71 protein-coding genes, 1 tRNA gene and 2 pseudogenes are annotated in these 55,010 nt (G+C 36.3%); 24 read left to right on the forward strand and 50 right to left on the reverse strand.

Annotated elements, in window-relative coordinates; genetic code table 11:
• A pseudogene (locus QV06_RS00405) lies at positions 1 to 208 on the forward strand (hypothetical protein); the annotation flags it as partial.
• On the opposite strand, the gene lnt reads toward QV06_RS00405, so the two are convergent.
• The 6 genes from lnt to metE all read right to left on the reverse strand — a co-directional run bounded on the left by lnt (position 191) and on the right by metE (position 10,179).
• Positions 191 to 1,741: an apolipoprotein N-acyltransferase gene (gene lnt, locus QV06_RS00410; RefSeq protein WP_065236447.1), complete on the reverse strand. Its 1,551-nt coding sequence runs from the start codon at positions 1,739 to 1,741 to the stop codon at positions 191 to 193. The pseudogene QV06_RS00405 and the gene lnt sit on opposite strands and share 18 nt — an antisense overlap.
• Before the next feature lie 63 nt (positions 1,742 to 1,804).
• Positions 1,805 to 2,701, reverse strand: a complete 897-nt coding sequence (corC, locus tag QV06_RS00415) for a CNNM family magnesium/cobalt transport protein CorC (protein ID WP_065236448.1) — start codon at positions 2,699 to 2,701, stop codon at positions 1,805 to 1,807.
• A gap of 80 nt (positions 2,702 to 2,781) precedes the next feature.
• Positions 2,782 to 3,990 (reverse strand): aspartate aminotransferase family protein, encoded by a 1,209-nt coding sequence (locus QV06_RS00420; RefSeq protein WP_065236449.1) that lies wholly within the window; start codon positions 3,988 to 3,990, stop codon positions 2,782 to 2,784.
• A 204-nt stretch (positions 3,991 to 4,194) separates the two neighbouring features.
• Positions 4,195 to 5,649, reverse strand: a complete 1,455-nt coding sequence (gene tldD, locus QV06_RS00425; protein WP_065236508.1) for a metalloprotease TldD — start codon at positions 5,647 to 5,649, stop codon at positions 4,195 to 4,197.
• Between the two features lie 299 nt (positions 5,650 to 5,948).
• Positions 5,949 to 7,433, reverse strand: a complete 1,485-nt coding sequence (rng, locus tag QV06_RS00430) for a ribonuclease G (RefSeq protein WP_065236450.1) — start codon at positions 7,431 to 7,433, stop codon at positions 5,949 to 5,951.
• A 487-nt stretch (positions 7,434 to 7,920) separates the two neighbouring features.
• Entirely contained in the window at positions 7,921 to 10,179 is a 2,259-nt protein-coding gene (gene metE, locus QV06_RS00435) for a 5-methyltetrahydropteroyltriglutamate--homocysteine S-methyltransferase (protein ID WP_065236451.1), read from the reverse strand.
• Positions 10,180 to 10,318: 139 nt separating this feature from the next.
• Here metE and QV06_RS00440 point away from each other — a divergent pair, with 139 nt between their 5' ends.
• From QV06_RS00440 to QV06_RS00455, 4 genes are all read left to right on the forward strand, one after another.
• A complete protein-coding gene (locus QV06_RS00440) occupies positions 10,319 to 11,245 on the forward strand; it encodes a LysR family transcriptional regulator (protein WP_065236452.1) in 927 nt (308 codons plus the stop codon).
• A gap of 13 nt (positions 11,246 to 11,258) precedes the next feature.
• Positions 11,259 to 11,708, forward strand: a complete 450-nt coding sequence (locus QV06_RS00445) for a DUF441 domain-containing protein (protein ID WP_065234854.1) — start codon at positions 11,259 to 11,261, stop codon at positions 11,706 to 11,708.
• Between the two features lie 128 nt (positions 11,709 to 11,836).
• A tRNA-Leu gene (locus tag QV06_RS00450) sits at positions 11,837 to 11,922 on the forward strand.
• Between the two features lie 238 nt (positions 11,923 to 12,160).
• The gene (locus tag QV06_RS00455; RefSeq protein WP_065236453.1) at positions 12,161 to 13,162 is read left to right on the forward strand and encodes a tyrosine-type recombinase/integrase; all 1,002 of its coding nucleotides are present in this window, start codon (positions 12,161 to 12,163) and stop codon (positions 13,160 to 13,162) included.
• Between the two features lie 9 nt (positions 13,163 to 13,171).
• On the opposite strand, the gene QV06_RS00460 is transcribed toward QV06_RS00455, so the two are convergent.
• The 13 genes from QV06_RS00460 to QV06_RS00520 all read right to left on the reverse strand — a co-directional run bounded on the left by QV06_RS00460 (position 13,172) and on the right by QV06_RS00520 (position 19,720).
• Positions 13,172 to 13,651 (reverse strand): class I SAM-dependent methyltransferase, encoded by a 480-nt coding sequence (locus QV06_RS00460; RefSeq protein WP_065236454.1) that lies wholly within the window; start codon positions 13,649 to 13,651, stop codon positions 13,172 to 13,174.
• A gap of 20 nt (positions 13,652 to 13,671) precedes the next feature.
• Positions 13,672 to 14,226, reverse strand: coding sequence for a phage N-6-adenine-methyltransferase (locus tag QV06_RS00465; protein ID WP_065236455.1), 555 nt, complete (start codon positions 14,224 to 14,226; stop codon positions 13,672 to 13,674).
• Positions 14,227 to 14,526, reverse strand: coding sequence for a hypothetical protein (locus QV06_RS00470; protein WP_065236456.1), 300 nt, complete (start codon positions 14,524 to 14,526; stop codon positions 14,227 to 14,229).
• 12 nt (positions 14,527 to 14,538) lie between these two features.
• Positions 14,539 to 14,940, reverse strand: a complete 402-nt coding sequence (ssb, locus tag QV06_RS00475; RefSeq protein ID WP_065236457.1) for a single-stranded DNA-binding protein — start codon at positions 14,938 to 14,940, stop codon at positions 14,539 to 14,541.
• Positions 14,941 to 14,954: 14 nt separating this feature from the next.
• Positions 14,955 to 15,254, reverse strand: coding sequence for a hypothetical protein (locus QV06_RS00480; RefSeq protein ID WP_065236458.1), 300 nt, complete (start codon positions 15,252 to 15,254; stop codon positions 14,955 to 14,957).
• Complete coding sequence (locus tag QV06_RS00485; protein WP_065236459.1) at positions 15,247 to 17,349, reverse strand: replication endonuclease; 2,103 nt, start codon at positions 17,347 to 17,349, stop codon at positions 15,247 to 15,249. The genes QV06_RS00480 and QV06_RS00485 overlap by 8 nt, the downstream gene beginning before the upstream one ends.
• Positions 17,349 to 17,627 carry a hypothetical protein gene (locus QV06_RS00490; RefSeq protein ID WP_065236460.1) on the reverse strand — a complete coding sequence of 93 codons (279 nt, stop codon included), beginning with the start codon at positions 17,625 to 17,627 and terminating at the stop codon, positions 17,349 to 17,351. The genes QV06_RS00485 and QV06_RS00490 overlap by 1 nt, the downstream gene beginning before the upstream one ends.
• Positions 17,628 to 17,636: 9 nt before the next feature.
• Positions 17,637 to 17,867, reverse strand: a complete 231-nt coding sequence (locus QV06_RS00495) for a hypothetical protein (protein ID WP_065236461.1) — start codon at positions 17,865 to 17,867, stop codon at positions 17,637 to 17,639.
• Positions 17,857 to 18,153: a hypothetical protein gene (locus tag QV06_RS00500; protein WP_065236462.1), complete on the reverse strand. Its 297-nt coding sequence runs from the start codon at positions 18,151 to 18,153 to the stop codon at positions 17,857 to 17,859. The genes QV06_RS00495 and QV06_RS00500 overlap by 11 nt, the downstream gene beginning before the upstream one ends.
• 10 nt (positions 18,154 to 18,163) lie before the next feature.
• Positions 18,164 to 18,418: a hypothetical protein gene (locus QV06_RS00505; RefSeq protein ID WP_065236463.1), complete on the reverse strand. Its 255-nt coding sequence runs from the start codon at positions 18,416 to 18,418 to the stop codon at positions 18,164 to 18,166.
• Between the two features lie 86 nt (positions 18,419 to 18,504).
• A complete protein-coding gene (locus QV06_RS00510; RefSeq protein WP_065236464.1) occupies positions 18,505 to 18,765 on the reverse strand; it encodes a hypothetical protein in 261 nt (86 codons plus the stop codon).
• A complete protein-coding gene (locus QV06_RS00515; protein ID WP_065236465.1) occupies positions 18,765 to 19,397 on the reverse strand; it encodes a hypothetical protein in 633 nt (210 codons plus the stop codon). The genes QV06_RS00510 and QV06_RS00515 overlap by 1 nt, the downstream gene beginning before the upstream one ends.
• Before the next feature lie 23 nt (positions 19,398 to 19,420).
• Entirely contained in the window at positions 19,421 to 19,720 is a 300-nt protein-coding gene (locus QV06_RS00520; RefSeq protein ID WP_065236466.1) for a hypothetical protein, read from the reverse strand.
• Between the two features lie 58 nt (positions 19,721 to 19,778).
• Between QV06_RS00520 and QV06_RS00525 the strand changes: the two genes are divergently transcribed.
• Positions 19,779 to 20,069, forward strand: a complete 291-nt coding sequence (locus QV06_RS00525) for a hypothetical protein (protein ID WP_065236467.1) — start codon at positions 19,779 to 19,781, stop codon at positions 20,067 to 20,069.
• Here QV06_RS00525 and QV06_RS00530 read toward each other — a convergent pair.
• Complete coding sequence (locus tag QV06_RS00530) at positions 20,030 to 20,236, reverse strand: hypothetical protein (RefSeq protein WP_065236468.1); 207 nt, start codon at positions 20,234 to 20,236, stop codon at positions 20,030 to 20,032. The genes QV06_RS00525 and QV06_RS00530 overlap by 40 nt on opposite strands.
• 194 nt (positions 20,237 to 20,430) lie before the next feature.
• On the opposite strand from QV06_RS00530, the gene QV06_RS11375 reads away from it, so the two are divergent.
• Together QV06_RS11375 and QV06_RS00540 are read left to right on the forward strand one after the other, a co-directional pair.
• Positions 20,431 to 20,679, forward strand: coding sequence for a hypothetical protein (locus tag QV06_RS11375; RefSeq protein WP_082984998.1), 249 nt, complete (start codon positions 20,431 to 20,433; stop codon positions 20,677 to 20,679).
• Between the two features lie 199 nt (positions 20,680 to 20,878).
• Positions 20,879 to 21,196 carry a hypothetical protein gene (locus tag QV06_RS00540; protein ID WP_039088910.1) on the forward strand — a complete coding sequence of 106 codons (318 nt, stop codon included), beginning with the start codon at positions 20,879 to 20,881 and terminating at the stop codon, positions 21,194 to 21,196.
• Between the two features lie 65 nt (positions 21,197 to 21,261).
• Here the strand turns inward: QV06_RS00540 and QV06_RS00545 are convergent, their stop codons facing one another.
• A complete protein-coding gene (locus tag QV06_RS00545; RefSeq protein ID WP_065236470.1) occupies positions 21,262 to 21,483 on the reverse strand; it encodes a transcriptional regulator in 222 nt (73 codons plus the stop codon).
• Positions 21,484 to 21,609: 126 nt separating this feature from the next.
• Here QV06_RS00545 and QV06_RS00550 point away from each other — a divergent pair, with 126 nt between their 5' ends.
• The 7 genes and pseudogenes from QV06_RS00550 to QV06_RS11870 all read left to right on the forward strand — a co-directional run bounded on the left by QV06_RS00550 (position 21,610) and on the right by QV06_RS11870 (position 24,654).
• Positions 21,610 to 22,311 (forward strand): XRE family transcriptional regulator, encoded by a 702-nt coding sequence (locus QV06_RS00550; RefSeq protein WP_065236471.1) that lies wholly within the window; start codon positions 21,610 to 21,612, stop codon positions 22,309 to 22,311.
• A gap of 1 nt (position 22,312) precedes the next feature.
• Positions 22,313 to 22,702: a hypothetical protein gene (locus QV06_RS00555; RefSeq protein WP_065236472.1), complete on the forward strand. Its 390-nt coding sequence runs from the start codon at positions 22,313 to 22,315 to the stop codon at positions 22,700 to 22,702.
• 15 nt (positions 22,703 to 22,717) lie between these two features.
• A complete protein-coding gene (locus QV06_RS00560; protein ID WP_065236473.1) occupies positions 22,718 to 22,924 on the forward strand; it encodes an excalibur calcium-binding domain-containing protein in 207 nt (68 codons plus the stop codon).
• Between the two features lie 30 nt (positions 22,925 to 22,954).
• Complete coding sequence (locus QV06_RS00565) at positions 22,955 to 23,446, forward strand: hypothetical protein (protein WP_065236474.1); 492 nt, start codon at positions 22,955 to 22,957, stop codon at positions 23,444 to 23,446.
• Entirely contained in the window at positions 23,436 to 23,576 is a 141-nt protein-coding gene (locus QV06_RS11380) for an excalibur calcium-binding domain-containing protein (protein ID WP_432416503.1), read from the forward strand. Before QV06_RS00565 ends, QV06_RS11380 begins: the two co-directional genes overlap by 11 nt.
• A 128-nt stretch (positions 23,577 to 23,704) precedes the next feature.
• On the forward strand, positions 23,705 to 24,349 hold the full coding sequence (locus tag QV06_RS00570) for an SLATT domain-containing protein (RefSeq protein ID WP_065236475.1): 645 nt from the start codon (positions 23,705 to 23,707) through the stop codon (positions 24,347 to 24,349).
• A 162-nt stretch (positions 24,350 to 24,511) separates the two neighbouring features.
• Positions 24,512 to 24,654, forward strand: a pseudogene (locus QV06_RS11870) (excalibur calcium-binding domain-containing protein).
• Positions 24,655 to 24,716: 62 nt separating this feature from the next.
• Here QV06_RS11870 and QV06_RS00575 read toward each other — a convergent pair.
• The 16 genes from QV06_RS00575 to QV06_RS00645 form a co-directional block, all read right to left on the reverse strand.
• On the reverse strand, positions 24,717 to 25,856 hold the full coding sequence (locus QV06_RS00575) for a phage late control D family protein (RefSeq protein ID WP_065236476.1): 1,140 nt from the start codon (positions 25,854 to 25,856) through the stop codon (positions 24,717 to 24,719).
• A complete protein-coding gene (locus QV06_RS00580; RefSeq protein WP_065236477.1) occupies positions 25,853 to 26,290 on the reverse strand; it encodes a phage tail protein in 438 nt (145 codons plus the stop codon). Before QV06_RS00580 ends, QV06_RS00575 begins: the two co-directional genes overlap by 4 nt.
• Positions 26,291 to 26,292: 2 nt before the next feature.
• The gene (locus QV06_RS00585; protein ID WP_065236478.1) at positions 26,293 to 26,760 is read right to left on the reverse strand and encodes a hypothetical protein; all 468 of its coding nucleotides are present in this window, start codon (positions 26,758 to 26,760) and stop codon (positions 26,293 to 26,295) included.
• Between the two features lie 52 nt (positions 26,761 to 26,812).
• On the reverse strand, positions 26,813 to 26,950 hold the full coding sequence (locus QV06_RS00590) for a GpE family phage tail protein (RefSeq protein WP_348536848.1): 138 nt from the start codon (positions 26,948 to 26,950) through the stop codon (positions 26,813 to 26,815).
• 5 nt (positions 26,951 to 26,955) lie between these two features.
• Positions 26,956 to 27,255, reverse strand: a complete 300-nt coding sequence (locus QV06_RS00595) for a phage tail assembly protein (protein WP_065236479.1) — start codon at positions 27,253 to 27,255, stop codon at positions 26,956 to 26,958.
• A 62-nt stretch (positions 27,256 to 27,317) separates the two neighbouring features.
• The gene (locus QV06_RS00600; RefSeq protein WP_065236480.1) at positions 27,318 to 27,824 is read right to left on the reverse strand and encodes a phage major tail tube protein; all 507 of its coding nucleotides are present in this window, start codon (positions 27,822 to 27,824) and stop codon (positions 27,318 to 27,320) included.
• Positions 27,825 to 27,836: 12 nt separating this feature from the next.
• Positions 27,837 to 29,036, reverse strand: a complete 1,200-nt coding sequence (locus QV06_RS00605; protein WP_065236481.1) for a phage tail sheath protein — start codon at positions 29,034 to 29,036, stop codon at positions 27,837 to 27,839.
• Between the two features lie 153 nt (positions 29,037 to 29,189).
• Positions 29,190 to 29,810 carry a hypothetical protein gene (locus QV06_RS00610; protein ID WP_065236482.1) on the reverse strand — a complete coding sequence of 207 codons (621 nt, stop codon included), beginning with the start codon at positions 29,808 to 29,810 and terminating at the stop codon, positions 29,190 to 29,192.
• A 15-nt stretch (positions 29,811 to 29,825) separates the two neighbouring features.
• A complete protein-coding gene (locus QV06_RS00615) occupies positions 29,826 to 31,799 on the reverse strand; it encodes a phage tail protein (protein ID WP_065236483.1) in 1,974 nt (657 codons plus the stop codon).
• Positions 31,800 to 31,801: 2 nt separating this feature from the next.
• Complete coding sequence (locus tag QV06_RS00620; protein WP_065236484.1) at positions 31,802 to 32,338, reverse strand: phage tail protein I; 537 nt, start codon at positions 32,336 to 32,338, stop codon at positions 31,802 to 31,804.
• Complete coding sequence (locus QV06_RS00625; protein WP_065236485.1) at positions 32,331 to 33,245, reverse strand: baseplate assembly protein; 915 nt, start codon at positions 33,243 to 33,245, stop codon at positions 32,331 to 32,333. Before QV06_RS00625 ends, QV06_RS00620 begins: the two co-directional genes overlap by 8 nt.
• Positions 33,242 to 33,574: a GPW/gp25 family protein gene (locus QV06_RS00630; RefSeq protein WP_065236486.1), complete on the reverse strand. Its 333-nt coding sequence runs from the start codon at positions 33,572 to 33,574 to the stop codon at positions 33,242 to 33,244. The genes QV06_RS00625 and QV06_RS00630 overlap by 4 nt, the downstream gene beginning before the upstream one ends.
• The gene (locus QV06_RS00635; protein ID WP_065236487.1) at positions 33,574 to 34,113 is read right to left on the reverse strand and encodes a phage baseplate assembly protein V; all 540 of its coding nucleotides are present in this window, start codon (positions 34,111 to 34,113) and stop codon (positions 33,574 to 33,576) included. Before QV06_RS00635 ends, QV06_RS00630 begins: the two co-directional genes overlap by 1 nt.
• Positions 34,114 to 34,328: 215 nt before the next feature.
• The gene (locus QV06_RS00640; protein ID WP_065236488.1) at positions 34,329 to 34,787 is read right to left on the reverse strand and encodes a hypothetical protein; all 459 of its coding nucleotides are present in this window, start codon (positions 34,785 to 34,787) and stop codon (positions 34,329 to 34,331) included.
• On the reverse strand, positions 34,781 to 34,924 hold the full coding sequence (locus QV06_RS11750) for a hypothetical protein (protein ID WP_167348592.1): 144 nt from the start codon (positions 34,922 to 34,924) through the stop codon (positions 34,781 to 34,783). Before QV06_RS11750 ends, QV06_RS00640 begins: the two co-directional genes overlap by 7 nt.
• 77 nt (positions 34,925 to 35,001) lie before the next feature.
• Positions 35,002 to 37,806: a phage tail tape measure protein gene (locus QV06_RS00645; protein ID WP_082985000.1), complete on the reverse strand. Its 2,805-nt coding sequence runs from the start codon at positions 37,804 to 37,806 to the stop codon at positions 35,002 to 35,004.
• A 77-nt stretch (positions 37,807 to 37,883) separates the two neighbouring features.
• On the opposite strand from QV06_RS00645, the gene QV06_RS00650 reads away from it, so the two are divergent.
• The gene (locus tag QV06_RS00650) at positions 37,884 to 38,165 is read left to right on the forward strand and encodes a hypothetical protein (protein WP_065236489.1); all 282 of its coding nucleotides are present in this window, start codon (positions 37,884 to 37,886) and stop codon (positions 38,163 to 38,165) included.
• Positions 38,166 to 38,170: 5 nt separating this feature from the next.
• A complete protein-coding gene (locus QV06_RS00655) occupies positions 38,171 to 38,428 on the forward strand; it encodes a hypothetical protein (RefSeq protein WP_065236490.1) in 258 nt (85 codons plus the stop codon).
• Here QV06_RS00655 and QV06_RS00660 read toward each other — a convergent pair.
• The 12 genes from QV06_RS00660 to QV06_RS00710 form a co-directional block, all read right to left on the reverse strand.
• Positions 38,425 to 38,880, reverse strand: coding sequence for a phage virion morphogenesis protein (locus tag QV06_RS00660; RefSeq protein WP_065236491.1), 456 nt, complete (start codon positions 38,878 to 38,880; stop codon positions 38,425 to 38,427). The two genes, QV06_RS00655 and QV06_RS00660, sit on opposite strands and share 4 nt — an antisense overlap.
• Positions 38,873 to 39,352 carry a phage tail protein gene (locus QV06_RS00665; RefSeq protein WP_065236492.1) on the reverse strand — a complete coding sequence of 160 codons (480 nt, stop codon included), beginning with the start codon at positions 39,350 to 39,352 and terminating at the stop codon, positions 38,873 to 38,875. The genes QV06_RS00660 and QV06_RS00665 overlap by 8 nt, the downstream gene beginning before the upstream one ends.
• Positions 39,349 to 39,561, reverse strand: coding sequence for a TraR/DksA C4-type zinc finger protein (locus tag QV06_RS00670; RefSeq protein ID WP_065236493.1), 213 nt, complete (start codon positions 39,559 to 39,561; stop codon positions 39,349 to 39,351). The genes QV06_RS00665 and QV06_RS00670 overlap by 4 nt, the downstream gene beginning before the upstream one ends.
• Complete coding sequence (lysC, locus tag QV06_RS11635) at positions 39,548 to 39,760, reverse strand: Rz1-like lysis system protein LysC (protein WP_156541900.1); 213 nt, start codon at positions 39,758 to 39,760, stop codon at positions 39,548 to 39,550. Before lysC ends, QV06_RS00670 begins: the two co-directional genes overlap by 14 nt.
• Positions 39,717 to 40,052: a hypothetical protein gene (locus QV06_RS00675; protein WP_065236494.1), complete on the reverse strand. Its 336-nt coding sequence runs from the start codon at positions 40,050 to 40,052 to the stop codon at positions 39,717 to 39,719. Before QV06_RS00675 ends, lysC begins: the two co-directional genes overlap by 44 nt.
• Positions 40,040 to 40,552 carry a lysozyme gene (locus QV06_RS00680; RefSeq protein ID WP_065236495.1) on the reverse strand — a complete coding sequence of 171 codons (513 nt, stop codon included), beginning with the start codon at positions 40,550 to 40,552 and terminating at the stop codon, positions 40,040 to 40,042. The genes QV06_RS00675 and QV06_RS00680 overlap by 13 nt, the downstream gene beginning before the upstream one ends.
• The gene (locus tag QV06_RS00685) at positions 40,533 to 40,718 is read right to left on the reverse strand and encodes a phage holin (protein WP_167348593.1); all 186 of its coding nucleotides are present in this window, start codon (positions 40,716 to 40,718) and stop codon (positions 40,533 to 40,535) included. Before QV06_RS00685 ends, QV06_RS00680 begins: the two co-directional genes overlap by 20 nt.
• A gap of 2 nt (positions 40,719 to 40,720) precedes the next feature.
• Complete coding sequence (locus QV06_RS00690; protein ID WP_065236497.1) at positions 40,721 to 40,930, reverse strand: tail protein X; 210 nt, start codon at positions 40,928 to 40,930, stop codon at positions 40,721 to 40,723.
• Positions 40,927 to 41,442 (reverse strand): head completion/stabilization protein, encoded by a 516-nt coding sequence (locus QV06_RS00695; protein ID WP_082985001.1) that lies wholly within the window; start codon positions 41,440 to 41,442, stop codon positions 40,927 to 40,929. Before QV06_RS00695 ends, QV06_RS00690 begins: the two co-directional genes overlap by 4 nt.
• 92 nt (positions 41,443 to 41,534) lie before the next feature.
• Positions 41,535 to 42,194: a phage terminase small subunit gene (gene gpM, locus QV06_RS00700; protein ID WP_065236498.1), complete on the reverse strand. Its 660-nt coding sequence runs from the start codon at positions 42,192 to 42,194 to the stop codon at positions 41,535 to 41,537.
• On the reverse strand, positions 42,194 to 43,237 hold the full coding sequence (locus tag QV06_RS00705) for a phage major capsid protein, P2 family (protein ID WP_065236499.1): 1,044 nt from the start codon (positions 43,235 to 43,237) through the stop codon (positions 42,194 to 42,196). The genes gpM and QV06_RS00705 overlap by 1 nt, the downstream gene beginning before the upstream one ends.
• A gap of 13 nt (positions 43,238 to 43,250) precedes the next feature.
• A complete protein-coding gene (locus QV06_RS00710) occupies positions 43,251 to 44,063 on the reverse strand; it encodes a GPO family capsid scaffolding protein (RefSeq protein WP_065236500.1) in 813 nt (270 codons plus the stop codon).
• Positions 44,064 to 44,198: 135 nt separating this feature from the next.
• On the opposite strand from QV06_RS00710, the gene QV06_RS00715 reads away from it, so the two are divergent.
• The 7 genes from QV06_RS00715 to QV06_RS00745 all read left to right on the forward strand — a co-directional run bounded on the left by QV06_RS00715 (position 44,199) and on the right by QV06_RS00745 (position 54,449).
• Entirely contained in the window at positions 44,199 to 45,968 is a 1,770-nt protein-coding gene (locus tag QV06_RS00715) for a terminase large subunit domain-containing protein (protein WP_065236501.1), read from the forward strand.
• A gap of 11 nt (positions 45,969 to 45,979) precedes the next feature.
• Positions 45,980 to 46,981: a phage portal protein gene (locus tag QV06_RS00720; protein WP_065236502.1), complete on the forward strand. Its 1,002-nt coding sequence runs from the start codon at positions 45,980 to 45,982 to the stop codon at positions 46,979 to 46,981.
• A 393-nt stretch (positions 46,982 to 47,374) separates the two neighbouring features.
• Complete coding sequence (locus QV06_RS00725; RefSeq protein ID WP_065236503.1) at positions 47,375 to 48,019, forward strand: conjugal transfer protein TraG N-terminal domain-containing protein; 645 nt, start codon at positions 47,375 to 47,377, stop codon at positions 48,017 to 48,019.
• Positions 48,020 to 48,243: 224 nt separating this feature from the next.
• The gene (locus QV06_RS00730; RefSeq protein ID WP_065236504.1) at positions 48,244 to 50,076 is read left to right on the forward strand and encodes a hypothetical protein; all 1,833 of its coding nucleotides are present in this window, start codon (positions 48,244 to 48,246) and stop codon (positions 50,074 to 50,076) included.
• The gene (locus QV06_RS00735; protein WP_065236505.1) at positions 50,076 to 51,305 is read left to right on the forward strand and encodes a phosphoribosyltransferase-like protein; all 1,230 of its coding nucleotides are present in this window, start codon (positions 50,076 to 50,078) and stop codon (positions 51,303 to 51,305) included. The genes QV06_RS00730 and QV06_RS00735 overlap by 1 nt, the downstream gene beginning before the upstream one ends.
• A 177-nt stretch (positions 51,306 to 51,482) precedes the next feature.
• Positions 51,483 to 52,592: a reverse transcriptase family protein gene (locus tag QV06_RS00740; RefSeq protein ID WP_065236506.1), complete on the forward strand. Its 1,110-nt coding sequence runs from the start codon at positions 51,483 to 51,485 to the stop codon at positions 52,590 to 52,592.
• A 1,125-nt stretch (positions 52,593 to 53,717) separates the two neighbouring features.
• The gene (locus tag QV06_RS00745; protein ID WP_065236507.1) at positions 53,718 to 54,449 is read left to right on the forward strand and encodes a hypothetical protein; all 732 of its coding nucleotides are present in this window, start codon (positions 53,718 to 53,720) and stop codon (positions 54,447 to 54,449) included.
• Positions 54,450 to 54,663: 214 nt separating this feature from the next.
• On the opposite strand, the gene QV06_RS00750 is transcribed toward QV06_RS00745, so the two are convergent.
• A partial coding sequence (locus QV06_RS00750) for a site-specific integrase (RefSeq protein WP_156541903.1) occupies positions 54,664 to 55,010 on the reverse strand: 347 nt, incomplete at its 5' end.

A 55,010-nucleotide genomic window follows, 5' to 3' on the forward strand; every position in this document is an offset into this window, starting at 1 on the left:
AGGTATGCTCACTTATCGAACTCATACCCAATTAACTAAAGCCTTCGGTCGAGCAATTAAACAGGAAGGTAAGCTATTGGGAGATTACTACACCAAAGAATATCGTACTTTTTTAAATGAATTACTGAAAATAAAGCCAACTTTTGGGATGCAGATCAAAATAGTTGGCTTTTGTTTTTATATTACTGTTCTATTCCTTATTGTTTGAAGGTTGAACCTTCCTCAACAACATCTTTCCTGCAAAGCTGGCTAGTAGATGTAGGACTAACAATATAACCGAAAGTAGATAAAGTGGTGTGTTACCAAAAACAGAGAATGGCGTTTTACCAATCGTTTTATAAATTTCTGCGGTTAAAGTAGTTGGTTTAAATTGAGGGGCTTGGCTAATAATTTTCCCGTGAGTATCAATAAATGCGGTCACGCCTGTGTTGGTATCACGAATCAGTGGTTTACCCAATTCTAAAGCACGCATTCTTGCCATTTGGAAATGTTGCCAAGGTCCAATAGAGGTACCAAACCATGCGTCATTAGAAACGGTCAAAATAAAATCACTATTATTTTGGACGCTATGTTGAACTTGACGATCAAAGATAATTTCATAACAAATTGCATTGGCAAAATTAGCACCTTGAACCGTAAGTGGTGATTGGGTGTAGCTACCTTCGCTCATATCTGAGAATGGAATATTGAATAAATCTTTTACAAAGGGTAAGGGGATATATTCCCCAAATGGCACCAAATGATGTTTTAAATAACGTGGTGCAGAATCAATGGTATAAGGTTGTTCTGGGTTTAATGCAATTAGAGAGTTAAATAATTGATCAGTATTAGGTTTTTGGTAAATTGTGCCTAATAAAATAGCGGTATTTGATTGTTGAGCAAAACGAGAGAGCATTGCAATATAAGGCTCAAGCTGATTCTCTAATAGCGGCAATACAGATTCAGGCAGAATAATAATATCGCTTTTACCTAAATGGGGTTCGAGCAGGTTTTTGTGAATATCGAGTGACTGATAAATATAGTCAGGATCCCACTTATATTGCTGTTCGATATTGCCTTGTACCAAAGTGATGGTAAGTGGTTTTTCTGCTGTATTCTGTTTGATAAAACTAATCTGCTGGCTGTAATAACTTAGTGCGATAAGGACAATTGCGAGTAAACTTTGTGAACTGATTAGTAATAGATGACGAGGTTGTTTACTAAATAGGCTATCAATCACATTCAAAACCAATGCAGATAGCCATATCATCACAAATGTAATGCCTTGTACCCCGAAGAAAGGGGCAATGCCTGCAAAGAAGGTATCAATTTGGGTATAACCAAATTGTAGCCAAGGAAAACCAGAGAATAGCCAGCCACGCAAAAATTCAGTGAAAGTCCATAAAATTGCAAAAAGGATAGATTGGCTAATGTGTAACTTGCGGATTAAGTAAGTAAATACGGTAGGGAAAAGAGCAAGATATGCTGCAAGCAGGACAACCAAAATATAGGCCACAGGTAATGATAATCCACCGAATTGGCTAATACTAATATGAATCCAATTTAGCCCAAAGGTAAAGTAGCTTAATCCCCATAAAAAAGCGGAAAGTAAGGCTTGTTTAGTTGTTTTGCTGTATTTGATACAGGCAAGCAGGATAAACAATGAGATAAAGGCTAAAAAGCTGTAATTGAAAGGGGCGTAGGCAAATACCCCGAGAATTCCACCTAAAATTGAAAATAAAGGGAATAAATATTGTGGCATAGACATTCTCTTATAATAAAACGGACATAATGTCCGTTTTTCATGATTAAATTTTGGTAAAAACTAAACTTCTTCAGTGATATTCTGCTGTTCCATTTTTTCAATTTGTTCATCAGGAATGACTACTCGCAGTTGAATAATACGACGGCTGTCAGCAGAAGTGATTTTAAATTCAATATTGTCTAATTGAATGGTTTCACCACGAGTTGGTAAATAACCAAAGGCCTGCATAATGACACCACCAATGGTATCTACCTCTTCACCAGTAAATCCAGTGGCAAAGTAGTGATTAAAATCATCAATATCAGTTAAGGCTTGTACAGCATAAGTATGTTTAGAAAGTTGGCGAATATCTTCAACATCTTCCTCATCAAACTCATCTTCAATATCACCCACAATTTGTTCCAAAATATCTTCAATCGTCACTAGACCAGAAATCGAACCAAATTCATCGACAACAATCGCCATATGAAAACGTTCTGAACGGAACTCTTTTAGCATTCTATCAACACGTTTACTTTCAGGAATAATGACAGCTGGACGCAATACTTCGTGAATAGAAAACTCTTCAGAATCTGGGCGTAAATATTTGAGTAAATCTTTTGCCAGTAACAGCCCGATGACATTATCACGTTCATCAGCAATAACAGGGAATCGCGAGTGAGCAGAATCAATGATCACATCTAAACACTCAGATAAGCTTTGCTCCGCATTGATAAATACAATTTGTGAGCGGGGAATCATAATATCTCGTACACGTAATTCAGAAATTTCGATCACGCCTTCAATCATTTGTCGTGTTTCTTGATTGATAATTTCGTTTTGCTCTGAATCACGAATGGTTTCAACTAATTCCTCACGATTTTTCGGTTCTGCTGGGAAAAAATTATTTAACAACGATTGAAAAAAATTCTTTTTCGAATTGGATTCTGTTGAATTTGTTGAATGTTCTTCACTCATGACGATTTATTGATTACTCCAAAATAATTAAACGTTGCAAAGCTATCACATTTACCTATTTTTTGCTAGATAACGATTTATTATTTCGCAAACTCAGTCAAGGTTTTTGCAAATTTAGCTAAACCTTCTTCTAATTCTGGTGCCGAAATATTTAATGCTGGCGCTAAACGGACTACATTTGGGCCAGCTACTAATAACATCAAGCCAAATTGATTAGCAAGATGACAAAAATCCATTGCTTTGCCATGATATTTTTCAATCAATTCTGCACCAATTAACAATCCTTCACCACGAATTTGACTGAAAATCGGTGTTTGCTGATTAAATTGTGCGATGGTTTGTTTAATCAATTCACTTTTAGCACGAACTTGTTGTAAGAAAGTTTCATCAGAAATAATATCAACGGCTTTCTTAGCCACTGCACAAGCTAAAGGATTCCCACCGAATGTTGTACCATGCACGCCAGGTTTAAAACTTGCTGCAATTTTGTGGGTTGTCATCATTGCCCCAATAGGGAAACCATTTGCTAAAGCTTTAGCACTGGTCAAAATATCTGGGATCACATTATATTTCATATAGGTATAGAAATAGCCTGTACGGCCTACACCAGTTTGTACTTCATCAAAAATTAATAATGCTTGATGTTGATCGCAGAGTTGACGTAATCCTTGTAAAAATTCTGGTGTTGCAGGCAATACGCCACTTTCGCCTTGGATTGGTTCAACAATAATTGCACAAGTATGATCATCAATTACTGCTTTTACTGCGTCTAAATCATTGAATGGGACGTGGATAATATCGGCTGGTTTTGGGCCAAAACCATCGGAATATTTGGCTTGTCCACCAACACTGACAGTAAATAACGTACGGCCATGAAAACTTTGTTTAAATGAGATGATTTTACTTTTTTGATATCCAAAGTGATCAACCGCATAACGACGAGCTAATTTTAAAGCGGCTTCGTTAGCTTCTGCACCAGAGTTCACAAACATTACTCGTTCAGCAAATGTTTTTTCAACTAATGTTTTAGCTAATGCAATCGTCGGTTCACTGGTAAACCAGTTACTAGAATGCCAGAGTGTAGCGCCTTGTTGTTGCAATACTTCGAGCAGTTCGTCTGGGCAATGTCCTAAAGCATTAACTGCGATACCGCCAGTTAAATCAATATATTCTTTGCCTTGCTGATCCCAAATTCGACTGCCTTTACCTTTTACAGGAATAAAATCTGCTGGAGAATAGTTTTGTACTAAATATTGATCAAAGTCGCTACGTGTAATTTGTTGTGTCATAGTATTGCCTTAAATTCCTGATAAATTATCGATTGAATGATGCATTTATTGTCTATTACTGGGAGTGTTGTATTTGCTACAGAAAAATACCCCATTCTGCAACAGAAGGGGTAAAGAACATAAATGCATTTACTTTGTTGTAAAAACTGAAATAAGCATACGACTAATTGCATATATAGTCAATAAAATGCATAAAAATTCATTTTAGTTAGTGCCACCTACAGTAATTTTTTCAATTTTTAATGTAGGTTGACCAACACCAACAGGGACACTTTGCCCTTGTTTACCGCAAACGCCGATGCCATGATCGATTTCTAATTGATTCGCCACCATAGAAATATTTTGCATAACTTCAATACCACTGCCGATTAATGTCGCGCCTTTTATCGGTTTGATGATTTTTCCTTTTTCAATTAGATAGGCTTCAGAAGTAGAAAATACAAATTTACCTGATGTAATATCAACTTGCCCACCACCAAAATGAGGGGCATAGACGCCATAATCTACAGACGCAATTAAGTCTTCAAATTGGCTTTCTCCCGGCAGCATATAGGTATTTGTCATACGAGGCATGGGCAGATGAGCGTAAGATTCACGGCGTGCATTACCCGTTGGCTGCATTCCCATTAATCGAGCATTTAACTTATCTTGCATATAGCCTTGTAATACGCCATCTTTAATTAACACATTATATTGTCCAGGAACACCTTCATCATCTACGGTTAATGAACCTCGGCGATCTGGGAGTGTGCCATCATCAACAATCGTACAGAGTGGAGAAGTGACGATTTCACCGATTTTGCCACTAAAAATAGAAGATTGTTTGCGATTAAAATCACCTTCTAAACCATGACCGACAGCTTCGTGCAGTAATACACCTGGCCAGCCAGCCCCTAGAATAACAGGCATCATACCCGCTGGTGCTGCCACTGCACTTAGATTAACTAATGCCTGGCGTACTGCTTCTTTCGCAAAATAGACCGCACGTTGTTCACCCTGATACTGTTCAAAGAACCAGGTTAAACTTCTGCGTCCACCCACTCCCGCACTACCACGTTCACGCTTACCATCTTGTTCAGCTAAAACAGAGATAGATAAACGGATTAATGGACGAATATCAGCTGCTAATGTGCCGTCAGTGGCAGCAACTAACATTTCTTCATAGAGTGTGGATAAGCTTACAGAAACACGGGTAACACGAGGATCTTCAGCTCGTGCAACCTGATCAACTAATCGTAATAATTCAATTTTCTTTTCTCGAGAAAGGGTATCGAGAGGATTAATTGCAGCATAACGCAGAGTTGGTTCAACAGGGGTAAATCCTTGCGGTGTGAAAATAGATGCTGCTAGCTGTTTCGTTTGAGCAATACCTTTTGCGGCTAATGCGCAATCTTGTAAAGCAGCAAAATTAATCACATCTGAATAGGCAAATCCAGTTTTTTCACCACTAATCGCACGAACACCAACACCCCGATCAATATGAAATCCCCCTTCTTTAATAATGCCATCTTCTAATGTCCAGACTTCATCCATCGAGGTTTGGAAAAAGAGATCAGCAAAATCAATTTGGCGATCAGAAAAGAGATCGAAGAGATTGGGTAATTGTTGAAGAGATAATTGGTTTGCTTCGAGTAAGTTGTCTGCAACTTGGTTAATGATTTTTTTCATATTGTTTTAAATAAATACGGCTATTGTTACAAAATGGATTAAATAAATTGAGAATAGGGAAATATTATATTCAGTTTGTCGTTAATGTCATTTAACTTAGGGCTAATTTTATTGATTAAATGGTTTAACTTGTCCTTCCTATCTCTTACATCTGTTAGATTGGAATAAGAAACAGTAATAGTGATTAAATCTATTAACTATTGATCAAATGTGTATTGAGATTTTAGGTTTGGTACAGGTTGAGATCGCCAAATAATAGCGATCTCACTCGTTATTTTTCACTAGAGAAGTTACATTACCACAACATCAAATTGTTCTTGAGTGTAATAAGGTTCCATCTTAATTTGTACTTTCTTCCCAATAAAGACTTCTACTTCTGCAATTAATGCGTGAGTTTCTTCATTAATTAAATGCTCAGCGACAGCACGAGAAGCATAAACTAAGAATTGTTCGCTGGAATAGAGGTGGTGGACACGAATAATTTCGCGTGCGATTTCGTAACAAACAGTTTCCACACTTTTCACCCGTCCACGACCTTGGCAGTTAGGACACTCTTCACAGAGAACGTGTTCTAAACTTTCTCGAGTACGTTTACGAGTCATTTCTACTAATCCTAGTTGCGTAAAACCATTGACGGTAGTTTTTACACGATCTTTCGCTAAAGCTTCTTTGAGAGATTGCAGGACTCGCTCTTGATGTTCTTCAAGCTGCATATCAATAAAATCAATAATGATAATACCGCCAAGATTACGTAACTGTAATTGATGGGCAATGGCTTGAGTTGCTTCAATATTGGTATTAAAAATGGTCTCTTCTAGGTTGCGATGTCCAACAAAACCACCAGTATTAATATCAATCGTTGTCATGGCTTCGGTTTGTTCAATAATTAAATAACCACCAGATTTTAAATTTACCCGTTTATTTAAGGCTTTTTTGATACTCTCTTCAACGCCATATATATCAAAGAGTGGTTGTGGTCCAGTATAGACCGATAAACTTTGTGTTAATTGAGGCAGAAATTCTTCAATAAATTCCTTAACTTCTAAATAAACTAATTTGGAGTCGATACGAATACTATCTAACGTCATACCCACGAAATCACGAATAATCCGTTGGGCAAGTGCAGGTTCAGCATAGAGCATAGCTGGTGCGGTGGAACGTACTTTACGTTCTAATACTTTACGCCATAAACGTTTTAAGAAGTCTGCATCTTGCTGTAACTCTTCGAGAGAAACATTTTCTGACGCAGTACGAATAATAAAACCACCAAGTTCATCACAGAACGGCGTAACAAGTTCTTTTAACCTTGCTCTTTCTTCTTCGCTTTCAATTCGTTGTGATACACCAACATGGCTATTTTCAGGCATAAATACTAAGTAGCGAGAAGGCAGGGTAATATCGGTAGTTAAACGTGCCCCTTTTGTACCAAGAGGATCTTTCACCACTTGCACAACAATGTCTTGTCCTTCACGGACTAATTCTGCAATATCTTTAACGACAAATTGCTTTTGTTCATTTTCATCAACGCATTCAGTATGTGAAACAATATCTGAAGCGTGTAAAAAAGCTGCTTTTTCTAAGCCAATATCCACGAATGCGGATTGCATCCCCGGCAATACTCTTGTGACACGACCTTTATAAATATTGCCAACAATTCCCCGTTTTGTTTCCCGTTCAACGTGAACTTCACGTAAAATGCCCGCAGCAACGAGCGCAATCCTTGTTTCATTCGGGGTAACATTGACCAACAACTCGACTTTGTTACCGTTTTCCATGTTTATTATCCTAATAATATGACACTGTGCGTTAGTCTAACGAAATCGAAAATTAAATCCTAGAATATTTTGAGGTGTTCTACACAATCTTTGCTTAATATCATTTCTTGTGGTGATTATCCCACCAGTTGGTGGGAAGTGATTTGGGTTTAGATTGGAGATGAATAATGAAAAGCCTAGCTTTAAGGCAAGAACTAATGAGCCAATCCAATAAAGATTAAAATAGCCAAGAACCTATTTCATGATTGGTTTCTCTCCTTCATTTCATTGAAGAGGGAGAGTGAATATTGCCTCATTACACGCTTAACTTTCCCCTTCAAGATTGAAATGGGTTAGGGGGATGTTGATAAATCTCCCAATCTTCATCATTTTATTAAAGAGGGAGATCTATTATGGAATTATTTACACTCGAGTCAAAAAATGGGAAATAAAGTATTTTGTCATCAAACTAAAAATCCCCACATAGGTGGGGATTACTTAACAAAAATTAGGCAAGTTCTGCACGTAATTTCTTAGTGACTTTCACCATATTTTCTAACGCTGCAAGGGTTTCTGGCCATCCACGCGTTTTTAAACCACAGTCTGGATTAACCCACAAACGTTCTTTAGGAATCACATTTAACGCTTTACGTAATAAATGCTCAATTTCTGCCTCTGTTGGTACACGAGGACTATGAATATCATATACTCCCGGACCAATTTCATTTGGATATTTGAAATCAGCAAATGCAGTGAGTAATTCCATATCAGAACGAGAAGTTTCAATTGTGATAACATCGGCATCCAATGCTGCAATCGCTGGCAAAATATCGTTAAATTCCGAATAACACATATGGGTATGAATTTGTGTGCTATCTTCACAACCGCTAGAAGAAAGACGGAATGCTTGTCCTGCCCAATCTAGGTAAGCCTGCCAATCAGCACGTTTTAATGGTAGTCCTTCACGAATAGCCGGCTCATCAATTTGGATAACTTTAATACCTGCTTTTTCTAAATCTAAAACTTCATCATTTAAAGCTAAAGCAATTTGTTTACACACAGTTTCACGACTAATATCATTACGTACGAATGACCATTGTAAAATTGTGACAGGGCCAGTTAACATACCTTTCATAACACGATTGGTTAGACTTTGTGCGTAAGTTGACCAAGCGACAGTCATAGGTTGTGGACGCACAACATCACCGAAAATAACAGGTGGTTTTACACAGCGGCTACCGTAACTTTGTACCCAACCAAATTTAGTGAACGCAAAACCATCAAGTAACTCACCAAAATATTCCACCATATCGTTACGTTCTGCCTCACCATGTACAAGAACATCTAAATCTAATTTTTCTTGTTGGCGAACAACGTATTCAATCTCTTTCTTCATTGCCGCTTCATAATCAGCAGCAGAAAGTTCACCTTTCTTAAATTTTGCACGAGCGTGACGAATTTCCGTAGTCTGTGGGAACGAACCAATATTGGTAGTTGGTAATAATGGTAAGTTTAGCCATGCTTTTTGTAGTTTAATACGTTCAGCAAATGGTGATTTACGTTGATCTGCATTTGCTGGTAATGCCGCTAAACGAGCTGCAACTTCTGGACGGTGAATTACCTTACTATTAGCACGAGCATCAGCTGCGGCTTGGCTTGCATCTAATTCAGCTTGTACTGAAGCACGACCTTGATCTAATGCTTTCTTCAAGATACTTAACTCTTCAACTTTTTGTAAGCAGAATGCTAACCAAGAACGAATATCTGCATCTAATTGTGTTTCAACGGAAAGATCATAAGGAACGTGTAGCAGTGAACAGCTTGGTGCGATCCATAATCTATCTCCAAAGACTTGTTTTAAAGGCTCAAGTAAATCTAACTCTTTATTCAAATTAGCACGCCAGATATTACGACCATCAATAACACCAACAGAAAGCACTTTATCGTAATCAGCAAAAGTGGCTAATTGTTCAGGAGCACGAACAACATCAATATGTAAACCTGCAACAGGTAACGATTTTAATAAAGTTGCGTGTTCCACAACAGAACCAAAATAAGTCGCTAATAAAATTTTTGCTTTGTTAGCAAGACGTGCATATACAGGGGCAAACTGATCTAGCCAAGCTTGAGGGAGATCAAGTGCTAATGCTGGTTCGTCAATTTGAATCCAAGTTGCGCCTTTTGCGACTAATGCATCAAGAATTTGCTCATAGACAGGTAGGAGTTTTTCTAATAATGATAAACGATCAAAGGTTTCACCTTTTTCTTTACCAAGATATAAGAAGGTAAGTGGGCCAACTAAGGTTGGTTTTGCTTGATAACCTAATGCTTGAGCTTCTTCAAGTTGTTGCACATAGTGAGCTGGGTTAGCTTTAAACTCTGTATTTTTATGAAACTCAGGGACAAGGTAGTGATAATTGGTATCAAACCATTTTGTCATTTCAATCGCAAATTGACTCTCATTACCACGAGCAAGTTGGAAATATTGATCTAATGTTAATGTTTGACTATCAAAACCGAAACGAGCAGGAATAGAACCTGTGGCAACTTGTAAATCTAAAATATGATCATAGAAAGTAAAATCAGCGACACTAACAAAATCTGCATTTGCTTCCGCTTGGTGTTTCCAATTTTTTTCACGTAATAGTTTTGCTACAGTTAATAAATCTTGTTCTGAAAGTTCTTTGCGCCAATAACGTTCTTGGGCGAATTTAAGTTCACGTTTTGCTCCAACACGAGGGAAACCGGCTAAATGAAATACTGTCATAATCGCTTCTCCATAATATTTTTATTAAAAATTCTTTCAAATAGACGGCTAAACGTCTATCTGTAATGCAGAATAGCGAAAAATCCTGTATGATGAAAGCTCATAATTTTCATAAATAAGATGAATTAATTTAATACAGATGAAACCTACTTTTTTAGAACTCCGCCATTTAAAAACATTATTAGCCTTAAAAGAAACTGGTAGTGTTTCTTCGGCTGCAAAACGTGTTTATCTAACGCAATCGGCACTTTCTCATCAATTAAAATTGATTGAAGAACAATTTGGCTTGCCTCTATTTGAACGCAAAACGAATCCGTTACGCTTTACGGCAGCAGGCGAACGTTTAATCCAATTAGCTAATGAGGTATTACCTAAAGTAGCGATGGCAGAGCGCGATTTAGCTCGGGTACAACAAGGTGAAGCCGGGGAATTGCGGATTGCGGTGGAATGCCATACGTGTTTTGATTGGTTAATGCCAGCGATGGATGAATTTCGTCAGCATTGGGGATTAGTTGAGTTAGATATTGTGTCTGGGTTTCATACTGATCCAGTTGGCTTATTATTAACCGATCGTGCAGATTGGGCAATTGTATCTGAAGTAGAGGAGAACAGTGAGGTGATCTATCGTCCATTATTTGCCTATGAAATGGTTGGTATTTGTTCTCGAGATCATGAGTTAGCCTCAAAAGAGGTTTGGCAAGCAGAAGATTTTATCGATCAAACAATAATTACTTATCCAGTACCAGACGAGATGCTGGATTTATTGCGTCAAGTGTTAAAACCAGCGGGTATTAATCCAATAAGAAGAACTACTGAATTAACCATTGCAATGATACAATTAGTCGCGAGTAAGCGCGGGGTAGCGGCAGTACCTTATTGGGCTGTTTTGCCTTATTTAGAGCGTGGATATGTTGTGGCTCGAAAGATTACAGATAAAGGGCTATATAGTAATTTATATGCAGCAATCCGTGCAGAAGATCAGAGGATTGCTTATATTGATGATTTTTATGAAACGGTAAAAAATAAAAGTTTTGCCACCTTACCAGGATTAGTGGTTTTAGATTAGGAGAAGAGAGCGGATGTCTTTACAATTCAACGGAATTGCATTGTTTCTAGTGGTTTTAATTGCATTAGGCGTAGTTGGGCATAACAATTCTATTACGGTAGCCGCGACAGTTTTATTGTTAATGCATGAAACAGCATTATCTAAATATGTGGTGTGGCTAGACAAATATGGCTTAAGTGTTGGTATTATCATTTTGACGATTGGGGTTTTAAGCCCCTTAGTTTCTGGCAAAATTAGTCTGCCTGAAATTAAAGAGTTATTGCATTGGAAAATGTTATTAGCGGTAGTAGTGGGAATTTTGGTGGCTTGGCTTGGTGGACGAGGTGCAACATTAATGCTTGGTGCGCCAACTTTAGTAACAGGATTATTAATTGGTACAATCATTGGTGTTGCTTTCTTAGGTGGCGTGCCAGTTGGTCCATTAATTGCTGCTGGGATATTGTCATTAGTTTTAACAAAATAGATAAGAGAATAGCGGAGCAGATCAGTAAATCAGAGAAAGTTGCTGAAAATAACAACGAATAGACGCTTTATCTTATTTTCTACTTGCAACAGTTCGAAACATCCGTATAATTTGCTCCGTTCTTTGTTGCCTGGGTGGCGAAATTGGTAGACGCAGCGGATTCAAAATCCGCCGCCCTTAAAGCGTGTCGGTTCGAGTCCGACCCTAGGCACCACTAAAAAGATTTCAAAAAAAAGACCGCCGATAAAAAGGCGGTTTTTTATTGCCTAAAATACTCATAGTATCAACAACTTACGCCAAAAATTAACAAGAAAATATTTCTAAAAATACTGTACAAATATACAGTAAATTGCTATTATTTTGTCGTCTTGATGATCTGAAATGATCTAATTTATTATCTATTTGCACCCAAATTGCACCCGAAATTGCACCCAAAAATAGAGAAAGAAATAATGGCTACATTAACAAAACGGAACAACGGCTGGCGAGTACAAATAAGACGAAAAGGCATCTCACGTTCAGCTCAATTTCGCACAAAAGCAGAAGCACAGGCGTGGGCTTTAGAAATGGAAAGTAAAATTTTCAATGGCGACCTAAACCACATACCAAACATTACATTTTCAGATCTTATTGATAAATACATCAAAGAAATATCCATCACAAAACGAAGCTATAAAAATGAAGTTATTCGCCTAACAAGGCTTAGTAACAGAAAAATCGGACAAATTAACTTACGTGATTTAGATGAATACCATTTTCACCAATGGAAAGAAGAACGCCAAAAAGAAGTTAGTGTTGCGACTGTATTGCGTGAATGGAATACTTTATCTCACCTATTAAATACTGCAGTAACAGAATGGAAATATCTAAAAGAAAACCCACTCAAAAACCTAAAAAGACCAAGTCAACCGCCAGAACGAACACGCCGATTAAGTGAAGAGGAAATAAACAGAATTTTATTTGTTGCAGATTATAACAAGCAACAGATCCCAACAATGATACAAAATAGAGTTGCAGCCGCAATGTTATTTGCGCTCGAAACCGCAATGCGAGCTGGAGAAATCTGCAACGCAAAATGGCAAGATCTCAAAATGGATAAACGGCTATTACATTTACCACAAACTAAAAACGGACACCCTAGAGATATTCCATTGTCATCAGTGGCAATGGAAATTATTCAACAAATGGAAAAAATAAAAACTGATGATACTGATCTCATTTTCCAACTAAAGCCAGCACAACTAGATGCCAATTTCCGAAAGCTAAAAGAAAAAGCAGCATTAGATAATGCAAACTTACATTTCCACGATACCCGCCGTGAAGCGCTAACACGGCTCGCCAAAAAAGTCGATGTAATGACTTTGGCTAAAATATCAGGGCATAGAGATATTAAAATATTGCTTAATACTTACTACGCCCCGAATATGGTTGATGTGGTTAAATTGCTGGATTAGGTTTTTACTTTATCTTGATTTAAAAAAAATTAGCCAATGTGTATTAGACAACTTTCCTGATTTATGCCCTACAATAGGCTTATATGATATTAATGATAGTATTTTATTTACTGTTATTTGTGTTTCATTCCATTTAAATACTAGCACACCGTTTTCGGCTAATACTCTCATGCACTCATCAAAACCTTTACGTAATTGGTCTTCCCAATTTTCTGATAGACGGCCATACTTTTTTACCAACCAACTATTATCACCACCTTTTGTTAAATGTGGGGGATCAAAAATCACGAGATTGAAAGATTTATCGGCAAACGGCATATTTGTAAAATCTGCTACAATATCAGGAGCAATTTCTAATGTTCTTGTTTTACCTCTATCCATAAATACAATATCTTCATGTCGCTTATCCATAAACAACACGAGTGGATTACTTTTGTCAAAGTGAAACATTTTACCACCGCAACACGCATCAAGGATTGGTTTTGTCATTTTTTATTGTTCCTTTTCTTTTACTGTAAATTATTAATATCAATAAAATATGTTTGAACTTTATTGCTATATTTTTTGGAACAAGGCGGATAAAAAACGGCTATCATTTGTGGTTTATTGTTTCCTTTTACTTTTTCTTTTGTTCGATAATCAAGAAAAGAAATTCGACCACTAGTAATAAAATAAATCTGGCTTGCAAATACTTCACAAACTTTAAACCACCTTGTAGATGTATCAATGTTTAATAATATGGCCACTTGATTGTGATTCCGATAACATTCATTAACAGCCTTAATAATAAAAGGCAATGGATTGCAATAAGATGGGTTCATAAACACTTGCTTGTATTTACCCCAATCTGTAATTAATGTGTTCTGTTCTTCAGTTATGAATTCCTCACATTTTGTATTTTGCTTATTTGCACAAGCATCAAGATTAAAGTTAAGCCCAGTTAATCGTTGAATATTTTCTACTACCTCTTTTGGTGTGGCCCAGTAATCTTTCTCTTTTAAATTATCAATAATAAATGGCTTATTAACAGTTAATAAATGTTGATATTCTATTAATTTATCCATTTAAACTCTCCTCGCCTTTTTCCTCTCTGCATATCGCACAACATCGCCTGCAATCCAACGTAAACTTGAGCTTTTCTTTCTAATGTCACGCTGTGAAGGAACTTGAACGGGTTGCGGAAAATACGGATCAGCAATTACAGCGCCACGAATATGACGCTCGCTTAACTTAAAATAAGCCGCAATATCTGCCACTGTCCAAAGCTCTTTACTATCTTCTGTTAGAGGTTCTTTTTGCTGCAGTAATAACGCTTCTACTGCCTGCAGTTTTTCTAATAGTGCTTGGTTTGTAATTTGTTCCATAATCACCTCACGTTAAACTGGAAACGGCGGACAATCATCGGTTGGTATGTTAGTTGCTGCTTGTTTATCGGTTGTTGCTGCTGTTTGCCCCTTACTACTTAACATCTGCAACTGTTCGCCAATAATCTCTGTGATATAGTGGGTAACGCCTTGGCTTTCATAGCTGCGAGTGCGTAATTTCCCCTCAACATAAATTTTCGCACCACGCTGCAAATATTGCTGCACAATCTCCGCTAGTCGCCCATAAAAAATTACTCGATGCCATTCCGTGCGTTCTTTCTTTTGTTGCGTTTCTTTATCTACCCAGTTTTCTGATGTTGCTACGCTTAAATTTGCAATCGACCCGTTTTGAAAAATCTTCACGTCAATGTTACCGATATTGCCGACAATAATTACTTTATTTATACCTGCCACTGTTTATTACCTCATTATCTTATAAAGAATTCATACTTTTTACGTTGTTCTAATAGTTCTAATAATTCTTCTTTTTCATCTTCTAATAAAATTCCAACCCTATCTTTTACCCTTAAATCATTTATACATTCATCTAGATATGCTTTATAACTCGATTTACCTTGTGGTATTTCAGGTAACAACCTCCATTTTCTACCCCGCCATAGGTTCCATACCGATCCATCGTTACATAGTGCAAATACACTCGAATCCATATATTCATTAGTACAATCACTATGTACACCTGAACAAATTTGAATAATTTGTCTATCCATTTAATTTCACCTCACTTCTTCGTTGATAACTCAACCGCAATTCGCCATAATCTACTGACAAATAACGACCATCTTTCACTCTCACCGAACCAGTTCGCACCAATTCGTTATACATTTCATCAGTTAACCGAATTTTCTTGCGTAATAACCAATCAATTTTCCTGCTTATTAACGCCTGTACCTGCTGTTCTTTGTCTATTTTTTCGTCTGTGTTAATCTCCTCTCCAACATTGTCTATTTTTTGATCCGTACAGTTATTGACAGAACTCCAAGCGGCGCTATGCGCCGAATGATTTACTAATCCCTGCTGTGAAGCTAAAACCGACTTCTTAACCAGTTTCCACTTTTTCAACCGCGTACCAATCAACTCAAAAATCGGTTTAAGTTGATTAAAAATGCCGATAATTTTTTTACTAATTTCGCCGTACTTATTCGGTTTTCTATCTTCATAAACCGTGCGAGCAACTAAATCTTTACGACTGACAAACGCACCACCTTGTAATTCAGTGTATTTTGTCCAGTCGCCGTCATCTGCTGCCTGAATTAACGCATCGATTTGTTGATCGCCCACTAACCGCCCATGCTTACGACGTAACTCACGAAACACCGTTACAGGCGCACCGCCAATTTGCTGGAATTGACGAATCCGCCACTTTGACGCCCATGCACAAACATTCTTTACCCCGTCTTTTAATTTCTCGCCTGTTTCATCGTCCACATCATCATCGCAAGCATAACCATCAATATTTTTAGCGATGTATTTCGCAATGTAGCCAGTCGCCGATCCTTTTTCCCAATCAATCGCTTTTGCGGTAAAACGATGTTCATTTGCCCCAGCCTCATTACCATCTTCCTCAAGCGCATATTTCGCAAAAATGGCACGTACGGTTTCCACATGCTTTTGCTCCATAAAGAACAACATATGCCAATGCGGTGTGCCGTCGTGGTGTGGCTCAACAACACGAAAACCAAAAATATTTATGTTGCGTCTTTTTAATGCAGCACGCACACGGGCAAAAACGCGGCATAAATAATCTTGCGTATCGCGTGGATTACTAAAGTTCCATTTTTTAACGAAGCCGCCTTTAGAGCTGATAGCGTGATAAGAGGAGGGAGCAGTCAAGGTATAAAACTCACCAACATAGCCATAGAGCTTTGCTAACTCTTCAAAGCCACGCATTCTGTTCATCAACTCACAACGGCGAATCGCAGGATTAGAAACGGTTTTATAAAACATCTCATCAAGTCCGAGTTGCTCTTCTTCGTCCTCTTCATTGATAAGCTGCATAGTTTTCAAGAATTGGCTATTCTTCTTCTTTTGTGTCCGCCATTCAGCAATCGCTTCACGGCTAGCATAAGGACTCGCCGCTGCTTGCACCTGACCGACCGCAATCGCTAAATGCTCACGCAAATAAGAACGTTTTTGCCAAAGTTTCCGCGTCCACCAATCTTCATCACACATCTTCATGATACTGATGCCGATTTGTTCAGATGTGATTAACCCTTTGTGATATTTATCCCAAAATTGCGGTGTAATCCCTTTTAACTCGGTTAAGCGACCAAGTTTGTAGTACAGGCTTTTGACTTTTTTATCGATAGCTTCTTTTGTTTTGCAGGAGTGTAAGTTTTCGTCTAAAAAATCCTGCTGAATAATAAACATTTCATCAGCGATTTTTTTTGCAAATTCAACAACCTGATGGCGAGAAAACTCGTGTAATGCGATAGTTTTTGTCGTATTGATTCGCTTTCCGTCTTCATCAATCGTCTGTATATTGCTTTCCGAAACTTTAACCGTTTCGATGATCGGGTGACGTTGTAAGACATTCTCAACACGCTCAAGCACGCCATTGTCTAATGTTGTGCGTAACCAAGTATTAGCCGTAAAACGCCCCGACTTCCGAAATGTTTTTAAATAACGCTTAACAAAATACTTACTTAAAAAATCAGGTAATCCTTTTAATTTGGCATACCCGAATTTAAAAATGTCATCATCGCCACAATTAAACAGCTCGTATTGCACTGGGGTTAAACCCATTGGTGCAACACGATCTGTCTTAATATAATCAGATGCCTGTCTAACTGTGGCGTATTGCATTACAAATCCCTTACTCGAATTACTTCTTCTTTCATCTGCCCAATAACCGTATTTGCGGCATCAAATATCGCAACAGGGGAGCGATCAGTCTTAGCAAATTGCTCCTTAAAAATCGCTAGCAATAAGTCTTCAAAATTAGGGTATTCTGTGATTTCATCTGGTTTCCAAACCCCATGTTCCACATCAAACGCATATGATGTCTTACAAAAACCTTGACCGTTTTCCGCACGTTGTACGCAAAAACGCTCGCCCAAATCGAAAAAGATACGTTCATTCATGTGTTACTCCTAGTGTAAAGTGATATAAGTTGCCGCTAAGGTTTTATTGATTCTTGCTCGCAACTGCATAAACTCCGCTGCGGCTTTCCGTTGACGTCCTGCCTTAGCTAATAACCTCACTCGTTCAGCACGAGGTTTATACTTACATAATCCCAAATAACCTAAGCAATTCTCCGTAAAGTAATAAATTGAACCGTCCACTATTTCGCGGTTAATATTTAATTTTTGTTTAATCTTCATACACCACCTCTGAATCCACTTTTAAAAAATCATTTACGCTAACAGGTAAATTAAATGCGCTTGCAATCGCCTTAATTTGCCGAATAGCGTTACCAATTTTTCGCCTATCTTCTATGTCGTAATCACGCAAATGCGGCTTAAACTCAACGCTAGCCGCTCTCGCTACCGCCGTTTTTTGCATTAACGTTAACTGTTCAAAAAGTCGCTCCGCTGCAAATTCTGACTCGCTATAAAGTCGATGAAATGATTTAAAAAATTCATCTTTTGCTAAATTCGCAGCAGTCATAGCCAACCCCTTACTTACCTAATTTCCCAAATAACCAACTCAAAAACGTTGGCTTGTAGTGCAATGCTTCTAACGCTTCAACCCGATCTAACAAGCTTTCGTTTGCCAAATTGATAATCTCATTACGGCTTGTTAAGTAATCGTTCATTCTTTGCTGTTGTGCGACAATTCGCTCCAACGCTGTAACACGCTGTTCTAATGCAAAAAAGTTTGTTCGTTTTTTCTGCTGTCTAACGACTTTGTAGCGATAAGGTTGTTTAATCATTGTTCAAATCCTCGAATTTAGGGTGCAAAAAACTCGCCCTTTGCGAAAAAGGCTATAATTTGCACAGTGTTTTAATTAAAAAAGAATTACGACTGTTGTTCTGCTTCGAACATATCTAACGTTTTATTGTCCATCTGCAACAACGGCTTATTTGCTCGCAATGCTTCTGGTCGTTCGTGATAAGTTGGCGTTGATACTTTAGTAATCTGACTTTTTACTTCCAACCTAGTGCCACAACTATTGCAATATAGCGTGGTGCCAATAACCAACAACCCGACTTTCTCTGATGTTCTTACTCTTAAATTTGCACTCCCGCAGTTTGTGCAACGATGATCGATATTTGCCATTATTTACCACCTTGTTTAATAAGTTCATCAACAATCCCATTAACCCATTGAGAAAATGACGCTTTGATGAATGCAGAAAATTTCTCATTGTCATCTGGATTAAAATCTTGATAATGTTGTGCAAGCTTAACTAGTACTAATAATGTCAACAGCTCGCCTAATAATCTTTCGCTTTTTTCAGCTAACGCATCTAACGTAGGAGCAAAAAATGCAAAATGACGATAAAAACTTATCTCGCCATCAAGCGGTAACCCAAACGACCGTAGTAAACACAACACTTCCAAAAAAGAAACATTTTGATAAATCGGTCTTGCTCTATTTTTATCAGGCATTGCTTTTATCACTTCAACAATCTGAACACCATCATCTAACTGATAAAATGCTTCGCCAATTTTACGAATTAGGTTTAAATAATTGGTTTCAGCCTGCGGATATGGCTTGGTTTCTGCGTGAGCAGCTTCGTAAGCTACATGATCAAGGGAAACATAAACAAGCCGAGCAACTCGTTCAGCTTGCAATTTCAATCGATCCAATGTTAGAAGCGGATATACCTTTAGATAATTACCGTCCTGTTGATTTAATGAATCCTTATTATCGTCAGAAGAATAAGGGGTAGAATTTAAAGATTTCATTTATACCACCTATTATTATTAAACTATCCGTTCTGTTGTTGAGATGTTGAAAGATACAATGACCGACCAGCAGAAACAGCACCTGATGGAACTTTCCGAATATGCAAATGAACGTTATCGATTAGATACGGCTCTTGATGAACAAGCGTCGCAAAATCTTCTAGCACTGCAAGATTTGCTTGAAACGCTTTTGTAGATTTATCTAATGCTAATTCTGAAAAATCAGATAAGGTGATGCTTAAGCGATATTTCCCGTTCTCACCTTTTACTAATTGAAATATGCCTGAAACAGCACGCCCTCTTATTTGAGTTTGATTACACATTTACACCACCTTAAATTTTGTTAAACTTAATCCTTGTTGACCTTAACGAGAATTGTTTATGAAATCTAAATATTTAGTTAATTTAGCTACTTTTGAACTACCGCCTGTTGATACCGAAATTACTGCCTTTATTGATAAACAAGAAGTTTATTGGGGTAATAATTTTTATAAAATCGGCATTATGCATAATGGTGTAATCTACCGAGAAATCTTATGTGAAGAGGGTTTAAATGAACTTACCTCTTTTCATAATTTTATTGGTGATTACGGTTATACCGATTTAGTTGGCGATAGAGGACATATCAAAAGTTATTCTTCTTTATTCGTGCATAACTCCGCTTTACGCTGATAAGCTAACCACAAATTGCGTCTTGCACGTTCAAAGGCAACTTCTGCTTTAGCTCCCTCAAGACCAAACTTATCAATCGCCTTAAAAATACTTTCTGCTACGTTTAAATCATTCTCACTCATAGAATGAGCTAACCAGTCAGAAAGTTTGTTTTGTTGATTACACATTTACACCACCTTTTTACCGTTATGCTAAAATCATTTGTATTAACACAAATGCTATAAAAGAAACGAATGTTGCCAGGTACGCTATGCTTACACGGTTGTTACGATTTCTCATTTTTATCCTTAACTGGTTTATTTTCCCTTATAAAACTTTATGCTATGCTAAATTGCCATTTAACTTCATAAGGGAAACATCTATGAGCAATGATGAAAATGAAATTATTGAGCTGACCGTCAAAAATGAAGAACAAGCGAACCAACTCAAAGCCCAAAGCACTATTCTTGATCTCTTAAAACCGCTTTTAACTTCAAATCAACGCTCCCTACTCGAGCAGCTTTATGAACACGTACGCTACCAGCACTTAGAGAACTTTGAGCTTGAAGAAGATCAAGCAGAAGAGTTTGAAGCATTATTTGACGAGCTTGAATCTTTTCTCGACAAGTAAAGCCATAATCAAATAAGCTAAAATCTAAACGATACTGTCCATCTTGATTACAACGCACAGTAAATTTTCCGCTTACCAGCCCAACGTGATTATCTGTTGGGCTTTGCTTTTGTTTCTGTTTTTTGCATTGATTACACATATACACCACCTTAAATTTTGTTAAACTGTATTCCCCAATCTATCTAACTAGGAAAAATTTATGGATACTAAAAATTTAGAAGCTCGGTTAGAAAAGTTAGAACAGCAAATACAAAAACGCATTGATCGCCAAAATTTATTTGCCACCATTATTTCTCACCAACTAGAACAACTATCACTTAATACTCATCTTTTAATCTCGCTCTTGCCGCCGTCGGTCGATCTAGAGCCTCTTTCACAATTTTATCTAAAGCAGATTGAAGATTATCAACAGTTAAAACAGCAGCTCTCACCTGATGACGACACTGGCAGGGATTACCTAAATACACTGATAACCGATTTACAACAAATACATTGTCAACTGACCGAGAAAAATTGACTTTCGTGTTTAACGCCTTACTTGTAGGGCGTTTTCTAATTTTTGCCATTTACGCCACCTTTCCTTTATAAACTTGATTTAATTGTGTCCCAATCAACATCAGGACGGAGATCTCTTGCGGTTACTTCGCCGTTAGTTGCTTGGATAATTCCTGGAATATATTCAATAGAGATTTTTGCTTTTCCTGCAGTCCATTTGCTAACAGCTTGTGATGTAACACCACAAATTTCAGCTAGTTTTGTTTTACTTCCACAAATAAACACTGCCTTTTCGATATTAAGTTTCATATCTCACACCTAAAGATTAACTAAAGTTTCATATAATATAAAACTAAGGTTTTATATAGTCAACTTTTTTTTGACTTGTAGAATGAAACTTTAGTTATATAATTCAAAAAATAGAGGAGATTATTTATGCAAAGTTTGGCAGAACGTTTAGAAAAAGAGCTAAATAGACAAGGTATATCTATGTATGCGCTTGCCAAAATGATTAATGTTAGTCAACCTGCGATTGCGAAAATTGTAAAAGGGGAGACCAGAGATCCTAAGAACATAGTAGAAATAGCCAATGCACTAAATGTTAACCCTCACTGGTTAAAAACAGGCGAAGGAAGTCGAGAAATAACAACAGCGATCTCGCCTATTACATCATTGGTTAGTAATAACGAAGATGAAGAGCATACCTACCAAATTGACCGCCTAGACGTACAAGCTGCAGCAGCAATCAATGGCATTACTAATCAAGATTATCCAGATATTATTCAGTCAATTTATTTTTCGAAACAAGGTTTGATTGAAATTGTTGGCAAAAAATCTACTGACAATGTTTATCTAATTACGGTGCCAACTGACAGCATGGCACCAACCATTAATAAAGGTGATTTAGTCTTTGTAGATACCAAAATTGATTATTATGACACTGAAGGAATTTATATTTTTTCGCTTAATGGTGATTTATATATTAAGCGTTTAATGCGATTACCTACCAATGTTTATAAAGCGATTTCCGACAATAAACTTTATCCAGAATTTGATATATCTGATGAGTTGTTTAATACCGCGAAAATTGTCGGAAAATTTATTCGAGTTTTACCCATTAATGCAAAGGAGCTTTAAAATGAAAAAGTTAGTTTTAATTATCAGTAGTCTATTAGTTTTGTCTGCCAATATTACCAATTTACAAGCTAAAGAGTGGTACGAGGAAAAAGGAACATTACATCAATCTACTATGAAAGAATGGTGTAAAGCTAGTGATAAAAATAAGTTAGCTACTGCTGGGGATTTTGTTTCTAAAGGTTATATTGATAAGCTTTTTAAGCCTGAAATAATACAAGCTATCCAAGAGAATAAAATGGACGGTATTAAGTTTATGGCTGGTGAAATTGTGACAGCTTTAGATACAGCAGCTTGCGAGGGTAAAAAAGCAACTAAGGCAATGTCAACAACTAAAGTGAATGATTTAGTAGGAATGTCAATGCTTTTAATGAACTGGGTAGGTAAAGAATAAAAGGCAGGTGAAAATATGAAAAAATTACTTCTTATTATCAGTGTATTATTATTAACGCAATCTGCATTAGCCGCAAAACAAGAATATAGCTGCGACGACGGCAAACGTTATTGCAAAGAAATGCGATCATGTGAAGAAGCGAAGTTTTACCTTAACCAATGCGGAGTAGGGCGTTTAGATCGCGATAAAGACGGCGTACCGTGTGAGAGTATTTGTAGGTAGATATATGATTTATTTGAGTAATGGTGATTTATGAGAAAAAAGATATGGGATTCCATTTTGGATAGGACAGATTTTATAGTTATTGTTTTCTTTAGTTTTACTATATTTTCTATATTGAAATTTGTTATATATATAGGTTTAATACCTTACGATGAGGGTGTAATAACTCACATAGTAGCTAGTATTCTAGGTATTTTGGTAGCTGTGATTGTTGAATTGATTAAATCTTTAAAAAGAGAGAAGGTGCATTTAATTTTGCAAATTGTTATATTATTGATTAGTGTAGCAATTATTTATCGCATTTCTACTGGATTTATATTTAGGTTTGAAATAAATTTAGTGTTTTATATAGTATTTAATCTAATTTTTTCCTGTTATTGGGAAGAGCTTAATGTTTCTGAAAAATTACGCTTATGTATTGGTAAGCTTATTGATAAAATACGATTAAATCCTTATTTTATTGGAATTTTAATATTAGCTATTATTATAATAGAACTATTTTTCTTATTATATAAAATATAGTTGTGATGTTAAACGTTATTGCAAAGAAATGCGATCATGTGAAGAAGCGAAGTTTTACCTTAATCAGTGCGGCGTTGGGCGTTTAGATCGCGATAAAGACGGCGTACCGTGTGAGAGTATTTGTCGTTAATGAAATTAGACGAAAAAGGATAGGATCTTGAGTAAGAATCTTTTAGACTAAATTAGATTAGTTACTAACATAATTAGAATTACTTGCCAGTCAGAATAAGTAAATTATTAGAAAATAGAGTGTTAATTATGGAAAAAAAAGATAGATCGGCATTAGAACAGTTTAAATATTCAGTAAGAGTTACTGCGAATTGTAAAAATAATGCTGCAAGCAGGTTAGAAAAATTTAAGAATATATCATTTGCGATAATCATAATGACATCTTTAGGGCTAATTTTTATTCCTATTTGGTTTTTAGCTTTTCCAACACAAAATCATTTATATAAAACTATAATTGATATATCTCAAATATTTTTAGCGATTGTTATATTAGTCTTTTCTATACAAATATCTAATTCATCTTATGATGTAAAGATTAATAATTTAAGAGCATGCGGCTCTAATCTAAGAAGCCTAAGTAAAAAGCTAAGAATATTAGAAGAAGAATTATTAGATAATAAAGATGATAAAGATAAATACAAAAAAATTAGAGAGTTCTTAGAGTTATATGGGAATATATTAAAAGATGCTGAACCTCATCAAGAAATTGATTTTCTAGTGACCGAATGTGAAAAAGATTCATTCTGGAAAAGGATAGAAAAAGGGTATTACTTCAAAAAATATTTAAGTTTACACTATATATATATATATTTAACATTGACAGTAGCATTCTTTGAACTGTTTCTTATATTGGATATATTGGGGCTAGTTATAACGTTTGGGAATATCAAATAAATATTTCTGCAAAAATACTTGGTATTTATTTTTTGATGAATCAGGCATAAGTGGGAACCCTTTTTATACATTTGAAATATTATTGGATTAAGGAAGATAATTTACTTCGTTTTGAACATAAAAATAACAGAGCTACGCCAAAAATATTATTGTGGTGATAAAATCAAATGGCAAACAGCAAAATTTAAACATTATTACAAAGAAATTAGTCGTGTGAAGAAGCGAAATTTTACCTTAACCAGTGCGGAGTAGGGCGTTTAGATCGTGATAAAGACGGCGTACCGTGTGAGAGTATTTGTAGATAATAGATAACAAAAAAGAGAGCATTTAGCTCTCTTTTTGTTTATGCTTATTCAGCATTGATACATTAATCATTTTTTGGATTTAACTCAAACTCCACATTACTTGTATAACCGCTATCGTTTAAATTATGTGTAACTTGAGTAACAATCCATTTACTACTATCAATTTGTCCCTTAAAGCCAGCCAAAACGGCTGGCATTTCTGGGATTAATTCAGGTCTGCCGTAAGCAAGCGTTAGCGAAAAACTAGCAACGCCTCGCTTCATTTTATCATATGCGGCTTTTGCTCCAGTAATTGCCGCTGCTTCTGTTTTATAAACATGACGTACTGTTTTCATTTGATTGGCGTCCGTTTCTACTGGCTGATGTTGAACTAATACATTTTTTTTATTTTTACTGACTTTACCTGTTTTTGTTATAGCATTTTTTCGCTGTATTTCTGAATTTGCATCAATAACAACATCGCCTTTTTTGCCGTTATCTGGATCATAGTAATAAGCACGCACTGCACTATAATTATCCCCCTCGGCAATATTAAAACGATAACTATCGCCTGATTGTTTTGTAATCAAGATTGAGGGCAACGGCTTACCGTTAGCGGTTTTCATTTCGCCAGCGTAAAAGAACATTAGATAACCGTTTTTCACCGTGGCGATAGCGTCATATTCTTTCGCAAGTCGCGTGAGTAAATTAATCGTACTTTCATTTTGCTGATCTAAGTGTTCGATAGTTTGCTCGCCAAGTTCCTTATCGCAAAGCGGTTTTAGCTTGTTCTCCGTGGCAAGTTGTGCCACTAAATCTTTAATTTTCACTTTGTGAAATGAGCGTTCTTGTTTAGTGGTGAGTGATCCGAATAAGTCTGCAGATCTAGCTCGCAAAACGAGCGTGTCAGGTGGACCGCTAAACTCAATCTCGTCAACTTTATAACTACCTTTATCGACTAAGCCAGTATCTTTGAAGCCAATCGCTAAATTAATGGTCGCACCACGGCTGGGTAATACTAGCTCACTATCGTGATCGCTTAATGTAATATCAAGTTGATCAGCCTCAAAGCCACGGTTATCGGTAAGCGTGAGCGAGATTAATCGCTCGCTAACAATATGCGTAATATCTTTTTGTGTTTTATCATCTTTTGACGCAACAACAACTTTGAAAATGGGTTTGCGATGATTGCTATTAAAAAGATCACTGATAATATCAATCATAAGTAATCCATTACTTTTTGCACGAGCTTAACAGACAGTGGATCATCTGTACGCTTTAATGTCATACTAAAATCAATTAAACGCGGTGCGCCATCCCCGAATAACTCTGTCCGTTCTTCACTAATTTTTTCAATCACAAAATAACCAATTAATTCAAATGTCGCGCCATCAATTAGCGGATAGGCATCACCTAAATCAGCCATTAATTCTAATAATTTAATACTTACTCGACCGCCCGTAACTTCGGGCGCTAAACGCCCGCTAATTGTGATAGTTTCGCTTTCTTTGCCAATAAATTGAGTTTTCGGCATTAAGCCAATAACGCTATTTGTTGAGTGTCGCCAAGATGATTCACGGCTTAAACTTTGGAAGGGGATTGTTCGCTGCATAAACACGAACAATCCAAGTGAAGCAAGTGCGAAATTCTGAAACATTGCTATAAATCTTCCGCCATTCTTTTGCAAACAATATAGAGATCATTAGGGGAGAATCGCCAGCTTTGATTAAATCCTAGTGCTGCAGCACAAAATTCTGAACAAAACCATTTATTAGCAGATTGTCGCCATTTCAAGACAACGCCAATCGCACCAAGCCAATCATAATCTTGCCCTTTCACTCCATTGTAAAAATAATCTAAATAACGTTTATCTAAATCAATCGGCACAAAATCCCATTTATCCAAATCTAGCGACATTCGCTTATAACGCACACCGCCGTCACGCACCGAAGCAGAGAAGCAATGATAATCGCCCTCTTTTGTGCGACAAACAATTTCGCAGTGCGAATACTTACCCTTCGTTGTTTTACGCGTTAACCAATCGCAAAACCTCGCCCAGATAGCGGATAAGGATTTTCCCGTTTTTTGCCCTTTGTAAAAAGCGATATAGATATTATTCTGCTGCATAATGATTCCCATTTAATGAATTATTTGCTAGATAAATAAAATAATTATTTTTCTATTCTGATTGACTACGTTCGATTGCTTTTTCACGCCATGACATTAATTCATCTAGGTACATATCGTTAAATGTTGATGGCTGCCAATGAAAGACCGTTGCAATATCGGCAATCGCGTCATCAACGGTTTTTGGCACTAAAATCACGCCGTTTCGAGTTGATCCGGCTTGATAAAAAAAGTGATAACGCTTGTCGCTAATTCTGTAAAATCAACAATATCAAGCGATTTAATTTCCATTTCTGTTAACGCTGGTGAGGTAACGCGAGGTAATAACTTCGTAATTGCGTCAACATCAACATTTAACACATCAACTAATTTCAATCCTTTTAGTGCAAATACGTTCGGCTTATTAATCACAATGTCTGTAATTGTGTTTTCGCCACGTTTAATTTTTGTTGTTAAAGTTACTGTTTTTTGATTATCTGTTTTTACTTTAGTCATTTTTTAATCCTTAAGTTGTAATTGAGAAAGGCCCCTTTGCGGGGCGTAGGGTGGTGTAAAAATTAGATTCCGATTGCTGCGCGGTGATCTGCTAACTTATCGTCGCCATCGACGATATAGATCATATTCAGCATATCGATTTCAACGACATCACGACTATTTTCAATGAGCTTGTAATAAGTTAATGATGCTTTAAAGGTTTGTTCCGTATCATCGCCAACCTTGCTATTTCCGGGGTCGATTTCAGTAAAACGACCGCGCATTACAATTTCAATCGGCGTTACCTCGCCGCTATCATCCTGCTGATATGCGCCAGTAAAACGTAATTGCACGTCTGAAATATTTTTACCAAATTGGCGGAATAACTCGATCATATAACCGCCCATCTTGATTTCTGCTTCTAGCTTTTCTAAGCCAAGGTCAACGTCAACTGCACCAATCATTCCGCCAGAACGATATTCTTCAGATTTAATTGCCAGTTTAGGTTGCGTAACTTCGGTAACTTGTCCTCGATAGTTATTACCATCAATAAACATATTCATATATTTTAGTTTTCTCGGCATTGCCATTTGTTACTCTCCTTATGAATTTACTCGACTAACAAAATCAACAAGATAAGAATCGGTAAAGCGTTGATTAAATTGCAACTGTTCTAGTGGCGGTACAGGTGTATAGTCATAATCAATAATTAACTTACCGTCCGCAAGATTTTCTTTCGAATTTAGATCTGCTGTAATCCACGCTTGACCGCCCATTAACATTCCTTTATTTGTTAGGTCACGCCATTTAGCATTGATTCCCTCGATAATATCTTTAACGAGTGTTACTGACATATCCTTATCCATTGCCCAGTCAAATGATTGTGCAATCGTATCTTTCAGTACTTGTGCAGTTCTGGTATAAACCTCAAACTTGAATTTCGGCTCGTCTGAACAAGTGCGTAAGCCCCAAAAGCGGAAACCATTGTAGTTAATGCAACAGGTAATGCCTTTTTCGTTTAGAAAATTAACGTCTGTTGAGCTGTCGTTAATATCAAAGTAAATTTCTTTTGTAACGCCAGACACGCCGTTAATCGCTTTATTGGAAATTGATGTATGCCAACCTTGTTCTTTGTCTAAATAAGCACGCACTGCCGCTGCTCGCACGACCGCATAATCGACTTCGTTTTTCAACGTAATTGGATTAAAAGAAATAAAATCACCAAAAATTAACATCACTTCACGCTGTGCGAAGTTTTTGCGATACGTGATAACCTCTTCTTTTGTGTTACAGCCATAACAAGAGAGATAAGCAAATGCGTTCATTTTCGCTGCCAATGCAGCTAACTCGACAGCAACTTCTTTTGTATCGTGCTTCGGTACGCATAAAATACGCGGCTTAATTCCGTATTTAACTGATGCAGTGAGTAAGGCTTTCATACCCGTATAATTTCCCGTTGCGTCAGTTGTGCCGATAATATTCGCGTTCATTTCTGATTTGTACTCTTCTGCTTCTGTTGATTCATCGTGTGTCGATTCTGGCACACGCACAACAATCACTTTACAGTTAACAATATCAGCAATGCCATCTAATGATCTTGCTAGCGTGCCTTTTGTGCCAGCTTTGGCAATATAGGCTTGTGGGTTGGTGAGTAATACAGCTTTATTTAGCGGAAAAGTATCTTCGTCAGCATCTGATGCAGTAGCGACTAGCCCAATAATGGCTGTTGATACCATTTGAATTGAGCGGATACCCTCTGTAATTTCATTGACGCGGACACCGTGTAGATATTCTTCGGTCATAGTTGCCTCTGGTTTGTTTAACAATGATATGATTATTTTGATCGTTGATGATGCTATATGCCAATTAATCAAATTGTTAAATCAAATATCACAATGAACCGATAAAAAAGCGAGATAGTGAGTATCTCGCTGAAAAAGTTATAACGGTAGTCGTTATTGTTGTGTTTCTGCTAAAGAAGTCATTTTCGATGTAATATCAGTATAAATTGCCTGCATTTGTTCTAATGTTAAATCAGCTTGTTTAAGCTCATATTTACGCATTCTTAACGCCCCCAGTTGCGCTTGTAGAGTTCTTAACTGTTCAGCTTGTTTTAGAATCAGTTGCGTAGCTGTCTTACTATCTAGCTCTGCTGCTTGAGAAAAAGCAGTAATCCAGATACTCGCTTCACCTTCATAATTAGCTGCAGAAAATGCTTTAGCCGCTTTTTCTCTTTCTTCATATTCATTAATAAAGCGAGTCCATTTATCACTTATAGTTGATGCAATATCATCAATATTATTAATAAGTTCTTGACGCTTTTCTGTGAGTAATTGTGCTTGTTTTTCTTCACTAATAACCCATTCTGTTCCGTTCCATGTGTGATATTTGCTTGGAGAGTATGGAATTAAAATCGGGTTACCGTCTGCATCAGCTGCACGTTGTCCGTTGCCGTTAACAATTCGTTGAAAAGTATCTTCATCAACGACTTTCATTTGTGAAATATCAAGCTCGCGATAATTTGTTGCAAGTGAAATCGGATAAAAATTGAATGTTTTACTGTCAAAATAGTACATCGTATTGCTCCTTTTTTAGTAACCTACTGCAAAAAACATCGTATCATTACGCTGACTTACTACATCAAATCCGCTTCTATCCATTTTTTCACGACTTTGTACTGTGCTTGCATAACTCCAAACATTTGTAAATTCGGTTAGACCTATAAAGAAAACGCTGTGTGGAAATGTAATCGGAAAGCTCACACGTCGTTGTGTTGTATAATCCCACCCTGCCTTAAATTTCCCCCACTGTATAATGAGTCCGTTCGGCAATTTGCACCAACCTGATTCAGTAAATGTTTGAGTAAAGCTTTGACTGATATAATGTAAGACTCTCTGCTCAAAATCAGTAATTTGTTCTGCAGTATGTTCGTGAATGAAGTCTGCTTTATTATGTAAAGCCTGTGCTAATGTTGCTGCATCTAATTGTCCGGCATTGATAACTTCGCCATAAGCCTTAATCCAGTAATTGACAGTATTACTGCTCCCCGTTGCTTTAATACAAAGTTTAAATACGATAGATTTCGGGCGTGTTTCATCTCCACCCTCCGAAGTATGCTCCCCATAAAAATAGGCAAAATTATTATTTATTTCATTTGACCCGTAATTTCTTAATACATTAATTGGTCCCCGCCCATCGGTACGGTAATCAGGAGAACTCATTGCACCTTCGTACGTAAAATCAAATCTGAAGTTATCATCACCTATTCGGCTGCCATTTGGGAATCTGTGCTTATGCTTTTTAAATGCATCCTCTTGCGTTTGCCCGACTGTTAAGCCATTTCCCGCATTTCGAATAAATCTATCTTCAACTAGCGGCACATTATTAATAGCACCATATTTTGCAACTAATAGAGCATATAACTCTGGATAATGTTGTTGTGTTACGGTTGTGCGAATACTATCAAACGCAATCCAACCTTCAGGAATAGTATCTGTCGCAAAATAGGCTAATTGTCCAATATCATTATGGCGTAAATCAGGTAATTTATTTTTATTGCCTAACGTCCGATATAGGTCGGGATATGTCGCTTGATTAAATGTACTGCCGTCACACTTTAAGAATCCCACTGATTGAGTAATTTCTTTAGGAAAACCAACAATCGCTCCCACTGGCAACCCTTTTTTTCCTGCTGCTGTTGCTTTTGATGCTGCTTGATTAGCGGTTGTTTGCGCTGCTGTGGCTTGTGATACCGCTTGATTAGCGGTTGTTTGTGCTGCTGTGGCTTGTAATGCCGCTTGATTAGCTGTTGTTTGTGCTGCTGTTGCTTGTGATACTGCTTGATTAGCGGTTTTTTGCGCTGCTGTTGCTTGTGATGCTGCTTGATTAGCGGTTGTTTTCGCTGCTGTGACTTGTGATTCGACTTCAATAGCTTTGTCATACGCAGTTTTAACTGCGATTGCTGAAGCAGCAAGTTCGGGCGATGAATTGTCAACATCATTGGTTAATTTGGTAATTCCGTAGGTTGTGGTTGAGGCTTTATCAATCTCGTGGGTATGCCCATCACCTTCAATGACATTTCCAGTATTACCGGTAATTGTTTTTGGTGTTAGTTCTAGTCGAGTAGAATAAATGGTTGAGTTGTCGATTGTTAATTCAATGTTATCTGTAGCTTGAACTCTTAAGATAATACGGATTAATAAGGATTGACCACTACCGCTTGAAAGCATTGGTTTAAAAGTTTCTGGATAATTACCGACCGCAATTAGCTGATCCTGTTCGTTATAAACACCAATTTCACGAATATAAAAACCGCCGATTTCAGGGGGAATATTGAGTTCAACGACAACATTTTGATTATTATTTCTATCGGCATACACTGCAGTAACAGTGTTGCGATAAACTTCGTGTATTAGTGTTGTTTGCGTGCGAACTGGTACAACGATTGCGCCATTACCATCGCCGAGTGCGATTTTTTTAATTTTAACTGTATCTAAATCAGCAACTGCTCGTGCAACATCTAATTCACCTTGTGCAGTTAAAATAGAGTAATATTGTTTTGCCATAATTAGTCCTTAGGATAAATAGTGGTAATTGTGCCAGTCGTGATAGTGCTTGCTGTGTTTGTATCGCAGATGTTTGTTAATGTAATAATGAGCTGGCGTAGCGTGCGTGATACGGGTTTTGTGTTATCAATTAAGCGTAGTAATTCTTTATTTAGCTTTTCTGTTAATCCTGATGCAGGCACTTCAATCGATAATCTAAATGTTCCCGCTTGTGCCGAGGGGGTTTCTTCAAACCATTCGGTCAAATCGGTGACATAACCGAATGGCTCAATCGCACGCTTGATTGCTGAAATTGTTCCTTTGTATTTATGCGTTCTGAATGCGTTACGAATTACTTCGCGTTTCTTTTCTTGATTCCAATTTTCTTCCCAATAATCGACAGACAATGCCCACGCTAAGAAAGGGAGTAACGGTTCTGGGCATTTGTCTGCGTTCCACAAAATTGAATAGTCAACATTCAGATGTTCAGCCAATGCACAAATTTGAGCTGCCTTTTGTTCTAGCTGACTTGAGCCAACGGGTAATAGTGTTTTAGTCATCTGATTCTGCGACCTCTAGATTAATTGATTCACAGTAACCAGCTTGGTTATGTGCTAGCACAATGTTTTGTGTCGGTTGTGTTACTTCTACGCGTTGTACGCCTTCAACGTGTAGTGCCGCATGGATTGCAGAGATATTAATATCTTTACCCAGTCTTAATTGGCGACGAACAAATTCATTAATTCTTTTTAATGCTTCTGCTTTAATCGGTTCGGCTTCTGGACCTTTATATGTGTATAACGTTGCTTGGATTTGATAGGTTCTAATTTGTGCGGATTGTACTGTTACGCGGTCGGCAACAGGACGTACATTTTCATCATTTAATGCAGCGCGTACTTTATTTAAGAGATCTGCTTCTGCGGTTCCGTTGCCGTTATACGATAAAACGGAAACAGTCACATAACATGGCTGTGGCGAATAAACATCAACATCCGCAACACGTCCATCACTCGATAAAGCGTGATATTCATAGCTTGACTTTGCGCCAGCAGTACTAATCGAATCAAATGCTAATTGAGTGCGATAGCGTAATGCTTCATCACTTTCTAATATTTCAGGGATCGGTGGATTTGCAGTATTGTCTGCTTGTTGAATAACTAAACGTGCTACATTGTAATTAGCGGCGATAGCATCAAGATCTGCTCCAACTGCGTGAGCAAGAGAAACAGCTAATGCACCGTTATTAATACGTTGTCTAAGCAATAATTCTCGATAAGCATTTTCTTGTAGTAGCTTAACGATTGGCTCGCTTTCTAACTGCAATCGTTGTAACCAAAAATCTTTGTCTTCTTGCTTGTCGTATAATGCAATAAATGCTTGTTTCCTTGCTTCAAAAATCGCTTCAAAATTTAATGCTTCGACAAAATCAGGCTGGGGTATCTTGGATAAATCAATTAATGCACTCATAGCGTTAAGCCTATTTTTTGATAGTTGATGTTTTGTTGATTACGTTTAAGCACGCCACTTAGATCTGCTACAAATTTTTGATCTTGCAGATAGACTTTAAATGCTTTTATGTCGATACGCGGTTCCCATTGCTTTATTGCAATAATGCAAGCCGCAGATATTTGCAGCATTAGCGCTTGACTTAACGGACGATCAATAAGTTGATAGAGATAACTCCCGTATTCGCGTCGTTGAATTCTTGAGCCAACGGCCGTAATTAAAATATCGGTAACAGACTGTTTAATATGTGCTATTTCATCGGTGATTTGTGTGCCGTTACTTTTGTTCATTATTGCGGTTTCCCTGTTTCTCCACCGCTGTCACCTGGGTGAATGTGTTTAACTAGGCTAATTCCAGACGCAACGACATCACCGTCAACAGTGATATTGCCTTTGACGTGTACATTGCCAGTGCAGGTCACGTTTGGCGTGTCGGCGGTAATAGATTGGCTCGCTTGGATTAAAGCCGTGCTGATCCCTCGTGCGATCAAGGCGTGCGTTTGTTGGTTGTAGATAATGGTTGCACCGTCTGCAAATTGGATAACATGTTCATCAGAGCTATTGCTCGGTGATTGATTTTTTAAATAGATACCAGTAATAACCACGCCTGTATTAAGTTCGCCACTCGGCGCAAGCAATAAGCATTGTTCGCCGACGGTTGGCGGCGACCAAGTGACGGTTGTTCCTGCACGCAAGGTCAAAAATGGCAACCAGTCACTAATTATTTGTCCTGATTGCACTCTTGCTCTTGCTTGTTGATAATCCACGGCGTGGATAACGCCAATCTTGATCAAACTTTCAAGTCGGCGAATGATGTCTGCGATATTCATACCGCTATTATTGAGAGGATAAAGAGGGTAGGCGAGTTGATAAGATTGTGAGATTGGCTATCACAAATAGATATAAAAAAAGGAAAGTTTGTTCACTTTCCTTTTTGGTTTGATTAATTAAACGGTTTAATTTCAGCAAGTGCAATAGTAATTATTGAAAGGATAAAGATAGTAGGTAAGCAGTTTACTTTATGATGTAGTTTTATAAAGTGAGATTATTTTTTCGATTGATTGCCCAATTGAATAAAACTATCAATCCGCTTACGAATATCTTTCATTCGCTGTTGAATGAATTTTTCTTCTTTCGTTCCAAATAGTGTATCGTGATTAATCATAAATCGTACTGATACAGTGGTTTGCTCTGGATTATCTTCATCATTGAAGGTGAGTATAACAAGAGGATCGTTTTCGGTATAGGTCAACCTTGCGTGATAAAGCCCAATATAGTAAGGCGACGCACCATAAGATAGGCTACTATCTTTGGCACGACCAAATAAACGATCTTTATTTTCGACATAAATTTCAACGAATTTTTGTTGCTGCCATAAAGCAATCAACTCCACTAAATTTGTTGAGTGTAAGTCAATCTCTTGTTGGGTAAAGCCTAAAGCAAGGCTAATTTCGGTAAATAAATCATGGATTTCAACGAATTTAATATGTTTGCGTTCTAACATTTTTTTAGTTGTTGCTTTAAAATGAATTGAACATTGGATTTGATTTCTTGTTTATTATTGCCTTTGACTCTAGTGCCTTTAACAGTTTGAGTTCGATCAATAATTTCTCGAATAAAAATAGCATTTTTGTTCATCACTATCTTCTCCTCGTTCATTTTTTTGTCATACTATCATTTTTTTTATTTCACAACAACAAAAAGGGACATCCCCCTTTTTAATCTCGATCCCCTAAATAACCGCGACTTCTTACTTGTTGTTGTCGTTGTATAGACTCAATTTCTTTTCTTACCGCTGCCGCGATTGCTTCTGGATTGCCGTTTTGCACATTGATATTTATTGAGATATTCATTGGCGTAGATTGTACTTGTGTTTGTCGCTGTTGTTGCACGGCAATAGGCGGTCTATTGTCAACGCTAACAGGTTGAGCAAAAGCCACACTACTAGCTAATCCTGCAGCAACCATTCCTGCTTTGGCGGTTTTTGCTCTGTGTAGTGTTGATAAAAAGCCAGTGCCGAGGCGGGAAGTCGCTTCTTTATTAAATACAAACTCGCCACGATGTACAATACCCGCTGGATCGTATTTGCCGCCGCTACCAGTATAACCGCCTGTGGCTTTTTGTTGTGTTAATACCCCTCGCATAGCTTCATCTACTAATAGATTTGTACCACCATGGAATTGGTGTACTGCTTTTTGTAGCGATTCTTGCTCTGCTTTTTCTTTAATTTCATTAATCTTTGTTTCTGCCTCGGTAGAGAAGCCGAGTTTTTGTTTAATCCAATCGACTTTTTCTTTAATGTAATTAGTGACAGCCGTAAATTTATCTTCGATTCCTTTCTTTAAAGAAGTAATCATATCCTCGCCAAACTTTAAAAAATCACTTGGCAAATCGGAAAACCATTTTTTCACTTCATCAAATTTAACTTTTACCTGATCCCAGATCTCTTTGAACCATTTCGATAATGGCTCCCAGTTTTTGTAGATTAGATAAGCGATACCCACAAGTGCTGCAACTATGGCTATAACAGCAAGAATAATAGGATTCGTCATTGCAAATAAAGAAATCGCTCTAATTAATCCTAAGAATTTACCACCTAGTGAAAGCACTATTCCGCCAACTTTCAGAAATCCTAACCCCATTCTTGCTATTGGGTAGAGTATAAAACTCGATGCGATACTTACAGCACCAATTACTGTTGTGGCACTCGCTAAAATAGCAACCCATCTAATAATTTTCGAGGTGAGTTCTGGATTTGCTTTGATCCACTCATTCACTGTTCTTAGCCAACCCGTTGCGGTTTGTGTAAGTTCTCGCAGTGCTTTCGATTGCCCGTCAAAAATAGTAATACCTAATGCTTCACGAGCGGAATCAAGCCCTTTTAAATCGCCCATTAAATTGTCGGACATAATTTTAGCGACTTTTTCACCCGTATTTTTGCTTTTTTCCTTTATGTTATCTTTATATTCTTTTAGTGCTATATCAGATTGGCTTAATAACTCTAATGCAGCAGCAATCCCAATCTTCCCAAAAATATTTTCTACAATTTCAGCTCTTGCAGCATTACCCATTTTGGCGGTTTTTTTATTAATTTCTGCTAAAATTTCTGGTAATTGCCGCATATTACCTTTTTTATCCTTTTCCCTAATTCCTAATTTTTTGAGATGTTTATTACCGATTAAATTCAAGCCAATATTTTTTAATGCGGTTCCAGCTGAAGATCCTTTTATACCGACATTTCCCATTAATCCCACCATTGCTGCAGTAGATTCAAATGATTGTCCTAGTGCAGACATAATAGGACCGCCTTCTTTCATAGTTTCATATAGAGTTTCTATTGAGGTATTAGAAGTGGTAAAGGTATATGTTAATACATCGGCAACACGTTGCATTTCATTCGCAGGTATTTTAAAGCCAGAGGATATATCAGACATAATATCAGAAACTCTGGCTAGATCTGTCCCTGATGCCATAGAAACATTTAATACAGAAGAGATAGATGAGAGGATTTTTTCTGTATCAAAACCCGCCATAGCAAGATAACCTTGAGCTTCTGCAACTTGTGATGAAGTAAAGGCAGTGGTTGCTCCTAGATTGATTGCTTGATCTCTTAATGCTTTTATTTTTGCTGCATCTTCAGCATTGTTTTTGTCTAATCTGGTTAATGCCTGGACCTTTGAAAACGCTTGCTCAAACTCTACTGCAGGTTTCAGCATGGCAGCTCCAGCACCTAATACAGCACCGCCCATAACCATTGAGCGTTGTCCAAAATTAGCAAGACGTTCACTGCCATTTTTTAACATTGCTGCTCGTTGTTGATATTTCTGCTGTGCGGCTTTTGTTTTATTTAATCGTTCTAATGCTTTTTTCTGTTTGTCGATTTCTTTGGTTGCTTGGCTGATTTTGTTTTTTGTGATGAGTTCTTCTGTTCCTAATCTCTTAACATTGACTCCGCTTTCTTTCAGCTTTTGTTGTAAACGACGTAATTCTACTAATTGCAATGCTTTTTCATGACGACTGGCTTTTAATGCGGATTTTTCGGCATTAATGGCTTGTTTGCTAGCACTAAGGGCGTTTTTCTGTTTTTGTAACTCTTGTTCTAGTCGATTAATGGCTTGGTTGGCAAACATTGCTTGTGTGCTAAGTTTAACGTACTCACTACTATTGCCTAACCCACCTTTACTTAGTGCATTTTGTGCATCAAAGATTTGTTGTAATTCTCGCTTTTTATTTTTAATACTGACAATTAAGTTATCGCGACCGCTTTTGAGTTTTTCATGTTTTCCCTGTAAAGCGGTAATTTTGTCATTGTATTTCTGAATACTTTTTGTACTGTTATCAATATTTGCTTTAAGCCGCTGGAAGCCATTAATTTGTCCTTGAACTTTTTCTAATGATTTTAGGCTATCTTTGCTTTCTTTAAGTGCAGTTGCTAATTTCTGACTGGCTTTTTCTGCGCTTTTAAACGGTGCAGTAATTTTATCTACTGCACTCAACAAAATATTTAAATTGAGATTGCTCATAGTTTTACCCTGTTTTGGTTGACATCATTAATATCACTATCAATAATGTAATAAAACGATTAAGGAGAAATTGAATTATGTTTAGCATCTTATTAATTTTCTTCTGGATTCTTATAGTCATTTTTTGTGTCGTTTTTGTGCCACTTGGCCTTTTATTCGGTATTGTTTTAGGTACAAAAGATCAATATGAATTTGCTATAACACGTAAAGAGAAAGTACAAGCGTTATTAACCCCTTTAATGCTTGCCTCGCCTTTTATCTATTACAATTTTATTAATGACTCTTTATGGCAAGCAGCGTTATCTCTTTTGTTTATCCCTATCGTCACGGAAGCTATTTTTACCAATGCTAAAAGGTAATCATTATGGAGCTAATTTATTTTGTCCTTTTGCTTATCGGTGTTGGTTTTTCGCTAGCCTTTGCTTTTACTGCGACTTTTGCGATGATTGCAGCAGCAGTTTATTTATTGCCTCTCGTTGTTGCGATTGCGATTCCTTTATTTATTCTTGTCTGTATTCTGATTGGCATTGGATTTTTGGTTGGCTGGATTGGTGAAACAGCCACTTTTATTTTGTTATGTATTTGCGGCTTAATCTATTTTTTCAGCCGTAAAAAGCTTTAATTGTTCCAGCCTAATTCATGAATAATTAACTCTTCTACTAATGCTTTATCTTGTTCCGTAAATCCTAATAATTCACGCTTGGCGTATTGTGTTGAGATATTACGTTTCTCATTCACGACACCACGTTTACCCAGTTGATGCACGGCAGCAATATTTGCTGCAGATCCACTAAAGCCGACAGCAACTTGATTGGCCGTATTTTTTGCTTTTAAGTAACGTGCCATTTTTAATTTTACAAACATCTTTTGCCGTTTAATCCGCCCTTTCTTTTTTCTTAAGTTTTTGCGCGGAATAAAACTTGTGCCATCTGGATTTTGTTGATTAGTAATGCGTTGGCGTTGTGATTGTGCGATTTTCTGCCCGATATTTTTTGCGAGATGACGTCTAGCTTGCGGTGATAAATTAGCGATTAAAGCGCTTAATTTATTGGTTAATTCATCAACGTTATCCATGACGCTCACCGTCGGCCGAGGTAATAAATTCATCTTTGATATAGAACTCTAATCGCTCAAGCGTTTCGTTCGCTGCGATTGGCTCTGGTAGATAAGTGATTTCTGTTCCTTTGTCGGTTTGTTCGACTTTTACACGTTCGGTTAATTTGATTTTGAGTGATAAATCTTGTGTCGTCTGGTTAATTAAATCCGTTTCAAAGGCGATTGCATCTGGGCGTTTTGCTGGATTGTCAAATAGCTCATTTTGATTTTTGCGTAAGTAGGCGAGCAGTGGCACGATAATGATCGCCATATCCTTATCAAAATCGGTAATGATAATATTTAGGGTGTATTGATACTCATAGCTTAATGACGCTGCATTTGTGGCGATAATATGCCCATCATCGATAAATACTTGTAGCCTATCTGGATTATTGCGTAAATACGGATAGGCTTTTTCAATCACTTCTCTTAGTTGTGCTGGCTTTTTCATTTGCGATATTGCTTCTGTTGCTGTTCGTAAATAGTTTGACAGTCAATGCAACGTGTCACGCCCTGTAACTTTCTTCGATTTTCCGGTATTAGCTCATCACAATCTATACAATGCGTTAAACTTTGCCTTACTGTTTTTTGTTGTCGTTGTTGCAAGTTGTAGTCACGTTCTAATTGTGCTAATTCGTTCGCTCTGTCAATTTGATCCATCTTTATTCTCTATACAGTCAATTAATGCTTGTTTTTCAATTTTGCAGATTTCAATCGTATTTAATGTGTCTGTTAATGTTGTTACTAAATCGCCATTAGTTTTAATATTGACAATAGGTGTCTGACATTGATTGCTTTGTGGGCAAATCGGATGATTAGTTGTTGGCTTTTTCGGTGTTGAGCAGGCGGCTAATGTCATTAGGCACAGGCTGATCACGCCAGTTTTTATTGTTTTCATGTTGTAACACCTCGTTAATTTGCTGCTTTTGTTTCGTTGCTTGTTGCTGTTGTTGCTCTAGCAATCCCAATAGGCGTTGTTGTGATTGTTTAAATTGATCAATTTGTTGTGTTGTTTGTTGTAATTGTTGAGTAAGCTCTGTGATTGTTTGACGTTGCTGCTTTGTTTTATCGTAGAGCGTACTGCTTAATGTTGCTAACACTACACAAGCAAATAAAATAATGACCTTGATCACGATTGTTAGTTTAAGCATAATGCACGCTCCTTGTTTCGGCGCTGAATTAATCCGCTGGACTTTTTCCCAGCAATATAGACCCAACGGGCAAACTGATCGCACATTGCTGGCGTGTAGCCTTGGCGAGCCATTTTAAATAACGTTGAATTTTGTAGTTTTGTGCAGCCAACGTTAAACGTAATAGACGTTAAAGCGTCAAATGCACCTTGCGGCATTGCTTGTCCATTAGCGTAACGATTAACGCATTGTTCTGCGATTTTAATGTCATGTACCCAGCGTTTAGCAATTTCATCAAGCGTATAAGTTCGATTTTCGATTTTTTGCCCGCCAGCTTCCGTTGAGCCTATACCAACGGTTAGCACATCATTAGGACATTGGTAAGGCTGTTGCACACAGCCCTCCGCATTACCAATTAACTCTAAACCTTTTTGTGATGTTTTTATTTCATTGCCAAATTGGCTTAATACAATGGCTATAACTGCTGTTACGCTGCAATATTTAATGACTTTCTTCATCATGATGTTGTTTCTTTAGTTTTAATTCTTCGTTTTTGAAATACCAATTAACTAAAAATGTGGCGATACCAAGCCCAATCCCGATGAGTGACGCCCATTCATTGATTGACAATCCGCTCAAAAATGAGAGGACTGCACCCCAATACGCGTAAGTTGTTGAATCTTTCATATTTAGTCCCATAGATTCACGGATTGAATCGTTTTTCCTTGTTTAATTGTTTCCTCATCTGGCAAATTAACTTCTGTTCCCATTTCAATTATTGCGTTGTCTGTTAGATGTGGATTTAGTGTCAGTGTTGGTTCGAGCAACCCATCAACACGCCCAAAATATCGGTAAATAATGGCATCTAAGTTGTCATTTTGTATTGCAAACACTTTCATAGTAACGTGGCCGTGATTTTTGGTTTACCGAGTATTGCGCGAATTGCAAAGCGTGCATCTCGCCGTAAATCGCCGATACTTTCTTCTAACATCATCATGCGTTTTTCGCCGTCGTTAGTGAGATCGTAACTTGCATAACGTTCATACAGTGTTGCTACCGCTAAGCAATAAACGGCACGTAAGTAGTAATAGGTTTGTTGATTTTGGTTATCAATCATTACGCTTTTAATGTTTGCAAGTGTAGTAACGTTAGCTTCGAGTTGTTTAGCTTTAAATGCTTCTAGCTCCGTATTCACGTCTAGCACGGCGTGCAATGCGGCTTCTTTCAGGCGATCGTTTGGTACATTGCTATCAATTCGCATTGCGTTGCGTAATAGTGTTAGTTCAATGTTTGGATAAAATGGATCGTTATTGATGATGTCGTTTGCGGGTTGCGATTGCTCCACGCTTTTTTGTACCGTTGGCATAGCAAGATCATCATCTTGGTACATAGTAATCGTAAGATCTGCCATTTTGTTACTCCTTAAAAAACGGGGTGAGGATTACTTAATCACCTCGAAGAGGCTTTTTCATCCGCCCCGTGCGTTGCGTGGTCGCATTCTTGCTATTCGGTTTCTTCGGTTAAATTTAATTTTTTGCGCAAGGCTTTAATTTCACCTTTAACCCCGACATTTTGGTTAAGTGATAAAGCACGAGTTAAATTGATTAACGCTTGTTCTGGGTTACTTTCTTTTTGTTGCAATCCTAATTCTTTCAGTAATCGCGCACGGCTTTCGTCTGGCATATCGCTATTTTGAGTGATGTCATTAGCTTTTTGTAACAACCCCAGATCAAACGCTTTGTTTAAGGTCATTGCTTTATTGGCAGCGTCGGCAAATTCTTCGGCGATTGCGGTCGCTGTGGTGCGGTTAAATCCTTCTGGCAATGTGAGGTCGTGGAAAAGTGCATATTCACCAATCTTTAACGCTAATTCATATTCGCCACAATCCGTTGCCCAAATAAGCCACATCATTAACACATCATCTTGGCGACCAGTTCCTGCTTGCATGACGCCGTTAATCCAATCGAGATAGTCGGGCAAGATTTTGCGTTTGTATTCCGCCTTGGCTTCTTTTGATTGGATATTGCTTAAATCTTTTTTATGCCGTGCGAGCAAGTACAACATCTTGTCGTACTCGCTAAGGTGTGCCAGATCTTGTTGCTCGCCCTGCAACTGTGCAGCAATATGCTGCACATGGCGTTGAGCGGGTGATAATCTTTTCATTATGCTGCGTCCTCAAAAGTAATATTTTCGATCAATGCGGCACAATCGTAGTCTTCAATTTTGAAATCGATATTTTTGGAGATGTAATCTTCAATGCGATTGCGTTTTGGGTTGTTGATAATCGCACGGCGGAGTGATTGAGTTTGATAATAAACAGATAGATTATCTAAGCGAGTAATCAAAATCGCATTAGCGGGGAAGTATGGAACTCGAATTGCTTTCAAGCCGCCAATTTGTTTTTGTGACATAATGATTTGTCCTGCAAGCTCTTCGGTTGGCTCAGTAGTTTTGTTGACCATTTGGAAATATTTATCATTCAGGATTTCTCGGCCACAAATTGCAACTAATTCGGTATCATCGGCATACACTTCACTAATTAAATTGTTCGTTGCGTCTAATACAAGTGCATCAAGATTTTCATAACCTTTACCTGCGTTTGCCCCTGTTCCTTGTCCTTTACCGACTTTGATTTTATTTTCAGTGGTTGATCCATTCATCACGTGCGTTGGCATATCCTCACGGAGTTGTTGCAACCAACCTTTTTTAACATCTTGTAGCAGAGTATTGCTGTTCGGGTTTGAGGTTTCCGAACGGCTCGTGCCGTTTAATGCCATCATAATGATATTAAGTGCAATGGTGCGTTGGGTCTGATTGGCTAATTTTTGTTGAAAATCAGGGAATTTAGCCCATTGATCTAAGCGTTGGTAAGTGATGTGAGTGTCAAAATTGACTTGTTCGCAGAGATATTTGCGAGAGTCTAATTTTGCAATATCTTTTGTTTCACGATCTTTAGCATTGGTGTCGGTAGTGCTAGCGATAATATTCGCAACTGACAAGCCGATTAATTCTCCTGTCATTTCGTCAACATTGACGGAATTGACTTTTTGCAAAAATTCGGAACTTAACAGCACTTTTTCAAACAATTTTTGCTCCGGTGTTGGCTCAACAGAAAATCCCTCTGCGACATCTTTTTCAGTAATGCCGTTAAGTTGAGCAATACGAGCAACGTAAGCATTATATTGTTGTTTTGTAGTATTTTTCATTGTGCATTCCTTATTAGCAATCTGTTTCAATCATTGATTTTTCTGCACCCGTAATTACTGGGCGATTAAATTCAACGGGTTCTTTTTCTAGAGTAGTAATTTTTTGTTCTAACGCTTGTAATTGTTGCGTTAACTCGATGTTCGCAGTGCTTAATTCGTTGAGTTGTTGTGTAAGATTTTCGTTTTTTTCCTGGACTTGCTTAATTTGTTCAGTTAATAACGTGCTAACATCTTCCAACGTTTTGTAGAGTTGCTGTTCTGTTTGCTGTGAGTTTTCTTTCGCTGTAAACATTGCTTTGAGTTTATCTAACAAACTTTCTTTTTCTTGTTCTTCAAGTTCTAGTGCAAATTCAATCGCTTCACTAAAGAGGTTATCTTTGTCTTGTTTGCGGTGAGCTAGTGGGTTTTGTTTAGCTTGTGCGGAAAAAGCGAGCATTTCTGTGCCTAAGCTTGCTGGGTCATCAGTAACAGCAAGCCCAACAAGATAAGCACTGTTTAAATCAGCAAAATTTGGGTTGACTTCAATCGAGGTATAAACTTTTTGTTTATTTTTTACCATTTCGATTAAGTCTTTTGTCGGTTCAATTTGTGCTAATAAACGTAGCTTTCCGTCGCGTTCTTCGGTTTTTAACGCTAATACATCGCCAAGACGTTTAAAGTCGCCGTCAGGGAAAATACCTTTGAAATGTTCTAAGTTGACCCTTGCTCCGTAAAGCTTTGGATCATAGTTAGACGCCATTTCTTCCAACCATTTGCGTTCGATATTACGCCCGTCTGCGGTTGCACCTTCGGTCGCAACGACAAACCACTTAGATTTTGTTGACATAGTTTTTTGCTCCGTTTTTAACATTGCCAACAATATTGAACGCTTAAAAATATTTTTCTATTTTTGTCTTGTGTGAAATTAGCAATCACAAATAACAAAACAAGCCAATTTCTATGCGCTATCTATGATTAACGCATGGAAAAAGAAAACATTAAAACAACACTATCTGCAGAACAAAAACGCCAAGCTCAAATCATGTATTGGGCTGGTTATCGCATTGCCGAAATTGCGAAAACCTTAGCAATTCCCGCCTCAACAATATCAAGCTGGAAAGAACGTGAAAAATGGGAAGACACGGCACCAGTCGGGCGAGTAGAAGTCTCTTTAGAGGCTAGACTTTGTTTATTGATTAACAAAGACGACAAAACGGGTCATGACTTCAAGGAAATAGATTTACTAAGTCGGCAAATGGAGCGGATTGCTCGAATCAAGAAATATAGTAACGGCGGGGGTAATGAAACTGATCTTAATCCTAAAATCAAAAGTCGTTATAAATCGGAGCGGAAACAAGCTGAAAAGAATGCGATTAATGAGGAACAGGAAGAAGCATTAATTAATGGCTTTTTGTCTGAAATGTTTGCGTATCAGCGCAGGTGGTACGACGCTGGACTGCAATATCGGATTCGCAATATTTTAAAAAGTCGTCAAATTGGTGCGACTTATTATTTTGCGCACGAAGCTTTTATTGATTCGCTAAAAACAGGGCGGAATCAGATCTTTTTATCAGCCAGCAAAAAACAAGCTTTACAATTTCGTAGTTACATTTGTGATTATGCAAAAAAAACGGCAGATGTTGATTTAAAAGGTGAAACAATCAAATTACCTAATCAAGCCGAATTGATTTTTTTGGGTACAAATTCTAATACTGCGCAATCGTATCATGGTAATTTGTATTTTGATGAAATCTTTTGGGTGCCGCGTTTTGAGGAAATCCGAAAGGTGGCGTCTGGTATGGCGTCGCAAAAGCAATTTAGGCAAACCTATTTTTCTACCCCATCTGCTATATCTCATTCTGCTTATCCTTTTTGGTCAGGTCAACGTTTTAATAAAGGACGTCCTGCAGATCAACGCAAAGAGTTTAATTTATCCCATGAATATTTAAAAGCTGGTCGATTAATGCCTGATGGGCAATGGCGTCAGATTGTGACAATTTATGATGCTGAAGAGGGCGGTTGTAATCTATTTGATATTGAAGCCTTGAAGCTAGAATATTCCGTTGAAGAATTTGAGCAGCTTTTTTTATGTCAATTCATTGATGATAACAGCAGTGTATTTAAGTTCATTGATTTGCAGAAATGCGGCATTGATTCGCTCGAAGTTTGGCGCGATTTTAATCCATTTTATCAACGGCCGTTTGGTAATCGTCCTGTTTGGATTGGCTATGATCCCGCTTATACAGGAGATAGGGCCGCGTTAGTAATTGTTGCTCCGCCTGCGGTTGAGGGCGGTAAATTTAGATTACTGCATTATCAAACTTTTCACGGCATGGATTTTGAGCAGCAAGCTGCACGGATTAAGCATTATTGTGATTGCTATAATGTGGCACGTATCACGATTGACAAGACGGGTATGGGTGAGGGCGTTTTTCAGTTAGTGAGCAAGTTTTTTCCTACTGCGCAGGGGCTATCTTATAACTTAGATATAAAAAATGAAATGGTCTTAAAAACGTTAAATATTATTCAGAAACGCCGTTTTGAGTTTGACCAAGGAGATAAAGATATTATTACTAGCTTTATGACCATCAAAAAGCAAGTAACTAAATCTGGGCGTCAGATTACTTATATATCGGATCGCTCGGAAGAAGCAAGCCATGGCGATATTGCGTGGGCAATTATGAGTTGTTTTATTAATGAGCCTTACGATGCTAAAAACAACACCTCGGCCAGAATTATTGAATTTCACTAAAGGAACTAACAATGACTACACAACCTAAACTATTTGCTTTTGATGATCCAATCCCCGTTATTGATAAAGCAGAGATTTTATCTTACTTTGAAAGTGCGATTTATCTTAATAAGTATTATACAACGCCAATTAACTTTACTGGTTTAGCCAAAGCATTTCATTCAACGTCGTATCATTCAACCGCGATCACAGTAAAGAAAAATATTTTACTAAGCACATTGCAAACTTCGTCTTTAATTTCTCGCTTAGATTTAGAACGGTTTATTTTGGATTATTTGATCTTTGGTAATGCTTACTTTTATATCCATAAAAACAAATTAGGTAAGCCAGTTAGACTTCAGGCGATGTTGGCAAAATATATTAGGAAAGGGGTTAAAGATGGAATCTATTATCAAGTCACTAATTTTATAGATGACTTTGAGTTTCCTAAAGATAGCATTTATCACTTTATCCAACCTGATTTTAATCAAGAAATTTACGGCTTACCAGAGTATTTATCGGCATTGCAATCATCATTTTTAAATGAAGCAGCTACTTTATTTCGCCGCAAATATTATATTAATGGTGCTCATGCAGGAAGTATTATCTATTTGACTGATCCGCTACAATCGGAAGCGAGTATTGACAATTTAGAACAACAGATCAAATCTGCAAAAGGGAAGGGGAATTTTAAAAACCTTTTTATATATTCACCAAACGGCAAAGAGAAAGGATTGCAAGTAATACCTTTGTCAGATATTACAGCGAAAGATGAATTTTTGAATATTAAGAACACTAGTCGTGATGACATCTTAGCAGCGCACCGAGTGCCGCCTCAATTACTTGGCATTATCCCGAATAATACTGGTGGTTTCGGTGATGTAGAAAAAGCAGGCAAAGTCTTTTTCATCAATGAAATCGAACCGTTGCAACGAAAGCTCAATGAAATCAATGTTTGGTTTAGAGATAATTATAATCTTCAGCAAGATTTGATTAAGTTTAGTAAATACAGACTACTAGATACAGAAAATTAATTTATATTTTTATAATTAGATAAAGATAAAAAGCTATTGAGTGTTTTCTCAATAGCTTTTTTCTTTTTTTGATGTTCGTTACCAAAAAATCGCGATGCGTACCTCGCCACGCCCGCACAATAAAAGTGTAGAAAATTACGCAAAAACGCAATCAATACGAGTCCGTATTCAGGACAAAAGATCTAAGATCTTTTAACAGATCTTTTTTAACGCATTTTTACGCAAAACAATGCAATTTTTATGTCTAATCAGATCCGTTTTATTTGATTTAGATCACAAATATATAATATTTTTAATCTTAATATCAGATTGCTCAATATTGCACCCAACATATATTTTATTATTGATTTATAAGATTATTTTGTACAGACCCTAGGCACCATTTTCCTTTCAATGTACCTTTATAAAAGCCAATACTCCTTAACTTTAAATTTTTTTGTTAAGCGAGTGAATCATGAATTTATTGCAAAACACTTCAAGTCTCTTTTGTTGCTACTGTTGCTTCTATTAAAGGCGGTTCGGCAATTAGCTGCTACTGTAGGTTCAGCTGTAGGAAGTCTCAGTATTTTTCCCGCTCTAGATTCAATGCGACAAGCTCTACCAATGGTACATGCATTTACCCTAATATCCATTGTCATTTTAATACCGCTTATTATTATAATGAGTGGATATTCATTGAAAATCATTATTACATTAACTTTCGTGCACTTTGTGTTGATATCTCTAACCTTCTGGTGGGAATTAGCGAGATGGCTTGATTCTTGGTTATTAGATGTACTATATAGTTCATCTACACACAACAGTCTTAATCCATACTTTTTAGAAAATACAGAAGATGACATCATTGTAAATTTTGTTATGAGTTCACTTTTTTTAATATTACCTTCAATCTGGTTTGCCGCAATAAGTTGGTCTGGAGTACATCTCGGAAATATAGCTCAACATCTAGTAAAAGGAACACAATCTTCCCAACAGGCTGGTGGTCAAGCTGGTAATATATTATCCAAAGGAGGAAAGGCAATATCTTCAGGTTTATAAAATATAACCATTATAAATGAGGTAGAATAAAATTCTACCTCATTTTTTATAGTAAGAGCTATTAAAAATCGCTACAAAACCATATATACAAGCTCTCAAAAACTTGCATCACTTTCAATTGTTAAAGTTACAAATAATTGGCAAACGATACAAATAATTGTCACATAGCTACCACATCATTTATAATCTACATATCTCTTGAAATAATAGAAAGGATGTGGATTATGTCTTTCGTAGATGAACTTATTGGAAAAGAATTCACTTATGAACCCTATGATGGTTTCTGTCCTGATTTTTCAGTATTCTTTAATAAGATGAAATATCTAGAAAACCATGCTGAATTAAATCCACGCCCTCACCCACCAATTAAAGGTAGTAGTTGGTATTTTCCTTCTTATGAATATATCATCGTTTGGTACGATAGTAGCTTTCTTTTTCAAAGAAAAAACACTCAAGCACACGTTAAAGTTAAGTTGGTAAACCTAAAGAATCCTACCTATGAAAAGGGAGGTGTCACTCATTTAAGCATTTTGTATATTTCTGTGCCTATTAATATTCTTCATTACTTCTTTATTGGTAGTGTTTGGAAAGACGGCAAGGCAATAAAACAGATAAAACTCAAAGAATATCTTGTTACAGCTAATCAAGCATTTGAAGGAAACAGAGATAACGTAAATTATCAACCTTTCTATGATAAAGAAAACCATAAATACAACGAGCCATTCTCACCAAATTTATACACTATTGAATTAGACTGTAACAACTATAAGTATGATAAAAATCAACTCATCAAAATTCAGCAAGATGGTATAGATTTCATTATTCATCCATTACATCTTTTCTGTGCTCATTATGGAATATCAGCAGATATTAAGAGAATTTTAACAACCTACGATTGGAATGAAGTCAAAAAACGGTTTTATTTAGATATAAATGAGCCATCTTTATATCATGAAAAACACGTTGTTGTATCAAAGTATTTTGTGAAGAAAGATGCAATTTTCCTTTACCATCTCAAATATGATAAAGCAGTAACACTAGAACGAACAAAAATGCTTAATAATGAAATTAAGATTTCAGATGAGAATCCAAAGCCGATAAAAGTTCAATTTTGGCATGACCAAAAAGTGCAACTAAAAATTCGTGGTATTGAGTTAAATGGAGTTATTTTATGTGCAGAAATTGTAGGTATAAATCAACCTGTCGGCGATGATATTACTCTTGTATTACATCGCAATAAAAAGGAAGAAGAAAAAAATATCCAATCAAACGGAAATGAAAAAACTGCCATCAAAAAGTATAAAAGAGAAGTAAATACAGAATATCTCAGCACAAAAATTACAGATAGCGAACCTAATAATAGAACATCTCAAAGTATCAGAAAAAAATTTGAAGAACTAGGACAAAAAAGAATCATGAACACGGTTCATGTTCAACACCAAAATAACAATTCACATCAAACTAAAGGAATACAACCCAAAGAGGCTGATGAGCTTGGATTCGGCGACCATTATGGCGCAGAAGGTAATATAGGTTTAGCGGCTTGTTTCCTAGATGATACAAGTGAAAATAAAGATATAAAGCTATTTCGACTTTGGGATATGGCAAAAGACTTTGCTTTAAAGAATGGCGGGCGGGTCCACTGGTTCACTCCCCAATTAGGATTCAGAGATGACAATGATTTGGTGTTCATATCATTAGATCAAGATAATGCTATTGCCTACCCTGAAATCGCATTGGTAATTCGTCTCATCCTAGACGATGAAAAATTCTATATTATAGATTTTTCTCAAAAATCACATGACATTTCAATGAGCGGTATTACTTATAAAGAAAGCTACGATGAAGACTTTATTTCATTAGATGACACTCAAAGTAGTAAATTAATGGAAATAATTTGTGAAGTGATACTTTCAGAGCAACTACCTACTGAGTATATTTCACAACAGAATAAGAAAGAAATGAAGATTGCAACATTCAAACACCCAACAGCAGAAAGTAGTAATTGGGTGTTTAATTCTATTAGTAAACTCACATATAAAACATTATATAAATAATGAAAGAACTAAATTTTACAGATAATATTATTATTAATTCAGCCGAAATACAAAGTTGGTTAGAACAATTTAATAAAGAAATAAGAGATCGAGAAATTGCTATTAACATCCTTAAACAATTACGTTTTGTCACCATTAGTGATTTTAGAATTTTTATTAAAGAATCACTTACAAATTTAATTAATAGCATGTCAGAAGAGAGAGCTAAATTAGCTATCTATCCTATTATGAAACTTGATACTACACATAGTAATCTTTGGGTGATTGATTCTGATAATAAAGATAATTTTATTATTAGAGATAGAAAACCTAAAGGTCGAGGAAGTGAAGATTTAGTCATTAATATAATTTATGACTTATGTAAATCAGATAACAGTTTTCTACTAGAAACTCCAGATATAGAAACGTTAAAGAAATATAGAGTTAAAGATATAATTTTTGTTGTGGATAATAGTATTTCTGGAGAGCAAGTAAATAAATACCTTGATGAATTTTTTAATAATAAAACTATAAAGAGTTATTGGTCATTAAATTATTTTAGAATAACTATATTAAGCCTATACCTTTCAGAACTAGCAAAAAGTACAATTAAGTGCAATAAATTTATAGCTGAAAAAGTAAAAAAAGAACAGCCTTGTGTTTTTTTTGAGTATTTGTTCGGTGAAGAAGAATGGAATGATTTTGATAATATAATTGATCTAGTTAGTAGATACACTCAAATCCCCAAGAAATATAGATTTGGTTATAATGGATCTGCAAGTAATGTTATTTTTGAACATAGCGTGCCTAATAATGTTTTTGGTATTTTTTATTGCAAGTCAAAAAACAAATGGAATCCTCTATTTAAAGATAAAAGAGTATCAAATAATTTAATAAAAATGTTAAAAAATGAAGATCCTCCAAATTTTTCAGAGATATCAAAGTCACATTTAAAGGTATTGTATTTTATTCACAAAAAATGCAATACTTTAAAAAAAATTTCTATTAAAATTGGATTTTCAGAGAAATATACTAGAGTTTTATGTGAATGGCTAATTAAGATAAAGTTTATTACTTTAACTGATGTTAAAAAACTTTATAAGTTAACGCCATCAGGTAAAGCTTATCTTATTAATAAAACAGTTATAGATACGATTGACAGTTTTGATTTTGGAATTTATACTCCTAGAAATATGGAGGGCCATAATCAATTTCTTTTTAGCGAATTACAGGAAGATTTTTTTCTGTGATGACACAGTTACCTGTGTGGGAATATTTCGAGAAATATTCTTTGACCAAGCTGACGCTGAGCTTTCCTTGTTTGTAGTTCAATTTTATGTTCTATGAACAACGCTCGAAGTCTCGCTTAAAATTGAACTACAGACATGGCTCCCTTTGTCGCCATGTCATACAAAATTGGATGGTAAATGGAAAATTGGTCTCTCCATACTCTTAATCAGAAATTAGAAGAAGATTTCTCTGATGAGCAATTAAATACATGGATTCAATATGCACGAAACTTGCGTAAGCAAAATTTACCAATAATCTTCAATCTAAAACACCTTTCAAAAATCACTAATATAAATCAGCACCTCCTTTATTCTGTTATATGCAGATTTAAAGAAAAAGATTACTATAAAATCTTTAGAATAAAGAAAAAAACAGGGGGATATAGATTTATTCATTCTCCAAGTAATGAATTAAAAAAAGTTCAATATTTCATTAATAAATACATTTTATCTAAATTAGATATACATAAATCATGTTTTTCCTATCACAAAGATGGTGGAGTTTTAAGATGTGCTGAACAACATACAAATGCGAAAATTCTATTTAAATATGACTTAAAGGACTTTTTCTTTTGTATCAATGAAATGTCGGTATATCATCTTTTTAAGAGTTTAGGGTACACGAAAAAGTTATCCTTTCAAATGGCTAGATTGTGTACAATTATTTTAATAAAAGACCATGGAAAGTATATAAAAAAATACAAAGTAAAAGATAAAGAAATAGAATTAGGTGTTTTACCTCAAGGAGCTCCTACTAGCCCAATGCTTAGTAATCTTTTGGCTAATCAATTGGATGTAAAACTTAGTCAGCTAGCTGACACTAATAACCTTATTTATACAAGATATGCTGATGATCTTACTTTTAGTTCTAATGAGAAATTATCAAAAATAGAAATAAGAACAATTAACTCTAAAATACTAAAAATAATAAAATCTGAAAAGTTTATTATTAATAAGAATAAAATTTCTATATCTAGACAAGGCTATAGAAAACAAGTCTTAGGATTAATAGTAAATAATGACACCCCTAAGCTATCTAAAGATAGAAAGAAGAAAATTGACACTTTTCTATATGCTATTGAAAAGTTTGGATGGGAGTCAACTACTGAGCATTATGGTTTCAGAGATTCACTAGGTTTTTTTCATCATTTAGATGGAATTATTGTTTATGCGGAACATATTGATAAAGATTTAGGAAAAAAATATAGGAACAAACTGGATAAATTATTACCCAAGTTATTTAGGTGATAAAGAATACCAGTTATTGGACTCATTAGGACATATATTTTTATTTTTTACAACAGATAAGCTACCCCAAAATACTAATAGTTAATATAGCGCCATAAAAACACTACGACTCACGCTATATATACAATTACCGTGCGGGAGGAACTGGAAATTATACATACAACTACAAAAGTAAGAAGTCTTATAGAGAGACATCAGGTCTACTTATTTATAAGAACACGCTTTTACCAAATAAAGAAAAGGTGGAGAAATTACATAAAATGTAAAGTTATAAAGGAATATAATAATAAAAAATAGGGAAATGTACTTGCAATATATCAAGATAGAATTACCGAATAGAATACATTGCCTTCAAATCGTGAAACATCTTTACGGGCACTAAATGAACAGCATGAAGAACTAAATAGATTGATAAAAATTTATCTAAACTAAATAAAAAATACCTAACACTATATAAAAAGATAAAATACGAGCATGAAAAATTTAAAAAGCATAAAAGATCATCCATCGGAAGATTTTTTAGTGCTTTTAATAAATATTTAGCTTAATGAAATATATTGATATAATTCTGCTATATAATACCAGAAAAATGCCGTCTGAAAAATTTTGTCTACTATACCTAATCTTAGAAAATAATTATTAGCAACCACTTTGTCCACTTGGTGTAGTTTTTTAAAAATCAGCAACCATTTTGTCTACTACACCTATCTATTATGAAATTTAAAAAGCAAAAACCGCCTTTTTATAGGCGGTCTTTTTTTGAAAACTTTTTAGTGGTGCCTAGGATCGGACTCGAACCAACACGCTTTTAAGGGCGGCGGATTTTGAATCCATTGCGTAGATATTCACTATACTTTCAATCTGGGTGTACCCTTTCAATCTGGGTGTACCTAGCCTATACATTCCAAATGTACATCTCAATAAGCATTGAACGCTAAGATCGCTAACTTAGCACTTGAGATCCTACACAGTTTCTTTATGTTTGTAAAGCCTGAAAGTAAAAAATATGATCAATGGTGTAAAGGTGAATTCTCATATTTTTTATGAGTCTCATAATTCAAGATGTCCGGTGTATGTGATATACTCTTAGTTAATTTTTTAATTTACTGAAATACATTCGATTCAATGAAGTTTATAATAGAAAATAATGTTGTAACTATTTCTAACAAAAGCAGTGTTCCAAAAATTCAGTATTATGAATGGGAAGGCGATTATTTATATTCAATTATTCAAAGAGAAATTATTCGTCGTTCAGCTGAACGACCACCCGGTGATAATTGCCCCATATTATATGCAATGAAAAATAGCGATGATCTTACGACTACAGAAGATACGATTGATAAATTATATAGTTATGTATTTAGTTCAATAATTAACTATTTTGGCAATAAATGTAATTTTGATCTCATTATACCAATGCCATCTAGTTGTAGTATTCCTTTAGATATATCTCAAATACTGCAGAATATCTATAACATTGATATTCTCAATATTGCTGACTATATTGTTAAAAAGGAACCAGAAGAGATAATTAGTCTAATTTCTTCCAATAAAGATGTTCCAGATAAAATCAAACAAATTATTGTTACAGCTTTGAATAGAAACAAAGAAAAGCTGAATATTAAAAGTGTGAAAGTTCAATATAGACATTATCTTTTCCCTATTTTTAAAATATCAGGCGACACAAGTATATTTGAGAGCTATTCGCCTACTCATATATTATTGATTGATGATATTTTTGCGTCGGGGATAACACTATCTAGTGTAAGAGGTATATTGAAAGAGCTTTACCCTAATACAAGAATTTCTGCTTTGACATTATTCAGCCCTCTACCTAAAATAAAAAATAAGTCTTGACATAGAATATTTTTTCTATAGAATTTAAGGCATCATCTTTATGGTTTAAAGGTGAATGACTGGGAAAATGTCCCCTCGGTCATTTAAAATGCAGGGATCCGAGTACTTGTACGAACCAAGTTAATTGGGTTGTTAGGCGCGGCTAACAAGATATTATATAGTGGGGGACTTATGTTCCCCATCATTTTTTTCTAATTATGTTGTTCTTGGTAAATTATAATAAATTTACTGAATCTCGTAGCATTTCTACATCATGCTCTATATATCCTAATGTAACACTAATATCCTTATGTCCTAGTAATTTTTGTACAACATAAACATTTTCAGGATTTTTCATTAAGGAAGTAGCAACTGTATGTCTAAAACGATGAGGCGATGATGTAAATCCAACAACTTCAGATATACACCTAAATATGTGAGTAGCTTGGTTGACGCTCATAGGCTTTCCTTTTCGACGAGTTACTTTTGAAAATAAATTAAAATTAAAGAGTTGGCTATTTGCTGGTTGTCTTAGTTTACTTAATTCTTTTAATAATAATTTTAGGTGTAGTAGACAAAATG

This window comes from Gallibacterium genomosp. 3 (genome assembly GCF_001678475.1).
Lineage (GTDB): Bacteria > Pseudomonadota > Gammaproteobacteria > Enterobacterales > Pasteurellaceae > Gallibacterium > Gallibacterium faecale.

Coding starts and splice junctions, on each gene's coding strand:
- QV06_RS00445 (WP_065234854.1), top strand. CDS start 11,259: ATGTCTTTACAATTCAACGGAATTGCATTGTTTCTAGTGGTTTTAATT.
- QV06_RS00585 (WP_065236478.1), bottom strand. CDS start 26,760: ATGCAGCAGAATAATATCTATATCGCTTTTTACAAAGGGCAAAAAACG.
- QV06_RS00650 (WP_065236489.1), top strand. CDS start 37,884: ATGTTTAGCATCTTATTAATTTTCTTCTGGATTCTTATAGTCATTTTT.
- QV06_RS00605 (WP_065236481.1), bottom strand. CDS start 29,036: ATGACCGAAGAATATCTACACGGTGTCCGCGTCAATGAAATTACAGAG.
- QV06_RS00530 (WP_065236468.1), bottom strand. CDS start 20,236: ATGTGTAATCAACAAAACAAACTTTCTGACTGGTTAGCTCATTCTATG.
- QV06_RS00710 (WP_065236500.1), bottom strand. CDS start 44,063: ATGTCAACAAAATCTAAGTGGTTTGTCGTTGCGACCGAAGGTGCAACC.
- QV06_RS00545 (WP_065236470.1), bottom strand. CDS start 21,483: ATGAAACTTAATATCGAAAAGGCAGTGTTTATTTGTGGAAGTAAAACA.
- QV06_RS00485 (WP_065236459.1), bottom strand. CDS start 17,349: ATGCAATACGCCACAGTTAGACAGGCATCTGATTATATTAAGACAGAT.
- QV06_RS00735 (WP_065236505.1), top strand. CDS start 50,076: ATGAAAGAACTAAATTTTACAGATAATATTATTATTAATTCAGCCGAA.
- QV06_RS00680 (WP_065236495.1), bottom strand. CDS start 40,552: ATGATGAAGAAAGTCATTAAATATTGCAGCGTAACAGCAGTTATAGCC.
- QV06_RS00580 (WP_065236477.1), bottom strand. CDS start 26,290: ATGTTTCAGAATTTCGCACTTGCTTCACTTGGATTGTTCGTGTTTATG.
- QV06_RS00520 (WP_065236466.1), bottom strand. CDS start 19,720: ATGTGTAATCAAACTCAAATAAGAGGGCGTGCTGTTTCAGGCATATTT.
- QV06_RS00440 (WP_065236452.1), top strand. CDS start 10,319: ATGAAACCTACTTTTTTAGAACTCCGCCATTTAAAAACATTATTAGCC.
- QV06_RS00515 (WP_065236465.1), bottom strand. CDS start 19,397: ATGAAATCTTTAAATTCTACCCCTTATTCTTCTGACGATAATAAGGAT.
- QV06_RS00625 (WP_065236485.1), bottom strand. CDS start 33,245: ATGAGTGCATTAATTGATTTATCCAAGATACCCCAGCCTGATTTTGTC.
- metE (WP_065236451.1), bottom strand. CDS start 10,179: ATGACAGTATTTCATTTAGCCGGTTTCCCTCGTGTTGGAGCAAAACGT.
- QV06_RS00730 (WP_065236504.1), top strand. CDS start 48,244: ATGTCTTTCGTAGATGAACTTATTGGAAAAGAATTCACTTATGAACCC.
- QV06_RS00740 (WP_065236506.1), top strand. CDS start 51,483: ATGGAAAATTGGTCTCTCCATACTCTTAATCAGAAATTAGAAGAAGAT.
- QV06_RS00575 (WP_065236476.1), bottom strand. CDS start 25,856: ATGATTGATATTATCAGTGATCTTTTTAATAGCAATCATCGCAAACCC.
- QV06_RS00655 (WP_065236490.1), top strand. CDS start 38,171: ATGGAGCTAATTTATTTTGTCCTTTTGCTTATCGGTGTTGGTTTTTCG.
- QV06_RS00510 (WP_065236464.1), bottom strand. CDS start 18,765: ATGGCAAATATCGATCATCGTTGCACAAACTGCGGGAGTGCAAATTTA.
- QV06_RS00635 (WP_065236487.1), bottom strand. CDS start 34,113: ATGAATATCGCAGACATCATTCGCCGACTTGAAAGTTTGATCAAGATT.
- QV06_RS00560 (WP_065236473.1), top strand. CDS start 22,718: ATGAAAAAATTACTTCTTATTATCAGTGTATTATTATTAACGCAATCT.
- QV06_RS00685 (WP_167348593.1), bottom strand. CDS start 40,718: ATGAAAGATTCAACAACTTACGCGTATTGGGGTGCAGTCCTCTCATTT.
- QV06_RS00745 (WP_065236507.1), top strand. CDS start 53,718: ATGAAGTTTATAATAGAAAATAATGTTGTAACTATTTCTAACAAAAGC.
- rng (WP_065236450.1), bottom strand. CDS start 7,433: ATGGAAAACGGTAACAAAGTCGAGTTGTTGGTCAATGTTACCCCGAAT.
- QV06_RS00705 (WP_065236499.1), bottom strand. CDS start 43,237: ATGAAAAATACTACAAAACAACAATATAATGCTTACGTTGCTCGTATT.
- QV06_RS00675 (WP_065236494.1), bottom strand. CDS start 40,052: ATGCTTAAACTAACAATCGTGATCAAGGTCATTATTTTATTTGCTTGT.
- QV06_RS00565 (WP_065236474.1), top strand. CDS start 22,955: ATGAGAAAAAAGATATGGGATTCCATTTTGGATAGGACAGATTTTATA.
- QV06_RS00480 (WP_065236458.1), bottom strand. CDS start 15,254: ATGGATAGACAAATTATTCAAATTTGTTCAGGTGTACATAGTGATTGT.
- QV06_RS00505 (WP_065236463.1), bottom strand. CDS start 18,418: ATGATTAAACAACCTTATCGCTACAAAGTCGTTAGACAGCAGAAAAAA.
- QV06_RS00645 (WP_082985000.1), bottom strand. CDS start 37,806: ATGAGCAATCTCAATTTAAATATTTTGTTGAGTGCAGTAGATAAAATT.
- QV06_RS00495 (WP_065236461.1), bottom strand. CDS start 17,867: ATGAAGATTAAACAAAAATTAAATATTAACCGCGAAATAGTGGACGGT.
- QV06_RS00460 (WP_065236454.1), bottom strand. CDS start 13,651: ATGACAAAACCAATCCTTGATGCGTGTTGCGGTGGTAAAATGTTTCAC.
- QV06_RS00695 (WP_082985001.1), bottom strand. CDS start 41,442: ATGGCAGATCTTACGATTACTATGTACCAAGATGATGATCTTGCTATG.
- QV06_RS00690 (WP_065236497.1), bottom strand. CDS start 40,930: ATGAAAGTGTTTGCAATACAAAATGACAACTTAGATGCCATTATTTAC.
- QV06_RS00465 (WP_065236455.1), bottom strand. CDS start 14,226: ATGGATAAATTAATAGAATATCAACATTTATTAACTGTTAATAAGCCA.
- QV06_RS11375 (WP_082984998.1), top strand. CDS start 20,431: ATGAGCAATGATGAAAATGAAATTATTGAGCTGACCGTCAAAAATGAA.
- QV06_RS00600 (WP_065236480.1), bottom strand. CDS start 27,824: ATGGCAATGCCGAGAAAACTAAAATATATGAATATGTTTATTGATGGT.
- gpM (WP_065236498.1), bottom strand. CDS start 42,194: ATGAAAAGATTATCACCCGCTCAACGCCATGTGCAGCATATTGCTGCA.
- QV06_RS00555 (WP_065236472.1), top strand. CDS start 22,313: ATGAAAAAGTTAGTTTTAATTATCAGTAGTCTATTAGTTTTGTCTGCC.
- QV06_RS00455 (WP_065236453.1), top strand. CDS start 12,161: ATGGCTACATTAACAAAACGGAACAACGGCTGGCGAGTACAAATAAGA.
- QV06_RS00725 (WP_065236503.1), top strand. CDS start 47,375: ATGTACCTTTATAAAAGCCAATACTCCTTAACTTTAAATTTTTTTGTT.
- corC (WP_065236448.1), bottom strand. CDS start 2,701: ATGAGTGAAGAACATTCAACAAATTCAACAGAATCCAATTCGAAAAAG.
- QV06_RS00595 (WP_065236479.1), bottom strand. CDS start 27,255: ATGACTAAAGTAAAAACAGATAATCAAAAAACAGTAACTTTAACAACA.
- lysC (WP_156541900.1), bottom strand. CDS start 39,760: ATGACATTAGCCGCCTGCTCAACACCGAAAAAGCCAACAACTAATCAT.
- QV06_RS00620 (WP_065236484.1), bottom strand. CDS start 32,338: ATGACTAAAACACTATTACCCGTTGGCTCAAGTCAGCTAGAACAAAAG.
- QV06_RS00665 (WP_065236492.1), bottom strand. CDS start 39,352: ATGAAAAAGCCAGCACAACTAAGAGAAGTGATTGAAAAAGCCTATCCG.
- QV06_RS00500 (WP_065236462.1), bottom strand. CDS start 18,153: ATGACTGCTGCGAATTTAGCAAAAGATGAATTTTTTAAATCATTTCAT.
- QV06_RS00540 (WP_039088910.1), top strand. CDS start 20,879: ATGGATACTAAAAATTTAGAAGCTCGGTTAGAAAAGTTAGAACAGCAA.
- QV06_RS00610 (WP_065236482.1), bottom strand. CDS start 29,810: ATGTACTATTTTGACAGTAAAACATTCAATTTTTATCCGATTTCACTT.
- QV06_RS00525 (WP_065236467.1), top strand. CDS start 19,779: ATGAAATCTAAATATTTAGTTAATTTAGCTACTTTTGAACTACCGCCT.
- QV06_RS00670 (WP_065236493.1), bottom strand. CDS start 39,561: ATGGATCAAATTGACAGAGCGAACGAATTAGCACAATTAGAACGTGAC.
- QV06_RS00640 (WP_065236488.1), bottom strand. CDS start 34,787: ATGTTAGAACGCAAACATATTAAATTCGTTGAAATCCATGATTTATTT.
- QV06_RS00615 (WP_065236483.1), bottom strand. CDS start 31,799: ATGGCAAAACAATATTACTCTATTTTAACTGCACAAGGTGAATTAGAT.
- QV06_RS00720 (WP_065236502.1), top strand. CDS start 45,980: ATGACTACACAACCTAAACTATTTGCTTTTGATGATCCAATCCCCGTT.
- lnt (WP_065236447.1), bottom strand. CDS start 1,741: ATGCCACAATATTTATTCCCTTTATTTTCAATTTTAGGTGGAATTCTC.
- QV06_RS00490 (WP_065236460.1), bottom strand. CDS start 17,627: ATGAATGAACGTATCTTTTTCGATTTGGGCGAGCGTTTTTGCGTACAA.
- QV06_RS00715 (WP_065236501.1), top strand. CDS start 44,199: ATGGAAAAAGAAAACATTAAAACAACACTATCTGCAGAACAAAAACGC.
- QV06_RS00420 (WP_065236449.1), bottom strand. CDS start 3,990: ATGACACAACAAATTACACGTAGCGACTTTGATCAATATTTAGTACAA.
- QV06_RS00630 (WP_065236486.1), bottom strand. CDS start 33,574: ATGAACAAAAGTAACGGCACACAAATCACCGATGAAATAGCACATATT.
- QV06_RS00570 (WP_065236475.1), top strand. CDS start 23,705: ATGGAAAAAAAAGATAGATCGGCATTAGAACAGTTTAAATATTCAGTA.
- QV06_RS00660 (WP_065236491.1), bottom strand. CDS start 38,880: ATGGATAACGTTGATGAATTAACCAATAAATTAAGCGCTTTAATCGCT.
- QV06_RS00550 (WP_065236471.1), top strand. CDS start 21,610: ATGCAAAGTTTGGCAGAACGTTTAGAAAAAGAGCTAAATAGACAAGGT.
- QV06_RS00470 (WP_065236456.1), bottom strand. CDS start 14,526: ATGGAACAAATTACAAACCAAGCACTATTAGAAAAACTGCAGGCAGTA.